Raw genomic sequence first — 56,281 nt, forward strand, 5'->3', positions numbered from 1 at the left:
TCGACCGGTTCGCCGGGGCGCCGCTGGAGGAATGGCCGGACAGCCCCGGCCTGCCGCACGTTCCCGACGCGCTCGCCCTGCGCTGCGCGCTCGCGGACCGGATAACCCTGGGCGACCACGACCTCCTGGTCGGCCGGGTGCTCGAGGTACGGATGGGGGGCTCGGGCCGGCCGCTGCTCTGGTACCAGCGGGCCTTCCGTACCGCCTCCTGACCCCGCGTGCGCCCGGCGGGACCCGCCGGGCGCACGCGGACATGCAGGGGAACCAGGACGGGTGATCCCCGTACCGGTTCCCCTGCATTACGTCCGGCATGCCCGGCTCGGGCTAGGCCGTCTCTTTCGGATCTTGCCGGGCCGACAAGATCCGAAAGAGACGGCCTAGGTCAGCGCCCGCAGCGCCGGGCCCAGCAGCCGGGCCGAGTCGGGCCCGTAGGCCGTCGTGACGGTGGCCAGCAGCTGCTCGGGGTCGACCTCGTAGTCCTGCGAGCCCACGGCCTCCAGGGCCAGGGCGGCCATCGCGCAGCCCAGTTGCGCGGCCGTCTCCAGCGGCAGGTACCAGCTGACGGCCGCGAGGAACCCGGCCCGGAAGGCGTCGCCGACGCCCGTCGGGGACTTGGGCCGCAGGCCCGGGACGGCCGGCACGGTGAGGGCGGCTTCGCCCTTGCGCTCGATCCGGACCCCTTCGGCGCCCAGGGTGGTCACCCAGATGCCGACCCGGTCGAGGATCTGCCCCGCGTCCCAGCAGGTCCGCTCGCGCAGCAGCGCGGACTCGGACTCGTTGGTGAACAGCCAGCGCGCCCCCTTCACCAGCTCCCGTGCCTCGTGGCCGCAGAGGCGGGCGAGCTGCTGGGAGGGGTCCGCCGCGAACGGGATGCCCAGCCCCCGGCACTGGCGGGTGTGCCGGAGCATCGCAGCCGGGTCGTTGGGCGAGACCAGCACCAGGTCCACGGGGGCGTCCCCGGGTCCGGTGAGGGTGCGCAGATCGATTTCGGCCGCCTCGGCCATCGCCCCGGCGTAGAAGGACGCGATCTGGTGGGAGTCCTCGTCGGTCATGCACATGAAGCGAGCGGTCTGACAGCTGTCGGAGACGTGCACCCCGCTGGTGTCGACTCCGTGCTCCTTGAGCCAGACCTCGTACTCCTGGAAGTCGACGCCCACCGCCCCGGCGAGGACGGGGGTCAGGCCCAGTCCACCGAGGCCGTACGCGATGTTGGCCGCCACCCCGCCCCGCCGCACCTCGAGCGAGGAGACGAGGAACGAGAGCGAGACGTGCGCCAACTGGTCTGGGAGCAGCTGGTCGACGAACCGGCCCGGGAAGGTCATGAGGTGATCCGTGGCGATGGATCCAGTCACCGCGATGCGCACGTGGTCTCCTGATCAGGACGGTGTGGGCCGGTGTCCCGCCGTCGGCGGGGCGGTCGGGTGTCGGGGCTCCAGGGTGGGACGGGCCGCTCGGCCCATGGCAGAGCGGCGGTGGGAGAGCGCGGGGGGAACGAAGCGAGGCCGTCGCGTCCTCCGTAGGAGGGGCGACGGCCTCGAATCTGGTGTAGCGCGCCGGCCGGGCGCTGCGAGCCGTAGGACCGGGACGGTGGTTGGGCCGGGTCCTACGGATCACGACGGGTTTTGTAACACCGCATGAACAGAATGTTCCGAGCGGCCGGAGGCTTGCAGGAGTGCCGGTCGAGCAGCGGGCTCCTCGGCCCGTCCGGGGTTTCGCGCGGCTGCCCCGCCCTGCACCCTGGAGGCCGGTCATCAGGAGTGATCGGGAACGATCGAGAGCGGCGAGCGGAGATGTCATGAACGGGCCCAGCGGCGATCCGGAGTGGTTCCGCGTCTTCAGTCCAGCCCCCGACGCGTCCGTGCGCCTGATCTGCCTGCCGCACGCGGGCGGCTCCGCCAGCTTCTACTTCCCCGTCGCCAAGGCTCTTTCGCCCGCGGTCGAAGTGCTGGCCGTGCAGTATCCCGGCCGCCAGGACCGGCGCCTGGAGCCGTTGGTCGAGGACATCCACACGCTCGCCGACCGGATCACCGGGGCGCTCTCGGCGTACCGGGACAAGCCGCTCGCCCTCTTCGGACACAGCATGGGAGCCATCATCGGCTTCGAAATCGCCCAGCGCCTCGAGGAGCAGGGTGACGGGCCCGTCGAGCTGTTCGCCTCGGGGCGCAGAGCCCCCTCGACGAGCCGCGGCGAGCGCTGGCACGCGGTCGGCGACGCCGAGCTGGTCGCCGAGATCAAGTCCCACCGGGCCGCGGGCTCCGAGCTGCTCGACGACCCCGAGATGCGGGCGCTGCTGCTCCCGACGATCCGCGCCGACTACAAGGCAGTGGAGACGTACGTCCACCGGCCCGGGGCTACGGTCCACTGCCCGGTGACGGCGTTCACCGGGGACCGCGACCCCAAGGTCACCGTCGAGGAGGCGCTGGCCTGGCGGCGGCACACCACGGGCGCCTTCCACTCGGAGGTGTTCACGGGCGGCCACTTCTATCTGAGCGACCACCAGGACGCCGTCCTGCGCACGGTGTCGGCGCGGCTGGCCGCCGGGGCCGCCACCGCCGTCTGACGCCGGGCCCGCCGCCGTCCGACCGCGGGCGGGCCGCTCTTGCGGAAGGGGTCGCGACGGTTGGCGGGCGATGGCTTGAATCGACTACCGCAACACGTGCGGTGCACGGGCGCTCAAGGAATCGGGCCCCGGCCCGCGAGTCCCCCTACGGTTCGCCTGACCTCGCACTGACCCGGACCCCGCCGGGGACACCGTGCCCGGCCGGCCGCGCCGCAAGGGCGGCGGGCCCCCACAGCGCTGATCACCGAGGAGGCGTTGAACCGATGGTGACGACGGTACTCGTGGACGGGACCAGGACCCCGGCCCCGCCGGGCGCGGACCCCGGGCCGCTGCACAGACCCCCGCCCCAGCCGGAGACGGACGCCGTCCCGCGGCTGCCCCGCCCGGCCGGTCCGGGCCCCTTGCGCTGGGCGGCCTCGCCGAGCCAGGAGGCGCTCTGGGCCGGACTCGTGCACCGGACCCACCCGCCGGTGGTCACCGGGGCACTCCGGCTGACGGGAACACTGGACGGGCAGGCGCTGACGGCCGCCTGGCGGGCCGTCGCGGACCGGCACGAGATCCTGCGCAGCCACTACCGCATGCACGAGGGGCAGCTCACGCAGGTCGTCGCCGCGAGGTCCGATGCGCCCGTACCGGTCTCGCTCGCGGATGTCCGCCCGGCGCAGCTGCCCGCTGCCGTCGCGGCGGAGCGGGAGCGGCCCATCGACCCGACGCACGAACCGCTGGCCCGGCTGCGGCTGCTGCGCCAGGGCCCGGGCGAGCACGTGGCCGTCTTCGTCCTGCACGAGCTGATCGCCGACACCACCTCGCTGGGTCTGCTCGTCGCGGAACTCGCGGCCGCCTACCGCGGCGCGCCGGCGCCCCCTGCGGCCCCCCAGTACGCCGACCTCGCCGCCTGGCAGCTGCAGCGCGCGGCCCAGGGCCGCGGCGACGAGAGCACCGAGCACTGGCTGCACAGGCTCAACGGTGCGGAACCGGCCGTCCTGCCCTGGGACGTGAGCGCGCCGGGTGCGCCCGGGCGCACCCCGGGCACCGGGAGGACTTTGTCCTTCCCGCTGCCGCAGGATCTGGCCGTCAAGGTCGCGGAGGCCGCGCGCAGGCACCGTACCGGCGTACGGGTGGTGGGCCTGGCCGCCTTCCACCTGCTGCTGGCCTGCTGGTCGGGCCAGCGGGACATCAGCGTCCGGGGGTCCGTCCCCGAGCGCGGGCGGGACGGGGAGCAGCGCATGCTGGGTCCGCTGTCCCACGCGGTGGTGCTGCGGGCCGATCTGACGGGCGCGCCCACCTTCGGCGAGGTCGTCGACAGGGTCCGGCTCACCAGCGCCTGGGACTTCGCGCACCACGAGGTGCCCCTGGAGCCGATCGCCGCGCAGTTGCGCCGGCCGCGGCTGGTGGAGCAGCTGGGCGAGGTGCAGTTCGGCGCCGGACCCGGCGCCGAGGGTCCCCGGTGGGGTGCGGCCTCCTGGGGCTCCCGGCTGCGCGCCGAGCCGTTCACGGACGCCCCCGCCCCGGCAGCCCGGCCGCTGTCCCTGATGCTGCGGCACGACGAGCGCACCGCGCACTGCGTGTTCACGTACGACTCGTCCGTGTTCTCCGAGGCCCGCATCCGGCAGCTGACCACCGACTACTTCGGGCTGCTCGCCGATGTCGCCGACCACCCGAAGGCCCGCTTCCGCTGACGGGCCCCGGGGGCGGCTCCCGGTCGGTGCAGCAGGTCCACGACCCCCTAACGCCCGCGCCGGCTCGCCCCGACGAGTTCCGGCAGCACCAGGCGGCGCGGCGCGGCGCGGCCCCACGGGAATCCGTGGTGCAGATGGACCGCCGGCGGGTGGGGGCCCGCGACCTCCACCGCCACGGCCGCCAGCACCTCGGGCACCGGCTCGACCTCGAGGAACCGCCAGCGCTCCGCCGAGTCGTCGGCGGGCGGCTGGAAGGAGAGCACGCCCTCGTCCTCGGCGAGGGTGAAGGCGAAGGAGTCGAAGGGCAGGGCGAGTCCCAGGCCGCGGGCCTTGGAGTACGCCTCCTTCAGCGTCCACAGGCGCAGCACGCGCCGGTCGCGCGACCGGCCGGGGGCGGCGCGGGCGATCCAGTCCTGCTCCTCGGCGCAGAACGTCGTGATGATGTTCTCCAGACCGCGGTCGCCCCGGTCCATCCGCTCCACGTCCACCCCGATGCGGTGCTCGCGGGACACGCCCAGCAGGTTGTACGCGCGGGCGTGCGAGAGGTTGAAGTCCAGCATGTCGGCGCCGCGCGGCAGCCCTCCGGAGGGCAGTTGGAGGAAGGGCCGCCCGCGCGAGGAGCGCCAGATGACCGCCTCGGCCTCGGGGATGCCGGTCTCCAGGGCCAGCACCCGGCGCACCAGGGCGTGCGCGATGAGGTACTGGCTGCGGTCGCGTTCGAAGAGGAAGCCGTCGGCGACCTCCTGCTCCTGCTCGTCCAGCCAGTACGAGGCCAGGGTGGCGGCGATGCCGGGGGCGAGGTCCTCGTTGGGACAGAACCACAGGTGGATCGGGGCGGGCCCGGTCCCGTCCGGCCCGGAGGGCAGCGAGGTCATGCCCGCTCCTCCTCGCCGCCCAGCCACAGCGGGGTGCGCAGGAAGGCGGAGGCGGGCAGGGGTACGGCCACGGCGCCCGCCCCGTGCGCCCGCTCCATCGCACCCCAGTTGACGTCCAGTCCGGACAGCCACAGGCCTCTCAGCTGGTGCAGGTGTCCGGCCCGCCACAACGCGGCGAGGTAGTCGGCCGTCTCGGGCAAGGCGCCCATGTCCAGCGGGTCGGCCCCGCCGTCGCGCAGGTCGGCGCACGGTCCGCCGTCCGCGACGAACCGCTGCAGAACGGCCGCGAGTTCGCCGGCATCGCCGACGACGGCCGCGAACCGGCAGTCCATGGCGGCGCGGCCGGTGCGCAGGGCGCGGGCGAGCACGTCCAATGCCGGCACGGGGCCCGCTCCGCGCAGCAGCTCGGCGAACCGGGCCGCGGTGGCGGCGAGATGGGCCGGGGTGGGCGCGGACAGCACGACCAGCTCGGCACCCCCGGCGGCCCGGGCGGCCCCGGCCGGCTCGGCGCCCCCGCCGGGCCCGGCTGCGGGCAGGTATTCCTCCAGGATCACGTGCGCGGCCGAACCGCCGGCTCCGTACGCCCCGACCGACGCCCGGCGGGGCGCCGACTCCCCGCCCGTCCAGGCCCGGGCTTCGGCCCGGCCCGGACCGGGCACCAGGACCCGGTGGCTCAGCTGGAGGACGGCCCGGGTGAGCGCGGCCGCCCCGGTCACGGCCCCGGCCTCGCCCACGAACGCCCGTACGGAATCGGCGTCCTCGCGGACGGCGACCGTGGAGGCGTCCACCGCGGCCGCCCGCAGCGCCTCGCGCAGCACCCGCTGCCCCAGAACCCCGTCACCACCGGCCGGGGTGTCCGCATCCGCGTCCGCACCGGTTCGGGACCCGCGGCCGGGTCCGGTGACCGTACGGCCCGGCGCGGTGTGTCCGACGGCGCTGCCGCGGATCACGCAGTGAACGGTGTCCCCGTCGGCCAGGGCCCGCTCCAGGGGCTTGAGCAGCAGCGCGCCCACGCCCTCGCCCGCGCCGGGGCGGCGGCTGGACGGGTGCAGCAGCAGCCGCCCGCCGCCCACGAGCGCGGCGGCGCACTCACCGCCGCGCAGGGCGGCCGCCGCGAGGTGCAGGGCGACGAGCACGGACGACTCCGCGGTGTCGACCGACTGACTGGGGCCGGTGAGGCCGAGCAGCGCCGAGAACCGGTTGGGCAGGCTCCAGTGGCCGCCGCGGGGCAGCCGCACGGGCCGCCCGTTCGCCCGGGTCCGGGCCGCGAGCAGCCCGTAGTCCCCGGTCCCGGCGCAGGTGAACACCCCGACGCTGCGCGGGGTTCCGTCCGCGGCGGTGAGGGCGTCCAGGCGGTCGCCGGTGCATCCGGCCTGCTCGAGGGCCTCCCAGGCCGTCTCCAGGAACAGCCGTTCCTGGGGGTCCATCAGGGCGGCTTCCGACGCGTCGATCCCGAAGAACTCCGCATCGAAGTCCTGTACGCGCTCCAGGTAGTGGCCCGGCTCCTCACCGGGCCGCCCGGGCGGCGGCGCCCCGGCGCTGCCGCGCCCCTCGCGCACCTGCCGCCAGAACGTCTCGAGGTCGTGCGCGCCCGGGTAGCGTCCGGCCATCCCGACCACGGCGATCCGTTCGAGGGGGGCCTGCCCGTCCGCCGCCCGCTTGCCGCCGGTGTCCGGCCGCGCAGGGGCCACGGGCACCGGAACCGTACCGCCGGCGCCGGAACCGGCGTCCGATCGGGTACGGACACCGGCACCGGAACCCGCGCCGGTCAGCAGTGCAGCGGCCTGTGCCCGGTTCAGGTGACCGCTCTTGAACCTGGTCAGGACTTCCTTCTCGTCCATCTGGACGGGCTCCTTCGGGAAACGGGTTCAGCCTCGGCGGGCGAGCAGCACGAGTGCCTCGTCGACGCTGATCCGGTCGTCGCGGACCGCGTCCAGCAGGACGTCGAGGTCGTCGGGGACCGCCGGACGGGAGTCGGGTTCGGGTGCCCGCGCGGGCGGGGCCCCGTGCGGGGAGGCTCCCGTGCGCGCGGCGATGTAGGCCGCCAGTTCGGTGAGGTCGGGGTATTCGTAGAGCAGGACGGACCGCTCCTGCATGCCGAAGACGCGGTTGACGGTGGCGATGAACTCCGCGCCGACCATGGAGTCCATGCCCAGCACGTTGAACGCGGCGGTGGCGTCGATGTCCCGGGCGTCGCAGCCCAGGATCGCCGCGAGCTGCTCCCGCAGCACTTCCACGACGGCAGGACGTTCGATGGTCATCGGTGCTCCTCCGAGCTTCAGTGACACACGGTCCGGTACTGGTGGTCCGGCGCGCCGCTCACGGGGCGGGCCGGGAGATCGGGTGCCGGAACCTCGGAGCGCGCCCCCGCAGCAGGCGAAAATATACCGGACAGACCGTTTCTTTCCTAGGGGCTGGCCCGCGGGGTCACTGCCAGGTCTGGGCGGGACTGTTGTCGCAGGGCCACTGGCCAGGCGTTCGCCAGCGCGCGTACCCGGCGGGCCGCCCGCCCCGCCCGCCCGGCCTTGCAGCAGGGCCCGGGAGGGAGGGCGAGACGACCGGCTCGTCCGCTTCGGGGCGGGGCTCGGACTTCGTCGGGACATCCGCGTCGGGGGTTGGTCCCGCGTCCGCCGAGGTCGGAGGGTTGTCCACGGACAATCCGGTGGGTTCAGCGACGAGCGGGGCCTTCGCGTCCCGGTCCGGGACAGTGGCCGCGGCGGCCTTCGCCGCGGTGCAGAGGCGGCGCGCCTCCTGGAGCTTGTGGTCCCGGGTGCGGGCGTCGCGGGCGACGACCCGTACGAATGGACCGTCATCGGCGGCCCCGGCGCGACCTTCGCCGCCACCGACAACAACCTCTAGGACGTGGTCAAGGGACTCCTGAAGTGGCCGGGCATGGGCTGATGACCTGACCCGCACCCCACACCCCGTACCCCACCCCCTCTCCACCCGGCCCGGCAGGCATCCAGCCTGCCGGGCCGCCGCGATGTCCTGGCAGGGATCGGTTCGGCCCTGCTCCGCGATGACGCGGCGCGCGGGGGGCGTGTGCAAGGGGTCGTGGTTGCGTGCGGGGAGGGGTGTGGTTCACGCTGCGCTGGATTGCGGGGTGCGCAGTGTTGTCGGCGCCGAGGGGGCTGCAGGACGTGTAGGCACGTGGCCGGCTTGCGGCCGGGGAAGGTGCGCTGTGGTGGATGACGGGTACGACGCCGAGATCGGGCATTACCTGGTGGCCGTGGCCGGGCAGTTGCTCGATGACGGGTTGCCGGTGACGGCGGTCCACGCGTGCGGGATCGCGGATGTGGCGGGCGAGGGGGTGGTGGAGTTCTCGCGGGCGTTCCGGGGTGGGGAGGCGGGGCTGCACTGGTCCGCGGCGTCCGGCTGGCGTTTCCGCCGGGTTCCGGGCGGGGCGGCGCGGTGGATGGGGGGTGGGCTGGTGCCTCCGGTGGACCGGGTGGCCGCGTTCATGGCCGCGGTGCTGCTGGATCCCGCGGGGGCGGGGAGCGGGGAGCAGCCCTACTTCGACGCGGAGCGGGACGGGTTGGTGGAGCGGCTGCGGAAGCATGTGCCCGGGGGGTCCGTGGCCGCGGCACTGGATTACGAGTACCGGTTCCATGTGGTGCGCAGTGAGGCCTACCGGGACCGGGCTGTCGCGTCGCTGCTCCAGGGTGGTCCGCAGGTGGTTGAAGTGGCTTTGCGGCAGGGTGAGTTGCGTGCCCTGGTGCAGTTGTTGGAGTACGCCGACGGGGCTGCGGCACCGACGGGTGCGGGTGCGCTGGCGCGGCGGCTGGCCGCGGATCTGACGGGGCGTGCCCCGGCGGGGCGGGCGGGCCTGGACCGGCATCGTGAGGCGCTGTCGTACGCGGTGGGGCATCGCGACGCGCAGGTCGGTGGTGCCGGTTCGGCGTCCGGGGGTTCGGGGTGAGAGCCGGGGCCCGATGCCGGCGGGGGGTGCGGCTTCGGGTCCCGGCGGTTGGTGGCCTGCCGAATGCGGGCCGGTCAGGCGGCCATGGCGGGGCGGCGGTGGTCGACGATGGCGACGACCGCGTTCACGTTGTCGGCCTCGACCAGTTCGTCCTCGGGGATGCGGACGCGGTACTTCTGCTCCAGCAGGACCGACAGTTCGAGCAGGACGAGGGAGTCCAGTTCGAGTTCGGCGAAGGAGGTCGAGGCGGTGATCTCGCCGAGGGCGAGCTTGCCGGCCAGGAAGCCGATGATCTCGTGGGTGGTGCCGGTGGAGGTCATGGTGAGCCTCGTTTCTGTGTGGTGTGGGTCAGGAAGCGATGTCGGGGACGTAGATCTTGGGCCAGGTCAGGGCGGTCGAGCCCCAGCTGAGGCCGCCGCCGAAGGCGGTCAGGAGGACCCGTTCTCCGGCGGTCAGGCGGCCGTCGGCGGCCGCGTCGGTCAGGGCGAGGGGGATGGAGGCCGCGGAGGTGTTGCCGACGCGGTCGAGGTGGATCAGTACGCGCTCGCGATCGACGTCGAGTACGTCGGCGACGGTGTGCAGGATGCGGGCGTTCGCCTGGTGGCCGGCGAACCAGTCGACGCTGTCGGCGCTCCAGCCGATCCGGTCGAGCAGGGCGGCCGAGGAGCCGCCCATGCGGTTCACGGCGTGGGTGAAGATCTCCTTGCCGCGCATGTAGAGGTACTCGTCGGTGTCGACGGCCGCCTCCGGGGCCGAGCGCTCGCGGGAGCCGCCGCCGGGGACCATGGCCAGGTCCTTGCGGGCACCGTCGCTGCCGAGGTCGAAGCCGGCGATCGCGCCGCGCTCGGTGGGGTCTCCGGCCCGTAGGACGGCCGCTCCGGCGCCGTCGCCGAAGATGATGGCCGTGGCGCGGTCCTCCGGGTTGAGGCGGGTGGACCAGATGTCGGCCCCGATGACCAGGACCCGGTCCGCGATGCCGGACGCGATGGCGCCGGCGGCGGTGGAGAGGCCGTAGATGAAGCCCGCGCAGGCGACGGAGATGTCGAATGCGGGAATCATGCCGAGGTCGAGCTTGGCCGCGACTTCGGGCGCGGTGGCCGGCATGGGCTGGTTGGGGGTGCTGGTCGCGAGGATGAGCATGTCGACCGAGCGGCTGCCCGCGGACTCCAGGGCCCGCTCGCCGGCCACGGCCGCCAGGTCTCCGGTCGCGGTGCCGGGGCTCGCCCAGTGGCGTCGGGAGATGCCGGTCCTGGTGCGTATCCACTGGTCGTTGGTGTCGAGGGACTTCGAGAGTTCCTCGTTGTCGACCACGCGTGGCGGGACCATGGCTCCGATGCCCGCAAGGACGGCCGCGCGGCTCGTGGGGTGTTCTGTCTTATGCATGTTCGGTTCCCTCCCCTCGGGCTCTGGGCAGCCGGTGGGCCACCGAGCACCTGATGTCGATGTTCTGGAATTCCGAGACCATGTCGCACGAGCGCCAGACTTCGCCTTCGCGCGTGGTCAGCAGCTGGAGTTCTTCGAGCCGGGTGGAGATGCGGCTCGGAGTGAGGACCGCGACGCGCGGCTCGTTGATTTCGAGCACGGTCTGACGCATCCACAGGGTGTTGCTTTCGGAGCGCTTCACCGAGTCGAGTTCGTACAGCAGGATCTGGCCCAGCTGAATTGCCGCGACGAATGCGTCGATGAGTGAGGCGCCTTTGTGACTATAGCTCTCCAGACCCACCGCCGGGAATTCGGGGATGTCGCAGCGGGTGGCGAGTACGGCGTGTGCACAGAGGCCCGTTGTTTCGAGTTCCAGGTCTTCGATGATTTGCGACTTCGCCTTGTGGCCATGCGCGTAGGGGCGCAGCCGCGAGGGTCCGAGGAGCTCGGCAGGGCTCGCGTACGCGCCGGGCGCGGGCTCGGGGGCGCCTTGCGGGTGCTCGATCTCGCAGTGCACGCGCAGGGCTCCCACCTGGCAGTCCGCGAGGGAGACCGCGGTTCCCTCCGGGAGGGACGAGGCGTCCTGGGGGGTGATCACGGCCGAGACGCCGAAGTCGACGAGCTCTTCCTCTACGGGGCTGCGGCCGGCCTTGATGACCACGCGGCGCAGGCGCATGCTGCTGCGCTGCTCGCTGTCCAGGCTCAGCGCGTGGGTCAGGTACATTTCGGCCAGTTCGCCCGCGACCAGGAGGACGTCGATACTGCTCAGGTGCGGTGGCTGGTTCGTTTTCCCTTTTCGGGACCAGTCGTCGGGGTAGGAGACGGCAGCCCTTGCGGTGACGTGCCCCTTTCCGTCTCCTGTTGTTTCTATTCGGATCGACCGGAGGTTCTGGTCGGCCCGCTTGTATCCCTTTCCGAAGAATCTCCGGTCTCCCGGTCCCAGGTAGTCGTCGACCGTTGCACGAACGGATACGGGGGCATCGATAAGGCTCGTCATTTTTTCCTCCTGGTTTTTAGGGGTTTGAAATGGTCGTTCAGGAGTCGTCGTTGTCGACCCAGCTCATGAGCTTGCGGAGCTTCTTGCCGGTGGTCTCGAGCAGGTGGGCCTCGTCGGCCTTCTTGTACTCGTTGTACTTCGGCAGGCCGGCCTTGTACTCGGCCATCCAGGTGTTGGCGAACTCGCCGTTCTGGATCTCCGCGAGGACCTTCTTCATCTCGGCCTTGGTGGCGTCCGTGATGATGCGGGGACCGGTGATGTAGTCGCCCCATTCGGCGGTCTCGGAGACCGACCAGCGCATCTTCTCCAGGCCGCCCTCGTACATCAGGTCCACGATGAGCTTCAGCTCGTGCAGGCACTCGAAGTACGCGATCTCCGGCTGGTAGCCGGCCTCGGTCAGGGTCTCGAAACCGGCCTTGACCAGAGCCGAGGCACCACCGCAGAGAACGGCCTGCTCACCGAACAGGTCGGTCTCGGTCTCCTCGGTGAAGGTGGTCTTGATGACACCGGCGCGGGTGCCGCCGATGCCGGCCGCGTAGGAGAGCGCGAGCTGGAACGCGGAACCGGTGAAGTCCTGCTCGACGGCGGCGATGCAGGGCACGCCGCGGCCTTCCTCGTACTGACGGCGGACCAGGTGACCCGGGCCCTTCGGCGCGACGAGGGCGACGTCCACGTTGGTGGGCGGCTTGATGAAGCCGTAGCGCACGTTGAAGCCGTGACCGAAGAAGAGCGCGTCGCCCTCGTTGAGGTGCTGCTCGATGGACTCGGCGTAGATCTCGGCCTGGAGCGGGTCCGGCGTCAGGATCATGATGACGTTCGCCCACGCGGCCGCCTCGGCGACGGGCAGGACCTTCAGGCCCTGCTCCTCGGCCTTGGCCTTGGACTTGGAGCCCTCGTGCAGACCCACGACGACGTCGACGCCCGAGTCACGGAGCGACAGCGCGTGGGCGTGACCCTGGCTGCCGTAACCGATGACCGCGACCTTGCGGTTCTGGATGATGGACAGGTCGGCGTCGTTCTCGTAGAACAGCTCGGCCACTGGGAACTCTCCTTGGTGGATGGGGTGGGTGTCGGTACGGAGCGAGGTGAAGGGCGGCGGCCGGCGTCAGGCGGTTGCCTGCCAGCGCGGCCGGACTACGGCGCGCAGCGGGGGGACACCGATTTCGCGGGCTCCACGGCCGATGGCGATGGTCCCGGACTGGACGAGCTCCTTGACGCCGAAGGGTTCCAGCATCTTGAGCAGCGCTTCCAGCTTGTCCGCGTCGCCGGAGGCCTCGATGGTCACGGCCTCGGGCGAGACGTCGACCGTCTTGGCGCGGAACAGGCGGACGATCTCGGCGACCTGCGAGCGGGTCTCGTTGTCGGCGCCGACCTTCACCAGGACGAGTTCGCGCTGGATCGCGGCGCTCGGTTCGAGTTCGACGACCTTCAGGACGTTGACCAGCTTGCCGATCTGCTTGATGACCTGTTCCAGAAGGCGGTCCTCGGCGTTGACCACGATGGTGATGCGCGAGATGCCGGGGTCGTGGGTGGTGCCTTCCGCGACGGACTCGATGTTGAAGCCGCGGCGGGAGAACAGCGCGGTGGTCCGGGCGAGGACACCGGGGGTGTTCTCGGCCAGGACGGAGAGGGTGTGCTTGGGCATGTGCTCGGGCTCTCTCTCAGTCGTCTTCGGTGTCGCCGAAGTCGGGACGGACGCCCCGGGCGGCCATGACCTCGTCGTTCGAGGTGCCGGCGGCGACCATCGGCCACACCATGGCGTCCTCGTGGACGATGAAGTCGATCACCACCGGGCGGTCGTTGATCGCGTTGGCCTCGGCGATGACCCGGTCCAGGTCCTCGGGGCGCTCGCAGCGGATCGCGTGGCAGCCCATCGCCTCGGACAACTTCACGAAGTCCGGAACCCGGGTGCCGTTGTTGGCCTGGATGTCGTCCGGCCCCGAGTGCAGCACCGTGTTGGAGTACCGCTGGTTGTAGAAGAGGGTCTGCCACTGGCGGACCATTCCCAGGGCACCGTTGTTGATGATCGCGACCTTGATCGGGATGTTGTTCAGCGCACAGGTGACCAGTTCCTGATTGGTCATCTGGAAACAGCCGTCACCATCGATCGCCCAGACCGTACGGTCCGGCATGCCGACCTTGGCACCCATCGCGGCCGGAACCGCGTAACCCATCGTTCCGGCACCGCCGGAGTTCAGCCAGGTCGCCGGGTGCTCGTGGTCGATGAAGTGGGCGGCCCACATCTGGTGCTGGCCGACGCCCGAGGCGAAGACCGTCCCCTCCGGGGCGAGCTCGCCGATGCGCTGGATGACCTGCTGCGGTGCCGTCGAGCCGTTCGCGGGCAGGTCGTAGCCCAGCGGGTACGTGTCGCGCCAGCGGCTGAGGTCCTTCCACCAGGCGGAGTAGTCGCCGGCGTTGCCCTCGGTGTGCTCCGCCTGGACGGCCTGGATCAGATCCGCGATGACCTCGCGGGCATCACCCACGATCGGAACGTCCACCGCGCGGTTCTTGCCGATCTCGGCCGGGTCGATGTCCGCATGGATGATCTTCGCGAACGGGGCGAAGCTGTCCAGCTTGCCGGTCACACGGTCATCGAAACGAGTGCCCAGCGCGATCAGCAGGTCCGACTTCTGCAGCGCCGTCACCGCGGTCACCGCACCGTGCATGCCCGGCATGCCCACATGCAGCGGGTGACTGTCCGGGAACGAACCCAGCGCCATCAGGGTGGTGGTGACCGGAACACCCGTCAGCTCGGCCAGGACCTTCAGCTCGGCCGTCGCACCGGACTTCATCACGCCGCCACCGACATACAGCACCGGACGCTTCGCCTGACAGATCAGCTTGGCGGCCTCACGGATCTGCTTGGCATGCGGCTTCGTCACCGGCCGGTAGCCAGGGAGGTCCTGGGTGGGCGGCCACGAGAACGTGGTCTTCGCCTGCAGAGCATCCTTCGCGATGTCGACCAGAACCGGGCCGGGGCGGCCGGTGGAGGCGATGTGGAAGGCCTCCGCGATCGTCCGCGGAATATCCTCCGCCCTGGTCACCAGGAAGTTGTGCTTGGTGATCGGCATCGTGATACCCACGATGTCCGCCTCCTGGAAGGCATCCGTACCGATCGCCTTCGAGGACACCTGACCGGTGATCGCGACGAGCGGGACCGAGTCCATGTGCGCATCGGCGATCGGCGTCACCAGGTTCGTGGCACCCGGACCCGAGGTCGCCATACAGACGCCCACCTTGCCCGTGGCCTGCGCATAGCCGGTGGCAGCATGACCCGCCCCCTGCTCGTGACGGACCAGGATGTGACGGACCTTCTTCGAATCCATCATCGGGTCGTACGCCGGGAGGATGGCCCCGCCCGGGATGCCGAAGACGGTGTCGCACCCCACCTCTTCGAGAGAGCGGATGAGGGACTGCGCACCCGTGACGTGCTCAACTGCAGCGGACTGATGTCCGCCGTTACGGGCCCGCGGCTGCGGATAGTGGGCCCCGGTGGCCTGTTGCACAGCGTTTTCCATCATCAATCCCATGTCTGCGTAGGGGTGGGAGCGTCAGGTCCAGGTGATGAGCCGCTTGGGCTGCTCGAGGACCGCCGCGACATCGGCGAGGACCTTCGAGCCGAGTGCGCCGTCGACCAGGCGGTGGTCGAAGGAGAGCGCGAGCGTGGTGACCTGACGGGGCTTGACCTTGCCCTTGTGGACCCACGGCCGGAGCGTGATCGCGCCGACGGCGAGGATCGCGGACTCCCCCGGGTTCAGGATCGGCGTCCCGGTGTCGACACCGAAGACACCGATGTTCGTGAGGGTCACCGTGCCACCGGACATCGCGGCGGGCGAGGTCTTGCCCTCCCTGGCCGTCCCGACCAACTCGGCTAGTGCGGCTGCCAGTTGAGGCAGCGTCTTCGAGTCCGCGTCCTTGATGTTCGGCACGATCAGGCCCCGTGGAGTCGCCGCCGCAATCCCGAGATTCACGTAGTGCTTGAGGACGATCTCCTGGTTCTGCTCGTCCCATGCCGCATTGATCTCCGGGTTGCGCCTGATCGCCACCAGCAGGGCCCTGGCGATCAGCAGGAGCGGGTTGACCCGCGCCCCCGCCATCTCCTTGTCCGCCCTCAGCTCCTCGACCAGCCGCATGGTCCGCGTCACGTCCACCGTCACGAACTCCGTGACGTGCGGCGCCGTGAACGCGCTCCCGACCATCGCCGCGGCCGTCGCCTTCCGTACGCCCTTGATCGGGGTGCGGGTTTCGCGGGCGGCATCGCCGCGTACGGGCGCGGTGGGATCCGGTGCAGGCGCCGGTGCGGGCACGGGCACGGGCACGGCGGCCGGGGGCTCGGCCGGGGCCGGGGCCACAGCCGCGTGCACGTCCGCACGCGTGATGACGCCGTCCGGTCCGGTCGGTACCACTGCTGCCAGGTCGATACCCAGGTCCTTCGCCAGCTTGCGGACCGGGGGCGTGGCCAACGGCTTGGCCCACTGCTTGGTCAACTGCTCGGCCGGCGTCGCGTGCCCGTTCAGCGGCAGCGTCGGCGCCGTTGCCGTCGCCGCTTCCGGCTTGCGCGTGCGGCGGCGGGCCGGCTCGTCCGAGACGCCGTAGCCGACGAGTACCGGCTGCCGTTCGCCGGAGGACGGACCGTCCCCGGGAGCGGCCGGCTGCTCCGGTGGGGCGGCCGGCGCCGTGTCCACGGAGATGATCGGTGTGCCGACGTCCACCGTGGTGCCCTCGGTGAAGCGCAGCTCGTGCACCACGCCGTCGTACGGGATGGGAAGTTCGACGGCGGCCTTCGCCGTCTCCACCTCGCAGACGATCTGGCCGTCGGTGACGGTGTCGCCGGGGGCGACGTACCACTTGAGTATTTCCGCGTCGGTGAGTCCCTCGCCCACATCGGGCATCTTGAACTCGCGGAAGCGCTGAACAGTCACAACCCTCGCCTCAGAACGACATGACGTGATCGACGGCATGGAGCACCCGGTCCAGGCCCGGCAGGTACTCCTCTTCCAGTCGGGCCGGGGGGTACGGGGCGTGGTAGCCGCCCACCCTCAGCACGGGGGCCTCCAGATGGTGGAAGCAGCGCTCGGTGATCCGCGCCGCGATCTCCGCGCCCGCCCCGAAGAACACGGGGGCCTCGTGGACCACGACGAGGCGGCCCGTGCGGCGTACGGAGTGGGCGAGCGAGTCGAAGTCGACGGGGGATATGGACCGGAGGTCCACGACCTCCACGGAACGGCCTTCCTGTCCGGCCTCGGCGGCCGCTTCCAGGCAGGTCTTCACCGTCGGCCCGTACCCCACGAGCGTGAGGTCGGTGCCCTCGCGCAGGACGCGGGCGGTGTGCAGGGGCTGCGCGGGGGCGGTGGTGTCGACCTCGCCGCGCTCGTAGTAGCGCCGCTTCGGCTCGAAGAAGATCACCGGGTCGGCACTCGCGATGGCCTGTCGCAGCATCCAGTACGCGTCCGAGGCGTTCGACGGAGAGACCACTTTCAGGCCCGCCACGTGCGCGAACAGTGCCTCGGGGGACTCGCTGTGGTGTTCGACGGCGCCGATGCCGCCGCCGTACGGGATCCGGATGACCACGGGAAGGCTGATCTTGCCGAGCGAGCGGGCGTGCATCTTCGCGAGCTGCGTGACGATCTGGTCGTACCCGGGGAAGACGAAACCGTCGAACTGGATCTCCACGACCGGCCGGTAGCCGCGCAGCGCCAGGCCGATCGCGGTGCCGATGATGCCCGACTCGGCGAGCGGGGTGTCCATGACCCGGTCCTCGCCGAACTCCGCCTGGAGGCCGTCGGTGATCCGGAAGACACCGCCGAGCCGGCCTACGTCCTCACCCATGACGAGGACCTTGGGGTCCTCGGCGAGGGCGTCGCGCAAGGCTTCGTTGATGGCCTTGCCGAGCGGGAGCGCCCGCGCCGCGGCCGGTCGGCCGGCTGCTGCGGGGCCCGCCGCCTTCGCGATGGTCTCGATGGTCGCGACGGCCATGTCAGTGCCCTCCCCGTTCGGCGAACGATGCCTCGTAGTGGACGAATCCGGCGCGCTCCTCGTCGACGAGTGCGTGGCCGTCCGCGTAGATGTGCTCGAAGATCGCCTCGGTCGCGGGGCCCGGCATGGACCGCACCTGTTCGCGCAGGCGCAGCGCCCGTTCCTCGCACTCCTGGTCCACGGCCTCGAAGAAGTCTTCGTCGGCCAGGCCGTCCGCGAGCAGATGGGTCTTGAGCCGGGCGATGGGGTCCTTGGCCGCCCACTCGGCGAGCTCGGCGGCGTCCCGGTAGCGGGTGGGGTCGTCGGAGGTGGTGTGCGCGCCCATCCGGTACGTGAACGCCTCGACCAGCGTGGGGCCTTCGCCGCGGCGGGCCCGGGCGAGCGCCGCCCTCGTCACGGCGAGACAGGCCAGTACGTCGTTGCCGTCCACGCGCACGCCGGGGAAGCCGAAGCCCGCGGCGCGCTGGTAGATGGGCACCCGGCTCTGCTTGTCGGTGGGCTCGGAGATCGCCCACTGGTTGTTCTGGCAGAGGAAGACCACCGGGGCGTCGTAGACGGCGGCGAAGTTGAACGCCTCGCTGACGTCGCCCTGGCTGGTGGCGCCGTCGCCGAAGTACGCGATGACGGCCGTTTCGGCTTCGTCCTTGGCCACGCCCATCGCGTATCCGGTGGCGTGCAGCGCCTGGGAGCCGATGACGAGGGTGTAGAGGTGGAAGCCGTGGTCGATCGGGTCCCAGCCGCCGTTGCTCACGCCGCGGAACATGGCGAGGAGCTTCAGCGGGTCCACGTCGCGGCAGAGCGCGACACCGTGGTCCCGGTAGCTGGGGAAGACGTGATCGGTGTCGAGCAGGGCGCGGGCCGAGCCGACCTGCGCCGCCTCCTGGCCGAGCAGCGAGGGCCAGAGGGCGAGCTCGCCCTGGCGTTGGAGGGTGACGCCCTCGGCGTCGATGCGCCGGGCGAGGACCATGTCCCGGTACAACCCGCGCAATTCTTCGGGCGTGACTTCTATTGCGTAGTCCGGATGCTCGATTCTTCGGCCGTCCGCTGTCAGTAATTGCACCGGATCGGTAATTCCACTCTCCATCGAATTCTTCACTCCCAGGTCCGGCGCATTGCTTTGGCGAAACGAATAGAAAGACAAGAAGGTGTCGCTCAGCTCTGCCAGCTGTGCGCGCAGAGATAGCCGGAGCGGCGCCAGTGTGCGGTGGCGGGCCGGGGGTGGCCCGGGGCGGCCGGGTCGGCGGTGGTCGCGGCGCGGGCGAGCAGGACCGTGGTGATCGCGGCCAGCTCCTCCGGGGCCGCTTCGCCTCGTTCGATGCGTACGACACGGGTGGTCACGGCTTGGGCTCCTTGGTCATTGGGGTGGGTTGCCGTGCTTGCGGGACGGCAGATCGGCGTGCTTGTTGCGGAGCATCGAGAGGGCGGCGACGAGTACTTCGCGGGTCTCGGCGGGGTCGATGACGTCGTCGACGAGGCCGCGCTCGGCCGCGTAGTACGGGTGCATCAGCTCGGCCTTGTACTCCTTGACCATCCGCGCGCGCATCGCCTCGGGGTCCTCGGCGTCAGCGATCTGCTTGCGGAAGATGACGTTCGCGGCGCCCTCGGCACCCATCACCGCGATCTCGTTGGTGGGCCAGGCGTAGGTGAGGTCCGCGCCGATGGACTGCGAGTCCATGACGATGTACGCACCGCCGTACGCCTTGCGCAGGATCAGCGAGATCCGCGGCACCGTCGCGTTGCAGTACGCGTACAGCAGCTTGGCGCCGTGGCGGATGATGCCGCCGTGCTCCTGGTCGACACCCGGCAGGAAACCGGGCACGTCCAGCAGGGTGATGATCGGAATGTTGAACGCGTCGCAGAGCTGGACGAAACGCGCCGCCTTCTCGGAGGCGTGGATGTCCAGGACACCGGCGAGGTGCCCGGGCTGGTTGGCGACGATGCCCACCACCTGCCCGTCCATGCGGGCCAGGGCGCAGATGATGTTGCGGGCCCAGCGCTCGTGGATCTCCAGGACGTCGCCTTCGTCGACGAGTTCCTCGATGACCTTGAGCATGTCGTAGGGGCGGTTGCCGTCGGCGGGGACCAGGTCCAGCAGGACGTCCGAGCGCCGGTCGGCGGGATCGTTGGTCTCGTGGACCGGGGGGTTCTCCCGGTTGTTGGAGGGGAGCATCGTGATGAGGTAGCGGACCTCGGAGATGCAGGTCTCCTCGTCGTCGTACGCGAAGTGCGCCACGCCCGAGGTCTCGGCGTGCACGTCGGCGCCGCCCAGGCCGTTCTGGGTGATCTCCTCGCCCGTCACCGCACGGACCACGTCCGGGCCGGTGATGAACATCTGCGAGGTCTCACGGACCATGAACACGAAGTCCGTCAACGCCGGCGAGTACGCCGCGCCACCCGCACACGGGCCGAGCATCACGCTGATCTGCGGGATGACACCCGAGGCCTTGGTGTTGCGCTGGAAGATCCCGCCGTAACCGGCGAGCGCGGAGACGCCCTCCTGAATACGGGCACCCGCGCCGTCGTTCAGGGAGACCAGCGGGGCACCGGCCGCGATGGCCATGTCCATGATCTTGTGGATCTTCGTGGCATGGGCCTCGCCCAAAGCGCCACCGAAGATCCGGAAATCGTGTGCGTACACGAAGACCGTCCGGCCCTCCACCGTGCCCCAGCCGGTGATCACACCGTCGGTGTAGGGCTTCTTGGCCTCCAGGCCGAACCCCGTCGCGCGGTGGCGGCGGAGCTGTTCGACCTCCTTGAAGGAACCTTCGTCGAGCAGCAGCGCAATGCGCTCGCGGGCGGTCAGCTTGCCCTTGGCATGCTGCGCTTCGGTTGCCCGCTCACTCGGGCCGCGCCGCGCCTGCTCACGCAGGGCGAGGAGTTGCGCCGTGCCGTGCCGTGCCTGATCAGTGCCTGTCATCGTCCGTCCCCCGTCCCCGTCTGCCCGGCGCGGTGGCCGCCGTGGACTCGGCGGCCCGCCGATTGCGCTGTCCGTGCAGGGATCAGTAGCGGAGGGCGAAGGCGATCCGGCGGCCCAGGGACTTCTGGCGCTGGGCCGCGTGGTAGCGCTCGTCCGTCTTGAGGACGTCGATGGCTGCCTCGACGCGGGTCTGGGCGAGGGCGATGGCCTCGTCGATCGGGACCACGACCGGCAGGTCGAAGATGCTGATGATCTTCTCCAGGCGCTCCGGGATCGAGCCGCCGACCACGTGGTAGGGCAGGCCCATCTCTTCGAGCGACTGGATGAGCAGCTCGTCGGAGAGCCGACGGAACTTCTCGGAGACCGGGCGGTGCCCGTCGGGGTGCATGTCGAACTCGACCGGCAGGTGGACGTAGGCGTCGTAGATCTTCTTGGCGCGGGTTTTGGTCACGGCGCCGAGGGTGTCGGTGTAGCGCTGGTAGAAGTGCTTCACCGGAAGTCCGGTCACGCGCTTGATGGCATTGACCCACCAGTCGGCGCCGGGGTTGATGCCCACCCGCATCCGCGCCTCGAAGTACACCCACTCGTGGAAGACGCCGCCGTCGGAGATGAAGGAATCCACGCCGGCGCCCTCGTTGTGGACGCGCTCCTCGAAGCGGCGGAGCCCCAGCATGATGAGCTCCATGGCGTTGAGCTCCATGACGGTCTTGCCCGGGATCATCTCCATGAGGATCTCGCGCGAGGTCATCGCATGGGTCCGCGGAATTCCGGTGGCGATGGAAAGCGCCTCGGCCGTCGTGCTCTTGCCGGTCGAGTAGGTGCCCGATATGGCCAGGCGAATACGGTCGGTCATTACCAATCCTTTGAGTCACATGGGTGATTGCGGAGAACCATGAATCCGGTCCGGGCGAACGAGAGTCTGCCTCGCTCCGACTGCTTCCACAAGGTTCGGCCAAGTGTCCGGAAATGGCCCCGTGAATAGCAGGTATGAATTTCTCGGAATAGGGGACGGGAGAAATGTTCGGTGCGTTGCCGACGGGTCATCGGCTGTCGGCGAGCCGCACCACGGAGGCGAGTTCCGCGAAGAAGGCGTCCTTGGTCTCGCGCGGGAAGAAGTGGCCGCCCGGGATGACGCGCAGGGTGCTGCCGGGTCCCGAGTGCAGGCTCCAGGCAGCCGCCTCGGCCACCGTGACCAGGGGGTCCCGGGTCCCGGCCATGACGTCGATCGGGCACGGCAGGGGTTCGGTGCACCGCTCGGGGCGGTGGCTGGCGCACAGGCCGAGGTCGCCGCGGAGCAGGGTGATCTGACGGTCGCGGCGGTGACGGCCTTCGAGGAGCTCTTCCGGCATGCCCGTCAGGTCCAGCAGCCAGCGGGCCAGCTGTTCGTCCGTGAAGCGGAGCACCCGGTCGAGCAGGTGCGGCAGGTGGGGTGCGGGGAAGGCGCCGACCAGGAGCCGCCTGGGCGGTGCGAGGCCGGCGGCCACCCGCAGCCGGGTGAGGTGGTAGGCGATCAGGGCGCCCATGCTGTGGCCGTAGAAGAGGTGGTCGGCCGCCAGTTGGGGGCCGAGTTCCTCCTGGAGGGCCTCGGCGAGGGAGGTGAGGTCCTGGTGGCGCGGGCTGCGGCTGGACGGGTCGCGGCCGGGCAGCGCCACCGGGACGACCTCGATCCGGGATCCGAGGGCCCGCTGCCAGCCGGTGAAGGCGGTGGTGGAACCGCCCGCGTGGTGGAAGGCGAAGAGTTTCGGCGGCCGTTTCCGGGCGGACGGGAGGGAGGTGTCCATGTCGCGCCCTAGTCGACGCTGGGGAGTATGTGCGGCTCCGCGAGGTCGTCCTCGTAGCCGGCGAGCCGGATGGGGGCGGCCCTCGCCCAGGAGGCGAGCGCGCCCAGGCCGTCGTGCGGGACGAGCGCGGTGACCTGGTCCCGGGCCGCTCTGCGGGGGTGGATCCTGTCGGGTGCCATCTGCTCTCTCCTTTGGGCGGGTGGGTACGGGTGTGCGAGTGCGGACGGGTTGCAGTCGGACGGCGGTTGCCTCCGGAGCGGGTCCGGCGGCTCACCGGGTGGCTGTCGCGGCGTCGGCCGGCACGCTTTCCAGGGAGTGCGCTTCCAGGGACGGCGCTTCCAGGGACTGCGTCTCCAGGAACTCCGCGAGCTCCGTCCAGGCGGCGGCGCATTCGCGGGCCGCCGCCGAGACGACGGCCGCGCAGTGCTCGGGGACGCTGCGGGCGAGTTCGCCGCGCCGCCGTCCCGGGATCATGTGCGTGGACAGCAGGCGCAGGAGGTAGCGGCCGCTCTCCGTGTAGCGCAGCGTCGGGTCCTTCAGCAGGGCGTCGAGCAGCCGGGCGTGGTCGGCGGCGGGCAGCGGCGCCCTGCGGACGGGGGTCGGGGTGCTGGGGGTTCGGTGGACGGGGGCGGCGACAGGGGCGGGGGCGGGATCGTGCGGTGCGGTGGCGGCCGGTGTCGCGCGCTGCTTCGGCGGGACCGGGTCCTCGCCGCGGCCGAGCCGCTCGCGTACGTCGCGGACCGTGCTCGGGGAGATGCCGGCCACCTTGGCGATCTCGCGCAGTGAGGCCTGCGGGTTCTGCGCGAGCAGTTCGCCCGCGCGGATGCGGCCGGAGGCGCCGTCGACGGGCCGCAGCCGGCCGTCGCGGCCGACGCGGGCGGTGAGTCGGGGCAGTTCCTCCTGGGCGGAGCGCCGCACCGCGCCGACCGCCTTGGCGGACAGCCCGGCGACGGCGGAGACGGCGCGGTCCGACCACTGCGGGTGGGAGACGAGGATCCGGGCGGCGGCCGCGGTCCGGTCCGCCGCCGAGAGCGGACGGCCGTGCGTGGTGTTCGCTTCGACGCCCAGGACGAAGGCGTCCTGGGCGTCGCCCTCGAAGAACCGGACGGGGATCTCGACTTCGCCGCGCAGCAGTGCGGCGCGCACCCGGTGTACGCCGTCGATGACGCGCAGGGTCGCGCGGTGCACGGTGATGGGGGGCAGTACGCCGCCGGAGTCCGCGAGGACCCGGGCGTGGTCGGCGTCCTCGCCGTCGGCGCGCGGCGAGTGGGCCGGCGGGAGCAGAGAGGTGATCGAGACCAGCTCGACCGGGGAGAGGGTGGGGGACTGCCAGTCCTGCGACGACGATTCAGGCGGGACGGGCGCTGTGGGTGCGCGTAGGGGCAGGGTGTCGACGCTCACGGGACAGCTCCTCCGGGTCGGAGATGTGTCGGGTAACTGTTCTGAACAGAAGATACCTTCGCGAAGGAATCTTTGTCGAGCGGAAAAGCGGGCCCGGCGGGCCTGGCGGGCCTCCGTCGGAGCCTCTTCGCCCCGGCCGCACGCCAACGCGCCGATGGCCTCCTGCCCTTCGGGGCAGGAGGCCATCGGCGGACGGCGGACCGGCGGTACGCCGGCCGGTGGTTCAGCTCCGGGCGGCCTTGACGCGCGGCAGGAAGAGCAGCGAGGCCAAAGACGTGGCGGCTAGCAGGACCGCCGCGATGACCAGGCTGGTGTGCATCCCCGTGGAGAAGGTGTCCTTGTCGGCGAGCAGCGCGCCGAACACGGCGACCGAGAGGGCACCGCCCACCTGGCGCGCGGTGTTCAGGATGCCGGCGGCCGAACCGGCCCGCTCGGCCGGGACGCTGCCCATGAGCATGGCCGTCAGCGCGGGGACCGACAGGGAGCCGGCGAAGGCCACCGGGAGGACGGCCAGGGCCATCACCAGGGGGGAGGTGTCGTTGCCCACGGCGAGGAGGGCCAGCAGGGCGGCCGCCGTACCGGCCTGGCCGATCACGATCGGCATCCGCGGCCCGAAGCGGCGGATCAGCTTGGCGGCGAAGAAGAGGTTCATCGTCGCGACCACCGCGGTCATCGGCAGGAACATCAGGCCGGCGGAGAAGGCGGACATGCCGTGCGACTGCTGGAAGAACAGGCTGAGGACGAAAATGCTGCCGTAGAAGGCGGCGTTGATGCTGAAACCCGCGGCCGCGGACACCGACATCGTGCGCGACCGGAAGAGGTTCAGCGGCATCATCGGCTTCTCCTGCTTCGACTCCACGATCACGAAGACGATCGCCGAGAGCGCGGCCACCACCAGGGTGACGATCACCGGAAGGGAGCCGAAGCCGTTCGCACCGCCCTCGATGACCCCGTACGTCAGAGCGGCGAGCGCGGTGATGCCGGTCAGCTGGCCCGCCAGGTCGATCGGGGCGCTCTGGCGCGGCGATCGCGGGGCCCGGGTGAGCAGCGCCAGGCCGATCAGGCCCACCGGCAGGTTGAGGAAGAAGATCGCGCGCCAGCCGATCGCGCTGGTCAGCGCACCGCCGGCCACCGGTCCCGCAGCGGCGGCGACCGCACCGGCGCCCGTCCACAGGGCGATGGCGCGGACCCGCTTGTCGGCGTCCGGGAACGCCTGGCGGACCAGGGCGAGCGAGGCGGGCATCATCAGCGAGGCGGCCGCGCCCTGCACGAGGCGCGCGACCACCAGCATCGTCAGGTTGGGCGCGAGACCGCAGGCCGCCGAGGCCGCCGTGAACAGGGCGAGTCCGATGCCGTACGCACGGCTCGCGCCGATCCGGTCGGAGAGCGCACCGGAGGAGAGCATCAGCGCGGCGAACATCAGGGTGTAGCCGTCGACCACCCACTGCAGGCCCGACATCCCGCCGCTGACGCTGCTGCTGATGTCCGGGAGCGCCACGGTGACGACCAGTGCGTCGAGGGCAATGACGAAGAAGCCCATGAGGGACGCGGCGAGCGTGGTGCCCGCGCCGGTCGCCTTGGGCTGCTCCTCAGGCGGACTGCTGGTGGCGGTGGGAGACGGGGCAAGTGAGGTCATCGGAAATCTCCAAGGAAGGTGCCGGTACGGCGCTGGTGCCGCCCACCGACCTGACGTGCGGGACGCGGGGCGGGCGGACCGCGCCGTGGCGTGGCGTGCCGGGAGGAGCTCGCCGCCCTCGCGGCGGTGAGCGTCGACTGCCGCACACGGATCGGGCGCGGCCGGGAGACGCGGCCCAGCTCACCGGGGTGGATGCGCTGGCACGGGTCATGCGGCTCACCACCGAGGAGCACGCGCGTCTGCGCGTCCTCGCTGACCTGGCTGCGAGGTCGGTGGTCGAGCCGCCGGTGGAGCCTTCCCGGAGTATCCGCTCCGGGGTGAAGAACTGCTGGAGGTCCTCCGCACGGATCCCGCGTACGTGACGGGCGACGGGGAGGAGCTCCTTCGCGGGCCGGTGGCACATCCGGGGGCAATGTCCGGTGCCGGTCCCGACGCTCCGGAGCCAGTTCAGCCCGTGGGCGGACATTGCGTCAAGAACGGTCGGCCCGCACGGCTTTGGACACCGCTCCGGACGGGTGTGCAACTGCGGCGCGGCGGCGGTCGCACACCGGCGCGGCCCCTCCGCGGCCGATCCGAAAGAGACGACCTAGCCGCCGCCGGGACCGATGCGGCACAGTGACGGCCTGCAGCGGCCGACCGGGCCGGAGGCCGTGTTCGTGCCGTCCTCCCCGGGCGTCTGCCGCCTTCTGTCGCCCCGCGCCGCCCCCGCTCTTCCCCGTGCCCGGCACCAGCCGGCCGGCCACGGCGTGCGCCTGACGCCTGTCAGCCAGAACTTTCCGCGCGCCGCCGTGTGCCGTGCGCAGATGAGGAGTACCCGTGAGCCCGACGGAAACCGTCGCCACCGCCCCGGCCGTCGAGGAACGCGCCGGACGCCCCGCCTCGGCGCTCTTCGCGCCCTTGCGGATCAACGGCCTGACGCTGGACAACCGCGTCGCCATGGCACCGATGACCCGGGAGGGCTCCCCCGGCGGGGTGCCCGGCCCCGATGTCGCGGAGTACTACGCCCGCCGGGCCCGGGGCGGCACCGGGCTCATCATCACCGAGGGGACCCTGGTGGAGCACCCCTCGGTCACCGCGCCGGACGGCGTACCGCACTTCTACGGAGAGGACGCACTGGCCGGCTGGGCCCGGGTGGTGGCGGAGGTGCACAGGGCCGGCGGCCGGATCGTGCCCCAGCTCTGGCACACCGGCATCTACCGGGACACCGGTTTCGTCCCGGAGGCCGCGCCCCAGGTCGGCCCGTCGGGGCTGGACCTGGCGGGCGAGCGCGTCGGCGAGCCCATGAGCGGCGACGACATCGCCGAGGCCGTCGCCTCGCTGGCCGAGGCGGCCGGTGAGGCCCGGCGCCTGGGCTTCGACGGCATCGAACTGCACGCCGCCCACGGCTTCCTGATCGACCAGTTCCTGTGGCCGCAGACCAACCGGCGCACCGACGGGTACGGTGGCTCCCCCGCCGCCCGCGCCCGGTTCGCCGCCGAGGTGGTCGCCGCCTGCCGCCAGGTGGTGGGTCCGCACTATCCGATCCTGTTCCGCTTCTCGCAGTGGAAGGTCACCGACTACACGGCGCGTCTGGCGCACTCCCCCGAGGAGCTCGGCGAACTGCTCGCGCCGCTGACCGCCGCGGGCGTCGATGCGTACCACGTCTCGACCCGCAGGTTCTGGCTCCCCGAGTTCGAGGGCTCGCCGCTGTCGCTGGCGGCCTGGACCCGGAAGCTGACCGGGAAGCCGACGTTCGCGGTGGGGTCGGTGGGGCTGGCCGACAGTGACTTCCAGGACGCCTTCGCGGGCAGGACCGCGGCGTCCGCCCCCCTCACCCGGGTCGAGGAGGCCCTGGAGCGCGGCGACTTCGACGGCGTCGCCGTCGGCCGCGCCCTGCTCAGCGACCCCGAGTGGGCGGCCAAGGTCCGCGACGGCCGCACCCGGGACATCCTCCCGTTCGACCCGGTGTCGCTCACCTCCCTGATCTGAATCACCACCGTCCACGCCGCCCGCGGACCGCACCGGACCGGGGCGGGCGGCCGGTGCGGTCCGCCATGTCATCCGTACCTCCCCTCCCACACGAAAGGCCTTGCTGCGATGTCTGACGGAGGCCCGCCCACCCGGGCCGGCATCAAGCCCCAGTTGCCCGCGCTCACCGGGCTGAGAATCTTCGGCGCCCTCGGCGTCTTCCTGCTCCACTCGCTGATGCTGGCCGACCCGCTGAAGCCGTCGGTGCCGATGACGTACATCGGTGACAAGCACCTCGCGGAATCGGTCGCGAAGTTCGTGTGGATGTCCGGCATCGTCGGCGTCTCCTTCTTCTTCGTGCTGAGCGGGTTCGTCCTGACCTGGGCGTCCCGGCCCGAGCAGCGCCCGCGGCAGTTCATCCGCCGCCGGCTGGTCAAGATCCTGCCCAACCACGTGGTGACCTGGATCATCGCGATGCTGCTGGTGCCCGCGGCGGCGACGGGTGTGTTCACGCCGACCGTCAACCTGCTGCTGCTGCACCCCTACTTCCCCAGCCCGGAAGTGTTCATCAGCGTCAACTCGCCCAGCTGGTCGCTCGGCTGCGAGCTGCTGTTCTACCTGCTCTTCCCGTTCCTGATCCGACCGGTGCGCCGGCTCGCCACCAACCGGCTGTGGCTGTGGGCGGTCATCCTGGTGGGGGCGATGGCCGCGATCGCGGTCGTCAACTACGCCTTCATCCCGGACAGCCCGAAGTCCGGACTGCTGCCGATGGCCGTGCCGCAGCAGTGGTTCGGTTACATCTTCCCGGTGCCCCGCATGTTCGAGTTCGGTCTCGGCATGATGCTCGCCCGCCTGGTCGAGGCCGGCGCCTGGCCCAAGCAGCTCAAGATCTGGCACGCCGGCGTGATCGCAGCGGTCGGCTACCTGGTGACCAACTACGTGCCGTCGCCGTTCAACTTCACCCTCCCGATGATCGTCCCGATCGCGGTGCTGATCGCCACCGTCGCGGCGGCCGACCTGCGCGGCGACCGCACGTACCTGCGCAAGCCCTTCATGGTCTGGCTGGGCAAGATCTCCTTCGGCTTCTACCTGTGCCAGGGCGTGGTGCTCTTCCAGGGCCGGCTGTGGCTCGGCGGTGACCGGACCTTCAGCACGCCCGTGGCGCTCTGCCTCACCCTCGTCCTCTTCGCGATGACGTGCCTGGTCGGCTGGCTGCTCAACTTCCTCGTGGAGGAGCCGATGATGAAGCGCTTCGGCAACAGCCGCCGCAGGGCGGTGGCCCGGGCGGCCGGTGCGCCGCCGGTGGCCGAGACCCGGAAGGACGCCGCGCAGCCGGTGGCCGAGGCCCGGGAGGCCGAGTCCGTACCGGTCCCGTAGGCACCGCGGACACCTCACGACACCCGGGAGACCTGGTGGCGCCGGCCTGGGTGCCGGTCCGCCAGGTCTCTTCCCGTTCCCTTTCCCGTTCCCTTTGCCCTTCCGAGGAGCAGCATGTCCGGCGTACCCACCCGGCTCGTCTTCAGCGATGTCGACGAGACCCTGATCAACTGCAAGAGCATGTTCGACTTCCTCGACTACTACCTCACGGGGCGCTACGGGGACCGGGGCGCGGCCACCGCCCGCTCGGTGCGCGAGACCCTGCTGGCGCAGGCCGCGAGCGGGGTACCGAGGGAGCGGACCAACCGCACCTACTTCCGTGCCTGGGCGGGCGAGAGCGCCGCCGAGGTACGGCGGTGGGGGCAGCGGTGGTTCGCCGAGCGCTCGGCGGAGCCGTCGTTCTACCTGGCCGCCACGCGCGAGGCACTGCGCGGACACCGTGCGCAGGGGGCGGCCGTGGTCCTGGTGTCGGGGTCGTTCCCCGCGCTGCTCGACCCGATCGCCGCGGACGTCGGCGCGGCCCATGTCGTGTGCACCGTGCCGCAGTCGCGGGGCGGTGTGCTGACCGGGGAGATCGTCGGGGAGCCCGTGATCGGCGAGGGCAAGAGCGTCGCCGTGCGCGAGCTGTTCGGCAGGTATCCGCAGCTGGATCCGGCGGAGTGCTTCGGCTACGGGGACCACATCTCGGATCTGCCGATGCTCGCGGCGGTGGGGCACCCGGTGGTGGTGGGTGGCAGTGCGGCGCTGCTGGCGCGGCTGCCCGCGGCTCGGCGGCTGGCGGCCGCGGCCTGAACGGGGACGGGGGCGCGGGGCGGGGGCGCGGGGCGCGGGGCGCGGGGCGCGGGGCGCGGGCAGGCCGTACGGGTTCAGGCGGGCTGCTCCACGCGCAGCACGTCCTGGAGCATCCGCCAGATGGACTCCAGCCAGGGCACCGGGTGGATGCCGATGGCCGGCCAGGTGCCGGACTGGACCGCGAAGACCATGGCCAGCAGGAGTTCGACGATCGAGGCGGCCGGGTACCGGTCCGTCATCTCGCCCCGGTCCTGGGCCGACTGTGCGAGAGCGGTCATGTGGAGGCGTACGTCCCGGAGCAGGTTGGGGCGCTCGCGCCCGGCCGCCAGTTCGTCGGCGACCAGGCGGAAGGCCGCCCTGGTGCGGGCGTCGGTGTGCACACGGCGGGCCAGCTCCAGCGCGAGGTCGCCCAGCGCCGGCAGCGGGGGCCGGCCCGCCGTCTCGGTGAGGGTGCTGGTCCACATGGACTCCCCGTGGCCGATGATGGCTTCCGCGAGCCGTTCCTTGGACGTGAAGTGCCCGTACAGGGCGCCCTTCGTCATACCGATCCGGTCCGCCACCGCGTTCATGGTCGTGTGGGCGTAGCCGTGGGCGGAGAATTCCGCCGCCGCGGCGTCCAGCACGATTTCACGGGTGCGCCGGGATCGCTCCTGCTTCACTGGTCCCTCCCAGAAGGGTCGTAGCACGCATAAAACATACCCTCCAGAAGGAATGTTATCGAGCGGTGCGGGAGGCCGGCGCACCCCGTGCGGCGAAGACGGCCGGAAAGCGACGGGCGGCCGGGGCCAGCGCTGCGGCCGGGACCAAGGGTTGCGGCCGGGACCAGCGGATGCGGCCGGCCCGGGGCGGTGTGCCCCGGGCCGGCCGTGGCGCTCAGGACACCAGGAGGCGCGGCGCGGACCGTTGCCCGGTCATGGGGCCGTGCAGTGCGGGCAGCCGCTGCCAGCCCCGCCGCACCGCGTGCTCGGTCAGGACCCGGTCCTCGCCCACCACGACGGGGTGACCCACGCTCTGCAGCAGGGCCAGATCGCTCTGGTGGTCCGCGTAGGCCCAGCACCGCTCGGCGGCCAGGCCGAGCCGTGCCATGATCCGCGACGCCGCCCCGCCCTTGCCGTCGCCGATCACCTGACGGCCGATCTCGCCGGTGAGCCTGCCGTCCGCCACCACCTGCTCGGCGCACACCACCTGGTCGGCGCCCACGTCGCGGGCGAGCGGTTCGAGGAGCGGGCGGGGGGATCCGGAGACCAGGACGATCAGGTCGCCACGCTCCCGGTGCGCCACGAGAGCCTCGTACACCGGCACGATCACCATCTCGGGGCCGGTGCGCAGGGTCTCGTACCAGTCCTGGGCGGCCCGCTCGAAGTGCGCGGCCGGCAGGCCCGCGAACATGCGGTAGTACGCGCGGTTGGCTTCCTCGCGCGGGGCGCCGCCGCTCAGCAGCGGACGCAGCGTCTCGAAGCGGTGTGCGTAGCCGCGCCCTTCCGCGGTGGTCGACCAGTACCGCCAGAAGCCGAGCATGCTCTTGCCCGCGAGCAGGGTCTCGTCGACGTCGAAGAACGCCGCCCGTCCGCTGCCGCTCATGCGCTGCTCCCCTGTCCCTGGGGGAACACCGCCCGCGCGTAGGCGGCGGCGGCCCGCTCGGGGTCGAGCGCGCCGTGGGCGGCGACGGCGGTGACGTCCCGCCAGCCCCGCTGGACGGGGTTGTCCTGGGCGAGCCCGGAGGCGCCGGAGGCCTGCATCAGCCGGCCGGTGGCCGTGAGGCACAGGTCGACGGCCATCACCGAGTCCCTCATGTTCTCCGCCGCCGTGAACGCGCCCGGCTCGGCCTCGTCGGCGCGTTGCGCCGCCAGCCGCAGCAGGAGTCCGGCGGCCTCGATCTCCGCGGCCGACCGGGCCAGGACCCGCTGGGCCGCGTCCGAGCCCCGCACCGCCTGCCCGTCGGAGCGGTGGCGTCCCGCCGCCCGGCGCGTCCAGGCCCGGAGCGCGCCGCGGGCGGCGCCGAGCGCCGGGGCCGCGAACTGCGGTGCGGCGACCATCGCGTAGGGCACCGCGTGGCAGCGCGCGCCGCTCCCGCCAGGGCGGGCCAGGTCGGCCAGGACCATGGTCCTGTGTGCGGGGACGAAGACGCCCTGGAGGGTGACGCTGTTGCTGCCGGTCCCCCGCAGCCCGATGGTGTGCCAGGTGTCCAGGACCCGGCAGTCGGTGCGGGGCAGGGCGAAGACGCGGTGTGCGCGTGCGGGGCCGCTGCCGGTCCACGAGGCGAGCAGCACCCAGTCGGCGTGGTCCACGCCGCTGGCCGTGGCCCAGGTTCCGGACAGCTGCCAGCCGCCGGGGACCTCGTGCGCCACTCCGGCGGGCGGGTTGACGGCCGCCGCGATCCGTACGTCGGGGCCGGCCGCCCACAGGTCGGCCTGACCCTCGTGCGGCAGGTAGGCGGCGAGTCTGCCGTGTGCGGCGTACAGCCCGGCACACCAGGCGGTGGAGGCGCAGGTCTCGGCCACGGTGGCGACCGCGGTCAGTGCGGCGCCGAAGGTGCCGGCGGTGCCGCCCCAGTGGGCGGGGACGAAGTGCCGGGCGAATCCGGCCCGGGTGATCGCGTCGGCGAGCTCGGGGGTGAGCCGGCCGTGTTCCTCGACGATCGGGGCCAGCCGGAGCGCGGTCACGGCGAGTTCCTCGGCGGCGTCCGGCAGCGCGTGCGCGAGGGACGCGGCGGGTGCGAGTGGGGTCGCGGTTGCCATCGGTGTCATTCCCCGCCGTCGCGGACGAGGTCGCCGAGCGGCGTGAGCGTGACGCCTCTGAGGACTGCCGCGGCGAGGGGCCGGTCGCCCTGGAGGGCGGCGACCCGCATCTCCCGCCCGCCGGCCGGGCCCGTCCGGCCTTCCTGGCGTTCGTCGCGTTCCTGGGGTTCGTCGCGTTCGTTGCGCTCGTTGCGCTCGTTGCGCTCGTTGCGCTCGTTGCGGACGACGACGATGACCGGCTGGTCGAGCTCGCCGAAGGACTCGAAGGATATGGAGCCCGACTGCAGGAACCAGTTGTGCGGGGCCCGGTCCGTGCCCGCCCGCGACGCCGCGGTCAGCGCGCCGGCCTGCCGGAAGGACTCGATGAGGGCGACGCCGGGGATGTGGTCGCAGCCGTGGTCGAAGAGGACGGGATGCCCGCGATCCACGTTCAGGTTCCACACCTTCAGGGTGCCGATGGCCCCGGCCAGCACCACGTCGTGCTCGTTGCGGCGGCCGATGGCCTGCGGGGGCAGCGGCACGGTGTCGTGCACCGCGGGCGCGGTGGCGTAGGGGGTCTGCCCGGCGTGCCGGTTGCGTACGCGCTGGTAGCGGTCCGCGTCCACGGCCTGCCAGTCGAGCGAGACCTGTCCGGAGCGGCGGCCGTCGACGAAGACCACGGCCTCCAGGGACATGACGGCCTTCCCCGGGACCAGTAACTTCGCCGTGCACGTCACGTCGAGGGTGACGGCGAGCGGGGCCGGGCCCGGCCGGGCCGGGGCGGGGATGTCGATGGCGAAGTCGACCCGGGACAGGATGAAGAGGTGGCCCAGGGGCACCTCGTAGAACCGGTGCGAGAGGTAGATGCCCGCCTGGCGCACGGTCTCGATCCACAGCAGCGGGTCGCTGGTGCCTTCCGCGCCCGGTTGGAAGAAGACGTGGTCGCGCGGCCACTGGGCGGCGACCGTGAACCGGTCGTCGGACTCGCGCCGCGCGTCCGTCAGGAAGACCTCCGAAACCGCCTTCTTGTGCACCAGCCGACGTGGCACACAGGCGTCGTACGAGAGTTCCTCGACCTCGACTGTTGTAGCTTCTCGATCGCTGTCTGGTCCCATGTCGGCCAGTGGTTCAGTGACGACGTGCACTACGACATCCCCCAAGGAAAGTGACAGAGTTGGGCTGAGCTCTTGCACTGCCTATCGAGCGAGATCGAAAATATACCTGCGGGAAGGTATATTGCAATGGAGATTATTTCGCTTCTCCCGTGAGTACCGCATGAGAGGCCTGACCAGGCATGACTCCACAACCCCAACCCACCGCATGGCGCATTGGTCACTCACAGTCAGTGGCTCGTGGCCATGAGCCACGACAGGACCGAGCGATCCGCACCAGAGAGCTGGTCCTGCTGGCGGCCGCCAGGCTGTTCGCCGCCAAGGGATTCCCCAACACGTCCATGAAGGACGTCGCCGACGAGATGGGCATGACCAAGGGCGCCGTCTACCACCACTTCCCCAGCAAGGAGAGCCTCGCCATCGCGGTGGTCGAGGAACACTACGCACGCTGGCCGAGACTGCTCGAAGAGGTACGGGCCGAAGGACTGCCTCCGATGGAGACCGCCTTCATGCTGCTGGAGCGGGTCGCCGAGGCCTTCGGCAGCGATCCGCTGGCCCAGGGCGGGGCCCGGCTCCAGCTGGAGCGCTCGCTCATCGGCGCGCCGCTGCCCGCCCCCTACGTCGGGTGGGCCGAGCTGCTCACGACCCTGTTCTCGGAAGCCGAGGCTGCCGGTGAACTGCGGGCGGGAGTCCGGCCCGGGCAAGCCGCCCGTGCCGTGGTCGCCGCGTTCTTCGGCGTCCAGCACATCTCGGACACCCTGCACCACAGGGCCGATCTGAACGAGCGCTGGGAGGAGACCCGGGAGCTGCTGCAGCACGCGATCCGTGCCTAGGCAGTCTCTTCCGGATCCTGCCCACCGGATCCCAGTACCCGCCGGGGCCGTCCGGCGGGTCCGGGCCGGGGCGCGCCTTTCACCCGCGGTTACGCGGCCACGGCCAGCGGCGGTGTGCCGAGCCCCATCAGGTCGAGGGCCTCGTGCGCGGTGTCGGCGACCAGGAAGATGCCGCGCTCCTCGGCCGTCAGGAAGCCCTCGGCGACCAGGTGGTCCAGCATCGCGAGCATGGGGGTGAAGAACCCCCGGTGGTTGAGGATCACCACCGGCTTGCGGATGAAGGAGAGCTGGTTCCAGGTCGCCACCTCCATCAGTTCGTCCAGCGTGCCGATGCCGCCGGGCAGGACGGCGAACCCCGAGGAGAGCCGGTACATGAGGGCCTTGCGCTCGTGCATCGAGCGGACGACGAAGACGGCGCCGCGCGCCCGGTCGGCGCGCTCGCGCTCGTGCAGGTCGCGGGGAATGACTCCGGTGACGCTTCCGCCCGCCGCCATCACGGCGGAGGAGAGCGCGCCCATGACGCCGATCCCGCCCGCGCCGTAGACCAGCTCCAGGCCGCGTTCGGCCAGTGCGGTGCCGAACTCCTCGGCGAGCCGCAGGTGTTCGGGGTGGACGCCCGGGCGGGCACCGCAGAAGACGGCGATCCGCTGGACCTGCTCAACCGTGGACGGCATGGTTTTCCTCATCAGTAGGGTCGCCCCACCTCGTGGAGCTACATCTGGGAACGCTGTGGGCCGCAAGGCCCGGTGGTGGTGCGCGCGCTAGCGGCGCGGTCCCGTCGGCAGGCCGGATGCCCGCAGTGCGGTGCGGAGCAGGACCTCGGCGCCGAGGACGAGATCGTCCGGGGCGGTGTCCTCCTCCGGTACGTGGCTGACGCCTCCGATGCTGGGAACGAAGATCATCGCTACGGGTGCGAGGTCGGCGACGACCAGTGCGTCGTGGCCGGCTCCGCTGGGCAGTACGGCGTAGGGCACGCCGAGTTCCAGCGCGGTCTCCTCGATCAGGGCGCGCAGGTCCGCGCTGGTGGCAACCGGATCCGAGTAGACGCGGCCCACGACCTCGATGTCGGTGCCGGTCTGGCGGGCGATGTCCGCCAGGGCGTCCCGCAGGGCCGCCTCGGCGTTGCGCATCCGCGCCGCGTCGGTGTCGCGCAGGTCCGCGGTCAGCCGCACGGCCTCGGCGACGGTGTTCGGAGAGTTCGGCGAGATGTGGAGCCGGCCGACGGTGGCGACCCGGCACAGGCCGCGCTCCGCGGCGATCCGTTCGGCGGCCAGCACCACGCGGGAGGCGGCGGCGAGCGCGTCGGCCCGGCCCGCCATCGGGGTCGTTCCGGCGTGTCCGGCCGTGCCCCGGATCTCCACGGTGAGCACGTCGCGTCCGGTGATGCCGTCGACCACGCCGATCCGGCTGCCCGCACGCTCGAGTACCGGGCCCTGCTCCACGTGGACTTCCAGATAAGCGGCGACCGCGTCGGACGACCAGGCGGCACTGCCCAGCGCGTCCAGGTCTCCGCCGGCCAGTGCCAGCGGGCCGCGCAGCGGGCCGCCCTGGTGGTCGAGCGGTTCGCGGGGCAGGCCGGCGAGGCGCCCGGCGAGGACCATCGAGCCGAAGAACGGCTGGGGGAACAGTGCCCCCTCCTCGTTGGTGAAGGCCACGGCGACCGGTTCCAGGCCACCGCCGCCGCCCGACTCGGCCCAGGCCTGCACCACTTCGAGTGCGGCGATCACCCCGTACGCGCCGTCCAGGCGGCCGCCGTTGACGACGGTGTCCAGGTGGGAGCCCATCAGCACGACGGGCCGTTCGCCGGCCGCGGCGGCGGACCCGCGGATGATGATGTTGCCCGCGGCGTCGACGGCCACACAGAGTCCGGCGGCGCGCGCCTCGGCCATCACATAGGCGCGGGCCTCCCGGTCCGCGGCGCTGAATCCCTCACGGGTGATCCCGCCGGTCACCGGGTCGCGGCCGATCCGGCCGAGCTCCTCGATGCGGCGCAACAGGCGGCCGCCGTCGACGGCCGGGGCGGTCGCGGTGCTTGAAGTGGTCCAAGCCTGGGCCACGGACTGGCTGCTCATGGTTCCTCCAGGATCCTGCCGGGACCCGTCGGTTGATGTACGGGAGGGGATACGAAGCCGGGTGCGGCGGGGCGGTACGGCCGCGGCGGTACCGCCCCCGCCGGGCCGGCCTAGAGGTGGCGCTGCCACCAGTCCAGGACCGCCTCGAAGCGCGCCACCCGGTGGCTGGGCAGCCCCGACCGCGACAGGTCGTGTCCCTCGCCGGGGAACAGCAGCAGCTCCACGGGCACCCCCCGGGTCTTGAGCGCCACGAACATCCGCTGCGCCTGCTCCATGGGGCAGTGCCGGTCCTCCTCGGACTGGATGAGCATCATCGGGATCTTCATCCGGTCCGCGTACGTCAGCGGGCTCTTCTCCGCCCAGCGCTCGCTGTCGGCGCCGTACAGCGCGATCGCCACGTTGACCCCGTCGTCGCTGGAGGCCGCGTAGCTGTCGACGGAGTACAGGCCGCGCTCGCCGATGGCCGCCTTGAACCGCTCACCGTGGTGGGCCGCCATCCACGCGGACATGTAGCCGCCGAAGGAACCGCCCATGACGCCGACCCGGTCCGCGTCCAGGTCGGGGTCCTTGAGCGCCTCGTCGAGCAGGGCGAGCAGGTCGGGGGCGGACTTGCGGGGCAGGTCGTCGGCGACGTACATGCCATGCTCCTGGCCGTAGCCGGAGCAGCCGCGCGGGTTGCCGAGCACCACCGCGTAGCCGGCGCTCGCGTACACCTGGGCCTCGTCGAACGCGGCCGGGCCGGTGAGGGTGTGGCCCCACTGCGTGTACGGGCCGCCCTTGATCTGGAACACCACGGGGTGCGGGCCCTCGCCGGGCGGGCGCACCACCCAGCCCTGGAGCCGGTAGCCGTCGGGGGCGGTCGCGGTGAATTCCTCCATGGGCAGGGGGTTCCCGCGCTTGACGACCTCCTCGCCGAAGCCGGTCAGTACGTGCTCGGTTCCGCCGCGCACGGCGAGCAGGTCGCCTGCGCTGGTGGCGCTGGAGACGACGGCCACGACGACCGCGCCCCAGGGCGTGTCCACGGCCGCGTACCCGTTGACCTGCCGCGGGCCGGTGACGACCGGGCGCGGGGTGCCCCCGTCGTAGGGGACCAGGACCAGGTGGACCTCGCCGCGGTGGTCGGGCGCGAAGTACACGCCGTCGCGTCCGGGGAGGATCATCTGGCTCGCGAAGCTGAGGTGCAGGTCCGTGCCGGTCAGCCGCACCGGTGCGGCCGAGCCGTCGACGGGAGCGGACCACAGGCCGTAACTGCAGGTGGCGTACGCGTTGTTGTTCTGATCGAGCGGTTCGGCCGCGAACACCAGGCGGCTGCCGTCGGGCGAGAAGCGGGGGCAGCCCACGATCAGCCCGCCGTCGGTCACCGGGCGCAGGCCGGAGCCGTCCGGGGCGCACAGCCAGATGTCGTTGCGCAGGTCGTCGCCGGCCGTGGTGTGCCGGGCGGCGGCGAAGGCCAGGAGTTGCCCGTCCGGGCTCCAGGACACGTCCGCGTGGTCGTGGTTGCCGCTGGTGACCTGGGTGGGGGCGGCGTCCGGGCCGGTCGCGAAGGGGTCGGTGACGAAGACGTGCCGGGGCCGGTCGAGGGTGTACCCGAAGCCGTCCGCCAGGTAGCGAAGGGTCGTGACGCGCCGCGGCGCCTCGTGTCCGGCCGGGCCCTGGTAGCGGCCCGCTTCGGCGACGCGGGCCGTGTAGGCCAGGCGCCGGGAGTCCGCGCTCCAGACGGGCTGGCCGGCGCCCAGCGGGTGGCTGGTGACGCGGCGCGCCTCGCCGCCGTCCATCGGCAGCAGGTGGATCTGTGCCCGGCCGTCGGGGCCGGGACGCAGGAAGGCCAGGTGGCGGCCGTCCGGGGAGAAGGCGGGGGCGCCGTCGTGCGGGCCGCTGGTGAGGGGGCGGGCGGGCGTGGAACCGTCGGTCTCGGCCAGCCACAGCTCACTGCTGTAGTCGTCGGCCTCGACGCTGGAGCGCGTGACCGCCACCACCGCGAAGCGCCCGTCCGCGGAAAGGGTCGGGCGGCCGAGAGTCGGGAGGAGGTCGATATCCGTGGGAAGCATGCAGAGAATTTATTTCCGCGGGCCCGAATTCGTCAACGGACGCGATGGGGCAGTGAAATCGAGCAGCGCCTGTGCGGGGATATGCGAGAAATCCCGTCCGCACGCGGCGGACGGGATTCAATTCTCACGTTTGCGCTGCTCAGAGCAGTGCCAGCGGGAACGGAGACACGTCTTCGAGCTGTCGGCGAACTTCTTCCGCCTCTCCCGACCGATGCTGCGCGAGATAAATGTCCAGCGCATCGGACAGGGAATTACGGGCCTCTTCGAAAAGTCCGGCATCTGCATGGGCGGCGCCGAGCCGCTCCAGTATTCCGGCTTCCTGATACGTGTTCCCGAGCTGTCGGCACAGCTGCAGCGCGCTGCGGAACCGGCTGATCGCCTTGAAGGGCAGACCGGCCCTGCGGGCCATCAGGCCGAGGCTGTCCTGCGCGGCCGCCTGGCCCTCGAGGTAGCCGTGGCGGCGGGAGAGCCGCAGCGCCTCGAAGGCGCCGGCCGATCCCCGGGCGGTGTCGCCGAGCAGCGCGTGGTACCAGCCGACGGCGTTCAGCGCGTCCGCCTCCTGCAAGTGGCGGCCCGCCTCGTGGAACAGCTCCGTGGCCGCCGTCGCCTGTTCGAGCGCGTCCTCGTACCGCCCGGCCTGCTCGTGGACCCAGGCGAAGATGTAGCGGACCTCGGCGCGGACGGCCGCGTCACCGGTCCGGCCTGCGGCTTCGACCGCCCGTTCCATGTGGGCCGCGGCCCGTGCGGGCAGCCCCGCGCGGGTGCCGGCCTGCCCGAGGAAGCGGTGGGCCAGGGCCTGTGCCCGGTGGTCGCCCAGGAGTTCGGCGGCGGTCAGGGCGTCCGCCCACTGGTCGAGCTGCTCGGCGCTGCGGCCGCGGCGGACGAAGTGTCCGTTGAGGCTGTACGCCAGCTGGCACACCGAGCGGTTCAGCGCCTCGGCCAGCGCGAGGCCGCGTACCGCGACGAGGCAGTCGAGTTCCGCGTCCAGCCAGGCGAGGGCTTCCTCACGGTCCGCGGGCTCCAGCGGCCGGCAGCCCGCGACGGGCGGGGCGAGGTCGAGGGGCGGGTGGCTGGGAGAGAGCAGCCGGTCCGCGGCGTACGCGGTGTGCACGTAGAAGTCGACCAGCCTGCGCCGGGCCGCACCGGCCGCACCGGTCTCATCGGGGATGGCGGCCCGGCTCCGGGCGCGGGCCGCGGCGGTGAGCCGGTAGCGGCCGGGGCGGCGGCGGACCAGCAGGCCGCAGCCGGTCAGCCGGTCCAGGACCTGTGCCGTTTCGGCCGTGGGACGGGCCAGCAGTGCCGCGGCCGCGGCCGCGGTGAAGTCGGGGCCCGGGACGAGTCCCAGCAGCCCGAGGGTGCTCTTCGGCATCTCATTGCTCCTTTCCCCGACGGGGTCTCATACGAGCGTGAACCGGGCCTCCGGGTCGATGTGGAGGCCGTCGGCGGGCTGTACGTCGAAGACGTCGTAGAACGCCTGGATGTGTCCGAGTGCGCCGTTGCAGCGGTATTCGGACGGGGCGTGGCGGTCGGTGGCGAGTCGTTCCAGCAGCCGTCCGCGGACCCTTTTGACCTGCCACATCGAGGCCCACAGCAGGAAGAACCGGCGCATCTGCGCGGCCTGTTCGGCGGGGCCGGCGGCGAGGTCCGCCAGGTGCGCGGCGAACGCCTCCTGCGCCACGGCGAGCCCCGTGATGTCCGCGATGTTCTCGCCCAGGGTGCGCTCCCCGCTGACGCGGGGGCCGCCGGGCCCGTCCGGCTCGTACCGGCCGTACTGCTCGACGAGGATCCGGGTGCGGCGGGTGAACTCGGCCAGGTCCTCGGGATCCCACCAGTCGCGGATCCGGCCCTGCCCGTCGTAGTGCGCGCCCCGGCGGTCGAAGGCGTGGGACATCTCGTGGCAGACGATGGATCCGAGCAGCGCGAAGTTGCGGGCCGCGTCGCCGCCGGCCTCGAACAGGGGCGGCTGGAGCAGAGCGGCGGGCACGACCACCTGGTTGAGGCCGTGCCGGTAGTAGGCGGTGGCCGCCTGCGGGGGCACCTTCCAGTCCGAGCGGTCCACCGGACCGCCGAGCCTGGCGAGTTGGCGGGCCAGCTGCCGGGCCCGGCCGCGCTTGACGTTGCCGATCAGGTCCGCGGGGTCGGTGCGGGGGCCTTCGGCCGCGGCGGCCGTCCGGGGGGAGCCGATCTCGAAGACCATGCGGTCCAGCTTGTCCAGGGCCGCGGCCCTGGTCCGCGGGCGCATCCAGTCGGCGCGGGTGAGCCGGTCCCGGTAGGCGGCGGTCAGCGCCGTGACGAGGCGCCCGGCCTCCCGGACGGTGTCCGGGGCGAGGTGTTCGCGCAGGTAGCGCTCCCCCACCTCGTCGCCGAGCACGGTCTGCACGAAGGAGACGGCCCGCATCCAGCGGGGCCTGGAGGTGGTGGAGCCGGTGAGGGCCCGCCCGTAGAAGTCGAAGTTCTCGGCGAACAGCTCCCGGTGCCCGAAGGGGGCCATCTCGTGTGCGTACATCCAGCTCAGCCAGGCCTTGAGGGCCTCCGGGCGGTGGGTGCCCCACCAGTGGTCCAGTACGTCGAGCCAGCCGGCGGGGCGGACGCGTACGGCCGCGTCGGGCGGCAGGTCACCGAGCCCGGCCAGCCACTGCCGCCAGGGGAAGGCGCCGGGGCGGGCGGCGAGTTCGGCGACGGTGCAGGCGTGCGAGGGGGCGCTGACCAGGCCGCTGCGGTCCGGCCGCGCATGGCCCGCGGCCAGGTCGCTCTCCAGCCGCAGGACCTCGGCGGCGGCGGTGTCCGGGGCGGGGTGGCCGACGTGGGTGAGGACCGCGCGCAGGTGGGCGGCGTAGCGCTCGCGCAGGGCGGCGGCGTCGGGCAGCCGGTACAGGCCCGGTGCGGGAAGCCCGAGCCCCGACTGGGTGAGGTTGAGTACGTAGCCCTGCGCGTCGGCGGTGTCGGTGGTCACCGACACGCCCAGGGCGCCGCCGACGCCCTGGGCCTGGAGGCGGCCCATGACGTGGGCGAGGGCAGCGTGGTCGGGGGCCTCGGCGATCGCCGCCAGATCGGGGGCCAGGGCGTCGGCGCCGAGGCTCTCGATCCGTTCCTCGTCCATGAAGGACGCGTACAGGTCGGCGATCCGGCGGCCCGTGGCGTCGTCCTCGCCGTGGGGCGCCGCGGCCGCGCGGCGGATCACCTCGATCACGTCGTGCTGCACCTTCTCCGCCAGCTGGGTCAGCAGGGTGGTCTCGGCGCTGTGCGCGGGCAGTTCGAAGGTGTCGGCCCACCGGCCGTTGGCGTACCGGTGGAAGTCGTCCTGCGGCCGGACGGCGGTGTCCGGGGCCGGGGCCGGGCCGGTGGCGGCGGTGAGCGTCATGTCCTCAGGCCCCGCTCGGCGCCGGGGCGGCATTCTCGTCGGCGGAGCGGCGCAGTCCGCCCACGAAGGTGACCAGGTTGAGCAGGGCGAAGGCCCCGGCGGCCAGGAAGGCGTAGCGCGGCTCGATGAAGTGCAGGACGACGCCGCCCAGCAGGTAGCCGGCGGCCGGGCCCGTGTTGGACACGGCGCCCAGGGCCGCGAAGGCCCGCCCGCGGTGGGTGTCGGGGACCCGCAGGTTCAGCAGGATGTGGGTGACGGTGGCCTGGGCGCCGTTGCCGAGCCCGCCCAGGACGTAGAACGGGATGATCCACCAGGCGTTCGGCGCGAGGCCGGTGCCGAGGATCCCGAGGGCGATGCACAGGAACGAGCCGATCAGGATCGTCTCGTGACGGAACCTCTTGATGCGGCGGACCAGCAGGGCACCGGGGACCAGGCCCACCATCCAGGCGGACATGACCAGGCCGTACATCTGCTCGGAGGCGCCGAACGTCTCACGGACGTAGAAGACGATCAGGACGTTGATGATGCTCGCGGCCCCCATGACGGCGCCGCTGATGACCAGGACCGAGCGCAGGAAGCGGTCGGAGCGGATCCGGTAGGCGGGCTGGTCCCCGCTCGCCGCGGCGCCGGACGAACGGCCCTTGTGCAGGCGGGTCTTGATGGCCAGTCCGCCGAGGACGACCAGGACGAAGCTGGCGGCGTCCAGGACCAGCGGGATGCGCACGCCGAAGGTGGCGGTCAGGAGACCGGCGACGACGGGTGCGATGACCATTCCGGCCATCGCCGTGGTCTGGGAGATCGCCGCGGCGCGCGGCACGTTCTCCTTGCCGACCATCGACCCGGGCAGCCCGGCGAAGACCGGGTGGGTGAAGGCGAGACCCGAGGAGAGCAGGACGGCCAGGGCGATCAGCAGGGGCGGGCTGCTGGTCTGCGTCATGGCCAGGCAGATCACGGCCTGGAGGGAGGCGACGGTGACGATCAGCTTGCGGCTGTCGAACCGGTCCGCGACCTTGCCGGTCACCGGCGACAGCAGCGCCGGCGGGACGCTCGCGGCGAGCAGCAGCGCCATGACCGCGTACGAGCCCGCGCCGTTGGCCTGGAGCAGCAGCGTGATGGCGGTGGCGGCCACGATGTCGCCGGCGAAGGAGAGTCCGCGCAGGCCCGCGAGGATGTAGACGTCACGCCAGGCGGGACGCGGCGGGGCGGCGGGAGGCGCGCTCGCCCGGGGCAGGGAAGTGGTGGTGGCCATGCGTGACTAACTCCTAGTTGAGTCGGCGGCTTCCAGGACGCCGAGCCGGGCGAGTCCCTGCGCGGCGCGCAGCGACCGGTCCTCGGAGGCCCCCGGGAAGATCCGGGAGGCGGCCACCGGGGCACCTGTTTCCAGCTCCCTCAGCACCGTGGCGATGGCGTCCGGGACGGCGATGCGGTGGCCGTTGACGAGCAGTCCGGTCTTGGCCCCGTCGCTGCCGGTGAAGGAGACCTCGGCCGCGGAGCGCCGCAGGGCCGTGCCGGGAGCGAGGGCGTCAGCGAGGGACAGCCGTTCGAACTCCCTGGGCAGACCGGTGCCGCTGAGCCGGCGTCCGCTCTGCGCGAGCCGTCTGGCCTCGGCCGCCGGGGCGACGGCGGTGAGCTGGTCCCAGAGCATTTCGAGCTTGGCGGCCAGTTCCCGCGTCAGATGGGGCGACAGGCCGTCGTCCAGGTGCGGGAACCCGTCGTAGCGCGGGTCCTCCACGAGTACGTCGACGGTCTCGCGCAGCAGGTCGCGCCAGCGCCGGGGTTCCACGGTGACCGACAGGTGGAGCGAGACCTCGTCCTGGGCCGCGGCGGCGTGCGGCGTGTTGTACGGCATGTAGAGGACGTCACCGGGATGCAGTGTCACTTCCAGGGCGGGCTCGCCGAGCTCGCCCGCACCGAAGGTCGCCTGGTCGCCCTTGCGGTCCTCGGGCGTGTCCCAGACGCGCCAGGACTTGGTGCCCTCGATCTGTACGACGAAGACGTCCACCGGGTCGTGGTGCGGTGCGTATCCGTCCCGGCGGGCCGGGGTCAGGAAGGCGACCACTTCGCCGTGGCAGGCGAACGTGCTGGTGATCCCGTCGAGCAGGAGGCGGACCGAGGGGAGGAAATGGTTGACCGAATTCCAGGTGATGGTGGCACCGGACCGGAAGAGCTCGTACACCTTCTCCGGGACCATGGCCTCCGCCAGCGCGGCGCCGCGGTTCGGGACCGTCCGCGTATAGGCCTTCTGCGGAACTCCCTTTCCGTCCTTGGCCACCCGCACGTAGGACGGGTGGACCGTCTCCAACGTGATGACGTCGTCCAGCTGGCGGATCGAGATGAGTTCTCGGACCCGGTCGCGCACGGCGCCCCTGCGCAGCAGCGGCTTCCTGTTGAAGTACTCGGAGAAGAAGACGTCCTTGCTGCCGACCAGCTCCTCGAAGCGAAAGGTCTCCATTCGGCGTCGCCTCCCTACCCGGGCTGTCCGGCGAGTTCCAGGACACCGAGCCGGGCGAGTCCCTGCGCGGTCTTGGTGGAACGCTCGGCGGAAACGCCGGGAAAGATCTCGGCGGCTGTCGCCCAGGCGCCGGTTCCCAGGGCGGCGAGGGTCGAGGCCACCGGTTCCGGAACGGCGATCTTGTGGCCGTTGACCCGCATCTGGGTGCGGCCGTTCTCGCTGGCGCCGAACTCCACGGCCGCGCCGGTGCGGCGCAGCGGCACGTCCTGGGCGAAGCCGTCGGCGGCGGCGATGGTCTGGAAGGTGGTGCCGTGCGAGCTGCCCTCCATGTGGCGGCCGAGGTCGGCGAGCCGGTCGAGCTCGGTGTCGGCGTCGAGGGAGTCCAGCCGTGCCACCAGGGCCCGGAGCTTGTCCTTGAAGGATTCCCCGGCCGCGGCGCCGCGGTGCTCGCCGATGTGCGGGTACTCGTTGAACTCCTGGTCCTTGAAGGCCTCCTCCACGGAGAGCCGGATCAGGTCCTTCCACATCCGCGGGCGCATCATGACCGACAGGTGCAGGGAGACCTGGCCCTCGGCCGCCGCCGCGTGCGGGGTGTTGTACGGCAGGTAGAGGACGTCGCCCGGCTCCAGCGTGACCTCGATCGCCGGCTCGCCGAGCTCTTCGAGGGTGTAGGAGGCGTTGTCGCCGTGGCGCACGGCCGGCGGGTTCCAGAGCTTCCATGCCTTGGTGCCCTCGAGCTGGACGATGAACAGCTCGACCGGGTCGTGGTGCGGCGGGTAGCCCTTCCTGCCCGCGGGGGTCATGAAGGCCACCGTGTCGGTGCGGCAGGCCACCTTCTGCGCGATGACCCGGGAGAATTCCCGCATCTCGGGGACCACCTGGTTGAGGGAGCTCCAGGTGACGGTCGCGCCCGCGCGGAACAGCTCGTAGATCTTCTCGGGCACGACGGAGTCGGTGACGTTGACGCCCTGGACGACGACGCTGCGCGTGTAGCCCTTCTCCGGGACGCCCGTGCCGTTGTGGTTCACCTTGATGTACGGGGGCCGGATGACCTCCAGGTGGACCAGTTCGTCGAGCTTCTTGACGGAGAGCAGCTCACGCGGGTCGCCGCTGAGGGAGCTCTTGCGGAACATGGGCTTCTTGTTGAAGTACTCGGCGAAGAACTCCGCCTCGTCGCCCACCAGGTCAGTGAAATCGAAATCAACCACGACATTACTCCTTTTCCTGGGTTCACCAGCATGAAGAAAGGGAGCATCCGTGCCGCAACAAGGAAACACTCGGTATCCGAGGGGGGCGGACTTTCGAGTGCATCCATGACGTGGCACGGTGCAGAATGTGCGGCCGGAGGGCGGCAGGATTGCCGCCCTCCCAGCCGGAACACTAATTACTGGATGTTCACGTAGTACGACGTGGCCAGCAGCTCGGCAGAGGTCTCGATGAACTCGATGTCCTCGACGAGGGTGTTCTCCATTTGAACCACACTCCCTTTGTTTTGTGTTTGTCTCCGAGTTGTTCTCGGCGACAGACATGAGCTTGCCGTATGCCTCGCCGACCGTCAACAAATTGGTTTTCGTACTCCTCGCACAAGGTTGTACAGGCCGTTTTGACCGCGGATTCGATGCGTATTTCCCGGCCGCGCAAGTGGGGACCGGCCGCAGTTGTACGGCCGCGCGCAACGGCTGCGCGCACACGCGAAGAAGGGCTGTGCGGACATCGCCGGATCGCTCCGGTGATGTCCGCACAGCCCTTCTTCGTCAGACGGGTGGGCGGGGTCAGCCCATGTCCTCGCTCAGCGCCTTGGCGTAGTACGTGAGCGAGCGGTTGTACCGGGGCAGATGGCGCGACAGGGCGCCCAGCGCCAGTGTCAGGGCCTCCCGCTCCCGCCCCGCGTCGGCCAGTGTCAGTGCCAGGAACGCGTCGACCGCGTCCGACAGCCCCGCGGTGGCCTCGTCCAGCTCCGCCGGATCACGTTCGCGTTCGGCCGTCAGCAGCGCCAGGCTGTCCTCCAGCGAGCCGAGGTTGCGCAGCGTGCTGCCCAGTTGGACGGAGGTGCGCCGGCGCCGGTACCCGGTGAGGCCCGCCTCCAGCGCCTTGCGGTACAGCGGCGCGGCCACGTCCCCCAGCCCCGTGGAGTCGTTCGCCGAGGCGAGCTCGAACCAGCCGACCGGGTGGCCCGCCGGGAGTTCGTCGGCCAGTGCCCCCACCCGGGCCCGGAAATCCTCCGGTTCGTATTCGTCGATCGCCGCCCACAGGGCGGCGATCCGCTGTTCCCACTGGGGGGTTGGTGTCGTCATGTCTGACCTCTCCGCGAAGTGAACCGCTTCATGGTCAGCCACGGCCCCGACCCTGTCGAGGAAGGCCTCCTTGCACACCCCTCGGAGGGCTGAGCCCTCAGAGGGCTGAGATCTCGCGGAGCAGGTCGTCCAGGCCCAGGGAGCCCTGGGAGAGGGCCTTCATGTGCCAGGCCTTGAGGTCGAAGGCTTCGCCGTGGCGGGTGCGGGCGGCTTCGCGGCCCTGGAGCCAGACGCGCTCGCCGAGCTTGTAGCCGATGGCCTGGCCCGCCATGCCCTGGTAGCGGATGACCTCGCTCTCCACGTAGTCGGCCGGGCGGCTGCTGTGGCGGGCGAGGAACTCCTCGGCCAATTGCGGGGTCCAGCGTTCGCCCGGGTGGAAGGGGGAATGGCCGGGGATCTCCAGCTCCAGGTGCATGCCGATGTCGATGACCACGCGGACGGCGCGGAGCATCTGCGCGTCCAGGTAGCCCAGGCGGCGCTCCGGGGTGGTCAGGAAGCCCAGTTCGTCCATGAGGCGCTCGGCGTACAGGGCCCAGCCCTCGGCGTTGGCGCTGACCAGGCCGACCGTGGTCTGGTAGTGGGAGAGGCTGTCGGCGACGTGCGCCCACTGCGCCAGCTGGAGGTGGTGGCCGGGCACGCCCTCGTGGTACCAGGTGGTGACCAGGTCGTACGCCGGGAAGCGGGTCTCCCCCATCGTCGGCAGCCAGGTGCGGCCGGGGCGGGAGAAGTCCAGCGAGGGCTCGGTGTAGTACGGCGCCGCGGCGCTGCCCGGCGGGGCGATGTGGGACTCGACGCGGCGTACCCGCTCGGCCAGTTCGAAGTGGGTTCCGTCGAGCGCGTCGATGGCTTCGTCCATCAGTGACTGGAGCCACTGCCTGGTTTCCTCGACGCCTTCGATCGCCTCGCCGTGGCGGTCGCACCAGGCCAGGGCCTCCCACGGGGTGGTGGCTCCCGGAAGTACCTCGACGGCTTCGGCGCGCATCTCGGCCAGGAGGCGGTGGAACTCGGTCCAGCCGTAGGCGTAGGCCTCGTCGAGGTCGAGGTCGGCGCCGTTGTAGAAGCGTGCGAGGAGACCGTAGCGTTCGCGGCCGACCACGTCCGGCGCGCCCTCGACGGCCGGGGCGTAGCCGTCCCGGAACCAGTCGCGGAGCTCCACCAGTGCGTCGGTGGCCAGTGCGGCGGCCTCGTCGAGTTCCTCGCGCAGCCGCTCGGGGCCCGGGGCGGTGAACTGCGCGAACCAGCTGTGGCCGGTGCCGATCCACTCGGTGAGCTGGGAGATGACGGCGGTGACCTGGCGCGGCCCGGCCGGCAGGTCCTGCTTGAGGCCGGTCTCCAGGGAGGTGCGGTAGCCGGCCAGGGAGTGCGGTACGGCCCGCAGGCGGCGGGTGATCGCCTCCCAGTCGGCCTCGGTGTCGGTGGGGGTGAGGGTGAAGATCTCCCGGACCCGGTGCAGCGGTGAGTAGATGTTGCTGACCGTGCGCAGTCCCTCGCCAGCCTCGTGGACGGCCAGTTCGGCGGTGAGGCGCTCGCGCAGCAGCGTCGCGCAGCGCCGCTCGGCGGTGCTGTCGGCGCCGGGGCGGGCCTCGGCCTCGGTGAGGCGTTCCAGGGTGGTGCGGGCGAGGCGGGCGATCTCCTCCTGGCCCTGTGGTGAGAAGTCGGGGAGGTGGGCGGAGCTTTCGGCGATGCCGAGGTAGGTGCCCAGGAGCGGGTCCAGGGCGACGAGCGCGTCGACGTATCCGTCGGCAACCTGGCGGGGCAGGAGGCCGCCTGCGGACGTGGTGGTGTCAGACATGCGGGGCTTCCTCGTGTCGGTGGTGCGTCGTGGGCGCCGGCGGGGTGCGGGGCGCGGCGGTCGGGGCGTGGGGCAGGGGGCGGGCGAGGATGTCGACGCCGTCGGGGGGCCCGGTGAGGCGGCCCGCCTTCGTCCAGCCCCACCGCCGGTACATGGTGTGTGCCGGTGCGCCGGTCGACGCGGCGAGTACGGCGAACGGCTCGGTCCGGTCGGCGAGGAGCAGGTCCAGCAGGGCCCGGCCGTGGCCCCGGCCGCGCAGTTCGGGCAGGAGGGCGAGCTCGTAGACGTAGAACAGCGGGCCCGCCAGCTCCCGCGGCGGGGGTGCGGCGGCGCGCGGGTGCCACCATCCGCCGGGGTGGTGCACCCCGTAGGCGAAGCCGGCGAGCGCGCCGTCGGCGTGGACGGTGGTCACGCGGAAGCCGGGCAGGGCCGCGTGTTCGGCCAGTCGCACGGCGAAGGCGTCCGCGGCGGCCTCGTCCTCGCGGTACGGCGGCTCCCGGTACACCCGGTGGTAGACCTCGCGGAATCCGTCCGGGTGGTGGATCCGGTCGGTGCGTTCAGGCATCGACGGTCTCGCGGACCGCTCGGGCGGGCAGGGCGCGGCTCAGGCGGTTCAGGACCGCGACCGCTGCCAGGCAGCAGGCGCCGAGTGCGAGCCACGGCAGGCCGGGCCCCTGGGTGAGCAGCCAGGTGAACACCACCGGGGCCAGCACCTTGGCCACGCCCCACATCAGCTCCTCCAGTCCGAGGTAGCGGCCGCGCAGGTGCTCGGGGGCGATCGCCACGGTCAGGGCGCTGCTGGTCGGTGCCTGGAGGAGTTCCGCGGCGGTGAAGACGACCATGCCGACGACGAGGGCGGCGAATGCCGGGCCGGCACTGCCCTCGGGTACCGCGGCGAAGATCAGGAAGGACACCGCCCACAGGACGGCCGCGACCTGGAGGACCCTGGGCCTGCGGTGGTGCTCGACGGCCTTGGCCACCATGGTCTGCGTCAGCATCACCAGTACGGTGTTGATCGCGAACAGGACCCCGGGCTGCCAGCTGGGCAGGCCGCGCGCCTCGATCACGTAGGCGCTCAGCAGTACGGTCAGCGCCAGGTCGCACAGGGCGAACACGCAGACGGTCGACAGGACTCCGAGGTAGGCGCGGTCGGCCAGGACCTCCTTGTACCCGGCGCGCTTGACGGCCGGGGCGGGGGCGGGGGCGGGGGCCGTGAGGGGGGCTGGGGTGTGGGGCGGGTGCCAGGTCGCCACCAGGGCGGACGCGGCGAGGAACGACACCGCGTTGAGCGCCACCACCCCGGTGTAGCCCGCGGTGCCGCCCCAGGTGACCAGCACGCTGCCGAGGAGCCCGCCGGCGCCGAGGGCCACGTTGCGCAGGGCGCGTTCCATCGCGTACCAGCGTGCCCGCTGCCCGTCGTCGGCGACCTGCGCCACCAGCGCGGCGGCTCCGGGACGGAACTGGCTGTCGCCCGCCAGGGTGAGCGTGACGAGCAGGACCAGCTGCCAGGGGACGTCGGTGAACACGTAGCCGGTGAAGGTCAGTACGCGGACCAGGTTCCCGGCGATCACCACCCGGCGCGGCCCGAAGCGGTCGATCATCGGGCCGGCCAGCGGTCCGGCCGGTAAGGAGAGCAGGGCTGCGGCGGACAGCATCAGGCCGACCGTGGTCAGCGGGATGCCCTTGGCGGCGTGGAAGTAGACGACGGCGAACGGCAGGAAGAGTCCGGTACCCAGTGCGTCGACGACCTGCGCGACGATCAGGGGCCCGCGCCCCCGGGTGTTCGGCAGGCCGAGAGTGTCGGTGAGCGCCATCGGTGTGTCCTCACGCGTGGGGGAGTGGGAAGACGTTCAGCTCGTCCTCGGCCGCCGGCCGGGAGCGCCAGCCGAGCTGGACCCCGGCCCGGCCGATCCGCCCGTCGCCCCACATCGGGAGCCCGGCGGGGAAGTTCGAGACGAGTCCGGGGACGATCGTGTGGGTGGCGGTGAATCCGGCGGCGTCCACGTCACAGGTGGTCATGTCGACGCTGATCACCTCGAAGCCGCGGGCTTCGACCCGTTCGCGGTAGGTGTCGAGGCGCCGTTCGGCGAGGACGGGAAGTCCGTCCCAGGAGCGGGTCTTCAGATCGTTCAGCCAGGGCGCGACCCGCTGGCCGGCCCTGGGGTCGAGGTGGAGCTGCTGCTGGCACAGGAGGTCGCGGACGTCGGCGAAGTCCTCGCGGTAGGAGTCGAGATAGCGCCGGTCGGCGCGGTAGGGCTTGAGGTTGCCCAGGTGCGGGAGGTCTGCCTGGCCCTGCGCCAGTACCTTCCCGTCGTCGAGGTAGTGGCAGGTGTGGTGCAGGGTGAAGCCCTCGGCGAGTGCCTTCTCCGCCGCGTCCCGGGGGTCGGGGCGGGTGGCGAAACCGATGGTCAGCCAGCCGGTGGCGCGGTCGCGTACGACGGCGGCGACGACCGGGATGCCGAACTCGTTGTCCAGGTGGATCAGGGTGAGCTCGTAGGCGTCGAGGCTGTCGGCGACCAGCTCCCGGATCCGGTCGGTCAGCGGCAGCCGGGGAAGCCGGGCGGCATTGGCCCACCACACCATGGTGGTGTCGCGTTCGATGACCTCTTCCAGGCCCGAGGTGACGGCGTGCTCCTCGTTGACTCCCGCGGCCACGCCGGCCACCAGCGGATCGCAGTAGCGGACCGGGTCGGCCTCGTCGTGGGCGATGAGGGCCGCCGGCACCCACACGCTCTCGCCGGTGGTCCAGTTGCGGCCCTCGATCCAGGCGCACTCGGAGTCCACGGTGAACGGTGCGAAGGGGAAGCCCTCGGTGCGGTACTGGGCTTGCGAGTACAGGTGGAGGCGGCGCGGGTCGAGTGCGGGTACCCCGGCCCGGCGCAGGGCGGCGTGGCTGCCGTACCGGAGCCGGTCGGCGGGCAGCCGGCTGGTGCAGTAGCGTTCGACGGCCTCGCCGACGGCACTGCGGCGGGCGGTGTCGAAGTCGCCCCAGGACGTGCCGAACGCCTGGCGGTCGTTGTGCCAGTCGGCGACGCGCCGCATGTCGGCGACGTCGACGGCGCAGACGCGCAGCGCGGCCGGTGTACCGGTCAGCGGGGCCAGCTCCTGCACACCGGTGACCACGCCGACCTGCTCGTCGACCAGCAGGTCCGCCTCGGCGTCGCCGCGGACCACGGGGCGGGGGCGGGTCGGCACCGGCAGTACGGTGCGGCTGACCTGGGTGAACGTGGCCGGGTCCAGGTCGGTTTCGGCTACGGGGGTGCCGTCCGCGATCCAGCGTTCCAGGTGCGCGTCGAGCTGCCCGAAGATCCAGCGGGCGTCGGCGGGGCGTGTCCGGGGGCCGTTGGTCTGCGGTGCGGTCGCGATGGCTTCGACGATCCGGGGGTCGCGCGCCGCCGACAGGCGGCGGTCCCGTACGTCGGCGAAGTCCGCCGTGGTGCCGGGGACGACGGCCGGGCCGAGGACCGCGCGGCCGCGTTCGCGGCGCAGGGGCAGCCAGCGCAGGCCGAGCTCGGTGCACAGGTCGTCGATCCGGGTGAGTTCGGCGTAGGCGGGATGGTCGAAGGCGGCGATGAGTACGGTGTCGCGGGTGGCGGCCCGCGCAAGGTCCTCGAGGTCGGGCGCCGGAGTCACCGCGGCGTATCCGGTGGTGCTCAGTGCGTGTCGCAGGGGGCCCATGAGGGCCGGCGAGCCCGTGGTCAGGACCGTCGTTCGGGCCAGCAGCGCCGCGCGTGCGCCGCTGTTCGCGGCCGGGGCGGGGCGCAGGCAGCCGTCGTGGCGCAGGACGTCGACCACCTCGGCGTAATCGGTGGGCATTCCCGTGAGCAGTTCGGCGCGGGTCCTGGTCCCGTCGCAGCGCGCCGCCCACGCGCGGAATTCCGAGGTGGGCGCGGAGATGTAGAACTCCCCGCCGTTCGGGGTGACGAGAAAGCATGTGTCCTGCTCGATGTCGTAGATTTCCACGTCCACGAGCTCCATGAGTTCTGCCATTTCGGTCCCCCGTCTCATTGAATTCCTACCGCAGAAAAGGCCATGGCCCCGGGCATGTGGCCCGGGGCCTTGGCGACGCCTATCTGTTGCCGGCCAGTACTACTTGACGACCGAGCGGTTGTGGATGACGGCGCGGTTGTGGATGACAGCGCGGTTGTGGATGACGGCGCGGTTGTGGATGACGGCGGTCACGGCGGGGATCTTGACGGTGGAAATCATCTGGATTACCTCCTGTTTGTTTCGGGTGATTCAAGAATGGAGGCGCGGAAATGAGTATGGGTGGATCCTCGGTCAAGGATCGGTCGAAGGCGGCGGGATCTTTGGACCCGAATGGGGCGCAGCAGCAGCCCCTTCTGCGAACGTCCCAGGTCAGAAAGGTGGCACGGCTCGATTCCACACAGGTTCAATGAGCCGGCACGGCCACGGAATCGCTCAACGACCAGTGCAATTCCGGGTCAGGAGCGCGCGGGCTCGGGCTCGTCGGCCGGGGCGGCGGCGCGCAGCGCTGCCTCGACGCGGCGGTTGCTGGTCATGGTCGCCGTGATGGCGGTCATGGCGAGGAGGAGGCCGGCGGCGGTGTAGAGCGGAGTGCGCACGTCGTAGGTGCTGGCCAGCCAGCCGCCGAGGAAGGCGCCGAACGGGGCGGCGCACATGGCGAGCATCCGGGAGGTCGAGGCGACCCGGCCCATCAGGTGGGCGGGGACGATCGCCTGCCGCAGGGAGGGTGCGAGCACCATCGTGGCGCCCATGCCCGCGCCGCAGACGGCGAGCGCGAGGCCGGCCACGTACGGGTTCGGGGCGGCGGCGAGGCCCAGGACGGCGAGTCCCTCGACCGCGGCCGTGCAGGTGAGCGCGGTGCCGGTGCCCAGTCGCCGGCCGAGGAAGGAGGCGATGGCCGCGCCGAGCAGGCCGCCGGTGGCCTCCGCCGTGAGGAGCAGGCCGAAGCCGAAGGTGCCGATGCCGAGACGGTCGTGCGCGAAGAGGGCGAGTACGGTCTCCACGGCGATGAAGGCGATGTTGCCGACCGCCGGGCGCAGCGCGAGCCCGAGCAGCAGTCGGTCGCGCAAGACGTACGAGGCTCCGGCCCGCGCCTGCCGCAGCAGCGACTCCCGGGCCTGCGGGGCGGGCCGGGGTACGGCGGGCAGCGACCGTACGAGCAGTGCGCAGAGCGCGAAGGACACCGCGTCGGCGAGCAGCGGAACCGATCGCCCGAGCGCGAGCAGGGCGCTGCCCAGGGGCGGTCCCGCGAAGCCGGACGCGGCGGTCTGGGCGCCGCGCAGGCGGGCGTTGGCGCGTTCCAGGTGTGCGGGGTCGCGGCCGAGCAGGTCCGGCAGATAGGCGGTGGCGGCGGTGTCGAAGAGGAGTCCGCCGAGGCCGAGCAGGAAGGCGAGGGCCGCGAGCAGTCCGATGCTCAGCACGTCGAGCGCGGCCGCCGCCGCGGGTATCGCGAGCAGTACCGCACGCGCCGCGTCCACGACCCACATCGTGCGCCGCCGGTCCCAGCGGTCCACCAGCGCGCCGCCGAGCACCCCGAAGAGCAGCCACGGCAGCGTTCCGGCGGCCGTGACGACGGCGAGTGCCATCGGATCCCGCGTCAGCGTCAGTGCGAGCAGCGGCAGCGCGGCGTGTGTTACCCCGTCGCCGAGCGAGGAGACCGTCTGCGCGGTCCACAGCCGTCCGAACCCGGTCGGCAACTTCCGTACGTCTGACGTCACTTGGCATCCCCCTCGGCCTGCTGGCGGGGTGTCGGGTGGAACAGGGCGAAGACGAGCGACGTGTCCGGCAGCGACGGGTCCGACAGCTCCCGGTACTCGTCCGCCAGGGCCTGCAGCCGCGCCCCCAGCTCCGCGAACCGCTCCTCGGTGAGCCGCAGATGCGCCATCCGTACGTGCCGCTCGCCGTCGGAGGGCGAGGCCTCCAGGTCGGCCAGCGCGTGGCGCATCAGGAAGTCCGGCCCTCCCTCGCCCGGATCCGGCAGCACGATGGACCGCGCGGCCATGGCGTAGTACCGCTCGGTGACCCCCCGGACCTTGCGCGTCCGTACCACCTTCACCAGGCCGGCCCGTTCCAGCAGCCGCACGTGGTAGCTGGAACTCCCCTTCGCGAGACCCACGCGCTCGGCGATCTGAGTGATCGTCGCGGGCTCGAAGCGGAGCACGGCCATGATCCGGTGGCGCGTGAGGTTGGAGACGGCGCGCAGCTGCTCGTCGGTGGTGACGTGGAACGCATCAGGAAGCTCATCGGCAGGCATGGCTCCAATGGTCAACGTTTCTTGACCATTGGGCAAGGGGTTTGAACCGGGCTTCTGGATATGCGTGTTCGAGCCCCTGACCCCGCCGATGCGGGGTCAGGGGCTGTTCAGCGTGCCGCCCCGCCCCGGCGGCGGCGGATGCTCACCGTGGCGGAGGCTGCCAGCAGGGCTCCGAGGGCGGCGGGCAGGAACAGGGCGCCCACTCCTCCGGTCGACGCGCCGAGCACGAGGAAGGGGAGGCCCGCGAGGAGGACGGCGGGGGCCGTGCGCAGCCGGGCGAAGGCCTCGCTTCCGGCCAGGATCAGTCCGCCCGCGACCGGTACGGCCGCGTACAGGGCGCTGAACGGGTGAGGCAGCGGCAGCAGGACCGTCGCGGCCGTCAGGACTGCCGCCCCGGCCAGGACCGCGTACCGCCCGGTCGCCGTGCGCAGGCGCGAGGCCGGTCGCAGATCGGGCGGGCAGGCCACGGCCACCAGGGCCAGGAGGAGGGGCGGCCCGCTGATGACGGCCGCGAACTCGAGCCCGAAACCGGGCCGCACCGCCTGGGCGGCGAGGGTCGCGGCGGTACCCGCCAGCACGGTCCAGGCCCCTGTCGCCCAACGGCCGGTCAGAGCCAGTACGGCGCCGAGGACGGTCACGAGGGAGGCCGCCACCGTCACGGCGGGGAAGTCCTGCGCGCCGACCGGGTAGTCGACGCCGAAGGGCTGGATCATCAGCCTGGACCAGGACATCGCCTTCACACCGACCACGATGACGGCGAACGGCGCCAGGGCCGAGAGGAACCGCCCGGCGCGGCCGGCCGAGCCCACCCCGAGCCGCATGCGCAGGGCATGGCCGATGACGTCGTTGGCCTCGCGGATCCGGGCCGGTCTGCCGGAGCCTTCGGTGGCCCGGTGGTAGGCGTCGGCGATCTCGTCGCCGAACTCCCGGCGGTAGGCGGCCGGGTAGAGCTTGAGCAGCGCGGTCATGCGGTCACCGCCCCGCCGAGGCCGCCGAGACCCAGACGCCGGGTCGCCTCCTGGGCGGTACGGGCGATGCGGGCCGCCTCGGCGGCCAGCACCTCGCGTCCGCGCGGCGCCAGGGCGTAGCTGCGCCGCATCCGCCCGTCGACCACTTCCTCCTCGTGCACGGCGATGAGCTCCTGCTCGAGGAGCCGCTCCAGGGCCCCGTAGAGCGTTCCGGTGCGCATCTTCGTGCGGCCTTCAGAAATCTTCTCGACCTCTTGGGCGATCGCGTATCCGTGCCGTGGGGCATCGGCGATCGCCGTGAGGATCAAAAGGGTTGGCTCTCGCAAAGGTTGATCGTTCACGACGGCCACCATAGTCCGGCGGCCGACATATGTCGATGACTGACCTATGCCGATGTCGATGACCGGCCTATGCGGCGCCGCGCGAGGGTGCGGAGGCCATCGTGGGGAGCGGCCCCCAGTCGGCGGGGACGTCGCGCATGATCAGGGCGCAGTCCAGGGTCGCGCTCCCGGGCGGGAAGCGGTCCGGGTCCTCGAAGAAGGACGACGAGGCGGAGCGGACCCGGCCGGCCTCCACGTGCCAGGCGTCGGTGTGCAGTTCCATGCCGTCCAGGCGGCGGCCGGACCGGGTGGGCGAGTACCCCTTCGACCCGCCCCGGAAGAAGCGGGAGGCCTCGGCGAGATCGGCGAAGAGCTCGCTGCCGCGCAGCTCGTCGGACGGCTCGACGGTCACGTCGACCCGGGTGTCGCCGTCCAGCGTCGCGAAGGCGACGCGCGACGCGTCGGGCGTCTCGTGCACCTCGAAGCCGGCGCGGCCGTGTTCGCCCGGGAAGACGCGGCCTCCGGCCCAGACGTTGAGCCGCGAGGCGGAGTCGCGGCGCGTGATGTAGACGCCGCTCTCGACGCCGTCCGGCCCGTCCCATTCGACGGCGATCCGGTGCGCCGCGTTCTCGCTGCGCAGTCCGAACGCCTTGGGGGCCCAGGTCGGCCGGACGCTTCCCAGCCGCAGCAGGCAGATGCCCGCGACCGCGTGGCCGTGCACCAGTTGCGGCCGCAGCGGCTCGGGGAGCAGGCGTGCCGCGACGTCGGGGGCGACCCGGTAGTTCACCAGGA

Annotated in this window: 50 protein-coding genes (2 of these 50 cut by a window edge); 8 read left to right on the top strand and 42 right to left on the bottom strand. The window is 71.9% G+C overall.

The window, feature by feature from the left end:
• Positions 1-212: the 3' portion of a flavin reductase family protein gene (locus OG490_RS37775; protein ID WP_330301264.1), read on the top strand. The gene continues 295 nt to the left of window position 1, outside the view; 212 of the gene's 507 nt are visible here — the last part of the coding sequence; its start codon lies off the left edge, out of view; its stop codon occupies positions 210-212.
• Positions 213-377: 165 nt separating this feature from the next.
• Here the strand turns inward: OG490_RS37775 and OG490_RS37780 are convergent, their stop codons facing one another.
• The gene (locus OG490_RS37780; protein ID WP_330301265.1) at positions 378-1,364 is read right to left on the bottom strand and encodes a carbohydrate kinase family protein; all 987 of its coding nucleotides are present in this window, start codon (positions 1,362-1,364) and stop codon (positions 378-380) included.
• 431 nt (positions 1,365-1,795) lie between these two features.
• On the opposite strand from OG490_RS37780, the gene OG490_RS37785 reads away from it, so the two are divergent.
• The gene (locus OG490_RS37785; RefSeq protein ID WP_330301266.1) at positions 1,796-2,560 is read left to right on the top strand and encodes a thioesterase II family protein; all 765 of its coding nucleotides are present in this window, start codon (positions 1,796-1,798) and stop codon (positions 2,558-2,560) included.
• A 263-nt stretch (positions 2,561-2,823) separates the two neighbouring features.
• The gene (locus tag OG490_RS37790; RefSeq protein ID WP_330301267.1) at positions 2,824-4,239 is read left to right on the top strand and encodes a condensation domain-containing protein; all 1,416 of its coding nucleotides are present in this window, start codon (positions 2,824-2,826) and stop codon (positions 4,237-4,239) included.
• Between the two features lie 47 nt (positions 4,240-4,286).
• Here the strand turns inward: OG490_RS37790 and OG490_RS37795 are convergent, their stop codons facing one another.
• The 3 genes from OG490_RS37795 to OG490_RS37805 are packed head-to-tail and all read right to left on the bottom strand — an operon-like array spanning position 4,287 to position 7,375.
• The gene (locus tag OG490_RS37795; RefSeq protein WP_330301268.1) at positions 4,287-5,114 is read right to left on the bottom strand and encodes a 4'-phosphopantetheinyl transferase family protein; all 828 of its coding nucleotides are present in this window, start codon (positions 5,112-5,114) and stop codon (positions 4,287-4,289) included.
• Positions 5,111-6,955, bottom strand: a complete 1,845-nt coding sequence (locus OG490_RS37800) for a beta-ketoacyl [acyl carrier protein] synthase domain-containing protein (RefSeq protein WP_330301269.1) — start codon at positions 6,953-6,955, stop codon at positions 5,111-5,113. The genes OG490_RS37795 and OG490_RS37800 overlap by 4 nt, the downstream gene beginning before the upstream one ends.
• A gap of 27 nt (positions 6,956-6,982) precedes the next feature.
• Positions 6,983-7,375: an acyl carrier protein gene (locus OG490_RS37805; protein ID WP_330301270.1), complete on the bottom strand. Its 393-nt coding sequence runs from the start codon at positions 7,373-7,375 to the stop codon at positions 6,983-6,985.
• A 923-nt stretch (positions 7,376-8,298) separates the two neighbouring features.
• On the opposite strand from OG490_RS37805, the gene OG490_RS37810 reads away from it, so the two are divergent.
• Positions 8,299-9,033: a hypothetical protein gene (locus tag OG490_RS37810; RefSeq protein ID WP_330301271.1), complete on the top strand. Its 735-nt coding sequence runs from the start codon at positions 8,299-8,301 to the stop codon at positions 9,031-9,033.
• A 74-nt stretch (positions 9,034-9,107) separates the two neighbouring features.
• Here the strand turns inward: OG490_RS37810 and OG490_RS37815 are convergent, their stop codons facing one another.
• The 16 genes from OG490_RS37815 to OG490_RS37890 form a co-directional block, all read right to left on the bottom strand.
• On the bottom strand, positions 9,108-9,353 hold the full coding sequence (locus OG490_RS37815; RefSeq protein WP_330301272.1) for a phosphopantetheine-binding protein: 246 nt from the start codon (positions 9,351-9,353) through the stop codon (positions 9,108-9,110).
• Between the two features lie 28 nt (positions 9,354-9,381).
• Positions 9,382-10,416, bottom strand: a complete 1,035-nt coding sequence (locus OG490_RS37820) for a beta-ketoacyl-ACP synthase III (protein WP_330301273.1) — start codon at positions 10,414-10,416, stop codon at positions 9,382-9,384.
• The gene (locus OG490_RS37825; protein ID WP_330301274.1) at positions 10,409-11,452 is read right to left on the bottom strand and encodes an AvrD family protein; all 1,044 of its coding nucleotides are present in this window, start codon (positions 11,450-11,452) and stop codon (positions 10,409-10,411) included. The genes OG490_RS37820 and OG490_RS37825 overlap by 8 nt, the downstream gene beginning before the upstream one ends.
• 37 nt (positions 11,453-11,489) lie before the next feature.
• Positions 11,490-12,491, bottom strand: a complete 1,002-nt coding sequence (gene ilvC, locus OG490_RS37830; RefSeq protein WP_330301275.1) for a ketol-acid reductoisomerase — start codon at positions 12,489-12,491, stop codon at positions 11,490-11,492.
• Positions 12,492-12,557: 66 nt separating this feature from the next.
• Complete coding sequence (ilvN, locus tag OG490_RS37835) at positions 12,558-13,097, bottom strand: acetolactate synthase small subunit (RefSeq protein ID WP_330301276.1); 540 nt, start codon at positions 13,095-13,097, stop codon at positions 12,558-12,560.
• Between the two features lie 16 nt (positions 13,098-13,113).
• A complete protein-coding gene (locus OG490_RS37840) occupies positions 13,114-14,958 on the bottom strand; it encodes an acetolactate synthase large subunit (protein WP_330301277.1) in 1,845 nt (614 codons plus the stop codon).
• A gap of 45 nt (positions 14,959-15,003) precedes the next feature.
• Positions 15,004-16,413 (bottom strand): dihydrolipoamide acetyltransferase family protein, encoded by a 1,410-nt coding sequence (locus OG490_RS37845; RefSeq protein WP_443066019.1) that lies wholly within the window; start codon positions 16,411-16,413, stop codon positions 15,004-15,006.
• The gene (locus OG490_RS37850) at positions 16,385-17,428 is read right to left on the bottom strand and encodes an alpha-ketoacid dehydrogenase subunit beta (RefSeq protein WP_330301278.1); all 1,044 of its coding nucleotides are present in this window, start codon (positions 17,426-17,428) and stop codon (positions 16,385-16,387) included. The genes OG490_RS37845 and OG490_RS37850 overlap by 29 nt, the downstream gene beginning before the upstream one ends.
• Position 17,429: 1 nt before the next feature.
• Complete coding sequence (gene pdhA, locus OG490_RS37855; protein ID WP_330301504.1) at positions 17,430-18,512, bottom strand: pyruvate dehydrogenase (acetyl-transferring) E1 component subunit alpha; 1,083 nt, start codon at positions 18,510-18,512, stop codon at positions 17,430-17,432.
• A gap of 68 nt (positions 18,513-18,580) precedes the next feature.
• Positions 18,581-18,766 carry an acyl-CoA carboxylase epsilon subunit gene (locus OG490_RS37860; protein ID WP_330301279.1) on the bottom strand — a complete coding sequence of 62 codons (186 nt, stop codon included), beginning with the start codon at positions 18,764-18,766 and terminating at the stop codon, positions 18,581-18,583.
• Between the two features lie 16 nt (positions 18,767-18,782).
• Positions 18,783-20,345 carry an acyl-CoA carboxylase subunit beta gene (locus OG490_RS37865; protein ID WP_330301280.1) on the bottom strand — a complete coding sequence of 521 codons (1,563 nt, stop codon included), beginning with the start codon at positions 20,343-20,345 and terminating at the stop codon, positions 18,783-18,785.
• An 82-nt stretch (positions 20,346-20,427) separates the two neighbouring features.
• The gene (locus tag OG490_RS37870; RefSeq protein ID WP_330301281.1) at positions 20,428-21,198 is read right to left on the bottom strand and encodes an ATP/GTP-binding protein; all 771 of its coding nucleotides are present in this window, start codon (positions 21,196-21,198) and stop codon (positions 20,428-20,430) included.
• Between the two features lie 187 nt (positions 21,199-21,385).
• On the bottom strand, positions 21,386-22,126 hold the full coding sequence (locus tag OG490_RS37875) for a thioesterase II family protein (protein WP_330301282.1): 741 nt from the start codon (positions 22,124-22,126) through the stop codon (positions 21,386-21,388).
• Positions 22,127-22,134: 8 nt separating this feature from the next.
• Positions 22,135-22,305 (bottom strand): hypothetical protein, encoded by a 171-nt coding sequence (locus tag OG490_RS37880; protein WP_330301283.1) that lies wholly within the window; start codon positions 22,303-22,305, stop codon positions 22,135-22,137.
• Positions 22,306-22,396: 91 nt separating this feature from the next.
• Positions 22,397-23,527, bottom strand: coding sequence for a ParB N-terminal domain-containing protein (locus OG490_RS37885; protein WP_330301284.1), 1,131 nt, complete (start codon positions 23,525-23,527; stop codon positions 22,397-22,399).
• Positions 23,528-23,750: 223 nt separating this feature from the next.
• On the bottom strand, positions 23,751-25,163 hold the full coding sequence (locus OG490_RS37890) for an MFS transporter (protein ID WP_330301285.1): 1,413 nt from the start codon (positions 25,161-25,163) through the stop codon (positions 23,751-23,753).
• Positions 25,164-25,979: 816 nt separating this feature from the next.
• On the opposite strand from OG490_RS37890, the gene OG490_RS37895 reads away from it, so the two are divergent.
• The 3 genes from OG490_RS37895 to OG490_RS37905 all read left to right on the top strand — a co-directional run bounded on the left by OG490_RS37895 (position 25,980) and on the right by OG490_RS37905 (position 29,279).
• Positions 25,980-27,131, top strand: a complete 1,152-nt coding sequence (locus OG490_RS37895; protein WP_443066020.1) for an NADH:flavin oxidoreductase — start codon at positions 25,980-25,982, stop codon at positions 27,129-27,131.
• Between the two features lie 108 nt (positions 27,132-27,239).
• A complete protein-coding gene (locus OG490_RS37900; protein WP_330301286.1) occupies positions 27,240-28,487 on the top strand; it encodes an acyltransferase family protein in 1,248 nt (415 codons plus the stop codon).
• A 114-nt stretch (positions 28,488-28,601) separates the two neighbouring features.
• Positions 28,602-29,279: an HAD family hydrolase gene (locus OG490_RS37905; RefSeq protein ID WP_330301287.1), complete on the top strand. Its 678-nt coding sequence runs from the start codon at positions 28,602-28,604 to the stop codon at positions 29,277-29,279.
• Between the two features lie 74 nt (positions 29,280-29,353).
• On the opposite strand, the gene OG490_RS37910 is transcribed toward OG490_RS37905, so the two are convergent.
• The 4 genes from OG490_RS37910 to OG490_RS37925 all read right to left on the bottom strand — a co-directional run bounded on the left by OG490_RS37910 (position 29,354) and on the right by OG490_RS37925 (position 33,111).
• The gene (locus OG490_RS37910) at positions 29,354-29,938 is read right to left on the bottom strand and encodes a helix-turn-helix domain-containing protein (protein WP_330301288.1); all 585 of its coding nucleotides are present in this window, start codon (positions 29,936-29,938) and stop codon (positions 29,354-29,356) included.
• Positions 29,939-30,152: 214 nt separating this feature from the next.
• Positions 30,153-30,860 carry an HAD family hydrolase gene (locus OG490_RS37915; RefSeq protein ID WP_330301289.1) on the bottom strand — a complete coding sequence of 236 codons (708 nt, stop codon included), beginning with the start codon at positions 30,858-30,860 and terminating at the stop codon, positions 30,153-30,155.
• Positions 30,857-32,017, bottom strand: a complete 1,161-nt coding sequence (locus OG490_RS37920; protein ID WP_330301290.1) for an acyl-CoA dehydrogenase family protein — start codon at positions 32,015-32,017, stop codon at positions 30,857-30,859. Before OG490_RS37920 ends, OG490_RS37915 begins: the two co-directional genes overlap by 4 nt.
• Positions 32,018-32,022: 5 nt before the next feature.
• On the bottom strand, positions 32,023-33,111 hold the full coding sequence (locus OG490_RS37925; protein WP_330301291.1) for a ScbA/BarX family gamma-butyrolactone biosynthesis protein: 1,089 nt from the start codon (positions 33,109-33,111) through the stop codon (positions 32,023-32,025).
• Positions 33,112-33,341: 230 nt separating this feature from the next.
• Here OG490_RS37925 and OG490_RS37930 point away from each other — a divergent pair, with 230 nt between their 5' ends.
• Positions 33,342-33,941: a ScbR family autoregulator-binding transcription factor gene (locus tag OG490_RS37930; protein ID WP_330301292.1), complete on the top strand. Its 600-nt coding sequence runs from the start codon at positions 33,342-33,344 to the stop codon at positions 33,939-33,941.
• A gap of 89 nt (positions 33,942-34,030) precedes the next feature.
• Here OG490_RS37930 and OG490_RS37935 read toward each other — a convergent pair whose 3' ends face one another.
• The 18 genes from OG490_RS37935 to OG490_RS38020 form a co-directional block, all read right to left on the bottom strand.
• A complete protein-coding gene (locus OG490_RS37935; RefSeq protein ID WP_330301293.1) occupies positions 34,031-34,615 on the bottom strand; it encodes a TIGR00730 family Rossman fold protein in 585 nt (194 codons plus the stop codon).
• A gap of 87 nt (positions 34,616-34,702) precedes the next feature.
• Positions 34,703-36,013 carry a Zn-dependent hydrolase gene (locus OG490_RS37940; protein WP_330301294.1) on the bottom strand — a complete coding sequence of 437 codons (1,311 nt, stop codon included), beginning with the start codon at positions 36,011-36,013 and terminating at the stop codon, positions 34,703-34,705.
• Between the two features lie 110 nt (positions 36,014-36,123).
• A complete protein-coding gene (locus OG490_RS37945) occupies positions 36,124-38,061 on the bottom strand; it encodes a S9 family peptidase (protein WP_330301295.1) in 1,938 nt (645 codons plus the stop codon).
• Positions 38,062-38,200: 139 nt separating this feature from the next.
• Positions 38,201-39,430, bottom strand: a complete 1,230-nt coding sequence (locus tag OG490_RS37950; RefSeq protein ID WP_330301296.1) for a tetratricopeptide repeat protein — start codon at positions 39,428-39,430, stop codon at positions 38,201-38,203.
• A gap of 27 nt (positions 39,431-39,457) precedes the next feature.
• The gene (locus tag OG490_RS37955; protein ID WP_330301297.1) at positions 39,458-41,422 is read right to left on the bottom strand and encodes a M13 family metallopeptidase; all 1,965 of its coding nucleotides are present in this window, start codon (positions 41,420-41,422) and stop codon (positions 39,458-39,460) included.
• Between the two features lie 4 nt (positions 41,423-41,426).
• A complete protein-coding gene (locus OG490_RS37960) occupies positions 41,427-42,671 on the bottom strand; it encodes an MFS transporter (RefSeq protein ID WP_330301298.1) in 1,245 nt (414 codons plus the stop codon).
• A 6-nt stretch (positions 42,672-42,677) separates the two neighbouring features.
• Positions 42,678-43,874 carry a cupin domain-containing protein gene (locus tag OG490_RS37965; RefSeq protein WP_330301299.1) on the bottom strand — a complete coding sequence of 399 codons (1,197 nt, stop codon included), beginning with the start codon at positions 43,872-43,874 and terminating at the stop codon, positions 42,678-42,680.
• A gap of 14 nt (positions 43,875-43,888) precedes the next feature.
• Positions 43,889-45,082 carry a JmjC domain-containing protein gene (locus OG490_RS37970; protein WP_330301300.1) on the bottom strand — a complete coding sequence of 398 codons (1,194 nt, stop codon included), beginning with the start codon at positions 45,080-45,082 and terminating at the stop codon, positions 43,889-43,891.
• Positions 45,083-45,646: 564 nt separating this feature from the next.
• On the bottom strand, positions 45,647-46,168 hold the full coding sequence (locus OG490_RS37975) for a tetratricopeptide repeat protein (protein WP_330301301.1): 522 nt from the start codon (positions 46,166-46,168) through the stop codon (positions 45,647-45,649).
• 97 nt (positions 46,169-46,265) lie between these two features.
• Positions 46,266-47,960, bottom strand: a complete 1,695-nt coding sequence (locus tag OG490_RS37980) for a DUF885 domain-containing protein (protein WP_330301302.1) — start codon at positions 47,958-47,960, stop codon at positions 46,266-46,268.
• Positions 47,953-48,525, bottom strand: coding sequence for a GNAT family N-acetyltransferase (locus OG490_RS37985; RefSeq protein ID WP_330301303.1), 573 nt, complete (start codon positions 48,523-48,525; stop codon positions 47,953-47,955). Before OG490_RS37985 ends, OG490_RS37980 begins: the two co-directional genes overlap by 8 nt.
• The gene (locus OG490_RS37990) at positions 48,518-49,774 is read right to left on the bottom strand and encodes an MDR family MFS transporter (protein WP_330301304.1); all 1,257 of its coding nucleotides are present in this window, start codon (positions 49,772-49,774) and stop codon (positions 48,518-48,520) included. Before OG490_RS37990 ends, OG490_RS37985 begins: the two co-directional genes overlap by 8 nt.
• A 10-nt stretch (positions 49,775-49,784) precedes the next feature.
• Positions 49,785-51,950 (bottom strand): YcaO-like family protein, encoded by a 2,166-nt coding sequence (locus OG490_RS37995; RefSeq protein WP_330301305.1) that lies wholly within the window; start codon positions 51,948-51,950, stop codon positions 49,785-49,787.
• Between the two features lie 455 nt (positions 51,951-52,405).
• Positions 52,406-53,665: an MFS transporter gene (locus OG490_RS38000; RefSeq protein WP_330301306.1), complete on the bottom strand. Its 1,260-nt coding sequence runs from the start codon at positions 53,663-53,665 to the stop codon at positions 52,406-52,408.
• Positions 53,662-54,201 carry an ArsR/SmtB family transcription factor gene (locus OG490_RS38005; protein WP_330301307.1) on the bottom strand — a complete coding sequence of 180 codons (540 nt, stop codon included), beginning with the start codon at positions 54,199-54,201 and terminating at the stop codon, positions 53,662-53,664. Before OG490_RS38005 ends, OG490_RS38000 begins: the two co-directional genes overlap by 4 nt.
• A gap of 107 nt (positions 54,202-54,308) precedes the next feature.
• Positions 54,309-55,169 carry a hypothetical protein gene (locus OG490_RS38010; RefSeq protein ID WP_330301308.1) on the bottom strand — a complete coding sequence of 287 codons (861 nt, stop codon included), beginning with the start codon at positions 55,167-55,169 and terminating at the stop codon, positions 54,309-54,311.
• Positions 55,166-55,522, bottom strand: coding sequence for a PadR family transcriptional regulator (locus OG490_RS38015; protein WP_443066021.1), 357 nt, complete (start codon positions 55,520-55,522; stop codon positions 55,166-55,168). The genes OG490_RS38010 and OG490_RS38015 overlap by 4 nt, the downstream gene beginning before the upstream one ends.
• Before the next feature lie 55 nt (positions 55,523-55,577).
• A protein-coding gene (locus OG490_RS38020; RefSeq protein WP_330301310.1) for a DUF2071 domain-containing protein crosses the window boundary here: on the bottom strand, positions 55,578-56,281 show its 3' portion. It continues 40 nt past the right edge of the window; the window shows 704 of its 744 coding nt (coding positions 41-744); the start codon falls outside the window, past its right edge; the stop codon is at positions 55,578-55,580.

The sequence above is a fragment of the Streptomyces sp. NBC_00503 genome (assembly GCF_036346895.1).
Taxonomy (GTDB): Bacteria; Actinomycetota; Actinomycetes; order Streptomycetales; family Streptomycetaceae; genus Streptomyces.

Excerpts from the sequence above, each read along its gene's own strand:
- OG490_RS37960 (WP_330301298.1), bottom strand. The coding sequence starts at position 42,671 with ATGGCCACCACCACTTCCCTGCCCCGGGCGAGCGCGCCTCCCGCCGCC.
- OG490_RS37920 (WP_330301290.1), bottom strand. The coding sequence starts at position 32,017 with ATGGCAACCGCGACCCCACTCGCACCCGCCGCGTCCCTCGCGCACGCG.
- OG490_RS37955 (WP_330301297.1), bottom strand. The coding sequence starts at position 41,422 with ATGACGCTCACCGCCGCCACCGGCCCGGCCCCGGCCCCGGACACCGCC.
- OG490_RS37850 (WP_330301278.1), bottom strand. The coding sequence starts at position 17,428 with ATGGCCGTCGCGACCATCGAGACCATCGCGAAGGCGGCGGGCCCCGCA.
- OG490_RS37980 (WP_330301302.1), bottom strand. The coding sequence starts at position 47,960 with ATGTCTGACACCACCACGTCCGCAGGCGGCCTCCTGCCCCGCCAGGTT.
- OG490_RS38005 (WP_330301307.1), bottom strand. The coding sequence starts at position 54,201 with ATGCCTGCCGATGAGCTTCCTGATGCGTTCCACGTCACCACCGACGAG.
- OG490_RS37820 (WP_330301273.1), bottom strand. The coding sequence starts at position 10,416 with ATGCATAAGACAGAACACCCCACGAGCCGCGCGGCCGTCCTTGCGGGC.
- OG490_RS37995 (WP_330301305.1), bottom strand. The coding sequence starts at position 51,950 with ATGGCAGAACTCATGGAGCTCGTGGACGTGGAAATCTACGACATCGAG.
- OG490_RS37890 (WP_330301285.1), bottom strand. The coding sequence starts at position 25,163 with ATGACCTCACTTGCCCCGTCTCCCACCGCCACCAGCAGTCCGCCTGAG.
- OG490_RS37945 (WP_330301295.1), bottom strand. The coding sequence starts at position 38,061 with ATGCTTCCCACGGATATCGACCTCCTCCCGACTCTCGGCCGCCCGACC.
- pdhA (WP_330301504.1), bottom strand. The coding sequence starts at position 18,512 with ATGGAGAGTGGAATTACCGATCCGGTGCAATTACTGACAGCGGACGGC.
- OG490_RS37905 (WP_330301287.1), top strand. The coding sequence starts at position 28,602 with ATGTCCGGCGTACCCACCCGGCTCGTCTTCAGCGATGTCGACGAGACC.
- OG490_RS37990 (WP_330301304.1), bottom strand. The coding sequence starts at position 49,774 with ATGGCGCTCACCGACACTCTCGGCCTGCCGAACACCCGGGGGCGCGGG.
- OG490_RS37825 (WP_330301274.1), bottom strand. The coding sequence starts at position 11,452 with ATGACGAGCCTTATCGATGCCCCCGTATCCGTTCGTGCAACGGTCGAC.
- OG490_RS37900 (WP_330301286.1), top strand. The coding sequence starts at position 27,240 with ATGTCTGACGGAGGCCCGCCCACCCGGGCCGGCATCAAGCCCCAGTTG.
- OG490_RS38015 (WP_443066021.1), bottom strand. The coding sequence starts at position 55,522 with ATGGTGGCCGTCGTGAACGATCAACCTTTGCGAGAGCCAACCCTTTTG.
- OG490_RS37875 (WP_330301282.1), bottom strand. The coding sequence starts at position 22,126 with ATGGACACCTCCCTCCCGTCCGCCCGGAAACGGCCGCCGAAACTCTTC.
- OG490_RS37785 (WP_330301266.1), top strand. The coding sequence starts at position 1,796 with ATGAACGGGCCCAGCGGCGATCCGGAGTGGTTCCGCGTCTTCAGTCCA.
- OG490_RS37800 (WP_330301269.1), bottom strand. The coding sequence starts at position 6,955 with ATGGACGAGAAGGAAGTCCTGACCAGGTTCAAGAGCGGTCACCTGAAC.
- OG490_RS37795 (WP_330301268.1), bottom strand. The coding sequence starts at position 5,114 with ATGACCTCGCTGCCCTCCGGGCCGGACGGGACCGGGCCCGCCCCGATC.
- OG490_RS37790 (WP_330301267.1), top strand. The coding sequence starts at position 2,824 with ATGGTGACGACGGTACTCGTGGACGGGACCAGGACCCCGGCCCCGCCG.
- OG490_RS38010 (WP_330301308.1), bottom strand. The coding sequence starts at position 55,169 with ATGACCGCGCTGCTCAAGCTCTACCCGGCCGCCTACCGCCGGGAGTTC.
- ilvN (WP_330301276.1), bottom strand. The coding sequence starts at position 13,097 with ATGCCCAAGCACACCCTCTCCGTCCTGGCCGAGAACACCCCCGGTGTC.
- OG490_RS37985 (WP_330301303.1), bottom strand. The coding sequence starts at position 48,525 with ATGCCTGAACGCACCGACCGGATCCACCACCCGGACGGATTCCGCGAG.
- OG490_RS37915 (WP_330301289.1), bottom strand. The coding sequence starts at position 30,860 with ATGAGCGGCAGCGGACGGGCGGCGTTCTTCGACGTCGACGAGACCCTG.
- OG490_RS37975 (WP_330301301.1), bottom strand. The coding sequence starts at position 46,168 with ATGACGACACCAACCCCCCAGTGGGAACAGCGGATCGCCGCCCTGTGG.
- OG490_RS37925 (WP_330301291.1), bottom strand. The coding sequence starts at position 33,111 with ATGGGACCAGACAGCGATCGAGAAGCTACAACAGTCGAGGTCGAGGAA.
- OG490_RS37935 (WP_330301293.1), bottom strand. The coding sequence starts at position 34,615 with ATGCCGTCCACGGTTGAGCAGGTCCAGCGGATCGCCGTCTTCTGCGGT.
- OG490_RS37880 (WP_330301283.1), bottom strand. The coding sequence starts at position 22,305 with ATGGCACCCGACAGGATCCACCCCCGCAGAGCGGCCCGGGACCAGGTC.
- OG490_RS37940 (WP_330301294.1), bottom strand. The coding sequence starts at position 36,013 with ATGAGCAGCCAGTCCGTGGCCCAGGCTTGGACCACTTCAAGCACCGCG.
- OG490_RS37865 (WP_330301280.1), bottom strand. The coding sequence starts at position 20,345 with ATGACAGGCACTGATCAGGCACGGCACGGCACGGCGCAACTCCTCGCC.
- OG490_RS37805 (WP_330301270.1), bottom strand. The coding sequence starts at position 7,375 with ATGACCATCGAACGTCCTGCCGTCGTGGAAGTGCTGCGGGAGCAGCTC.
- OG490_RS37845 (WP_443066019.1), bottom strand. The coding sequence starts at position 16,413 with ATGCCGTCGATCACGTCATGTCGTTCTGAGGCGAGGGTTGTGACTGTT.
- OG490_RS37870 (WP_330301281.1), bottom strand. The coding sequence starts at position 21,198 with ATGACCGACCGTATTCGCCTGGCCATATCGGGCACCTACTCGACCGGC.
- OG490_RS37950 (WP_330301296.1), bottom strand. The coding sequence starts at position 39,430 with ATGCCGAAGAGCACCCTCGGGCTGCTGGGACTCGTCCCGGGCCCCGAC.
- OG490_RS37965 (WP_330301299.1), bottom strand. The coding sequence starts at position 43,874 with ATGGAGACCTTTCGCTTCGAGGAGCTGGTCGGCAGCAAGGACGTCTTC.
- OG490_RS37815 (WP_330301272.1), bottom strand. The coding sequence starts at position 9,353 with ATGACCTCCACCGGCACCACCCACGAGATCATCGGCTTCCTGGCCGGC.